Raw genomic sequence first — 57,671 nt, 5'->3', positions numbered from 1 at the left:
GCTCGGAGGTCCGCTGGATCTGCTCAGCCTGCCGTTGCCGCAGTAGCGCACGCATCTGCTCGGCGTCGAGCAAGCCAGGCAGCCCCAGGTAGTCGGCTTCCTCGTCGCTGCCCGAGAACGTGGCCGAGCCAAACGACGAGCCGTCATAGATCACCTGGTCCAGCTCGGCCTCCGCGCCAAGCGAGGTGAACGCCCGCTCCCGGTCGCCCGGCTCGTCCTTGGCCTGGTTCGCCTGCGCGAGCAGCTCGTCGTCGAAGCCGTCCTTCTCACGGTGCGGCTTGCCCAGCACATGGTCACGCTGCTTCTCGAGCTTCGCGGCGAGGTCGAGCAGCACCGGCACCGAGGGCAGGAACACACTGGCGGTCTCGCCAGGGCGGCGGGCACGCACGAAGCGGCCGATGGCCTGCGCGAAGTACAAGGGCGTCGAGGCACTAGTGGCATACACGCCCACCGCGAGACGCGGCACGTCCACGCCCTCGGACACCATGCGCACGGCCACCATCCAGGCGCTCGTGCCGTCACCGAACTGCTTGATGCGATCCGAGGAGCCAGGATCATCCGAGAGCACCAGGGTGGGCTTCTCGCCGGTGATGCGTTCCAGCGCCTCCGCGTACGCGCGGGCCATCGTCTGGTCCGAGGCGATGACCAGCCCGCCCGCGTCCGGCACGCCGCCTGCGCGCAGCTGACCGAGCCTGGTGTGCGCGGCCGTCAGGACGGACGGGATCCATTCTCCTGCTGGATCGAGCGCGGTGCGCCACGCTCGCGCGGTCTGCTCGGCGTTGAGCGGCTGGCCGAGCCGAGCAGTGAACTCCTCGCCCGCGCTGGTGCGCCAGCGTGCCTCGCCGGAGTAAGCGAGGAACACCACGGGCCGCACCACGCCGTCGGCGAGCGCATCGGAGTAGCCATACGAGTGATCGGACTTGGAGCGCTTCACTCCCCCCGGCTCCGGCTCATAGGTGACGAACGGGATCGGGCTGTCATCGCTGCGGAATGGTGTTCCGGTCAGCGAGAGCCGCCGGGTAGCGTCGGAGAACGCTTCCTTCATGGCGTCGCCCCAGCTCTTGGCGTCCCCGGCGTGGTGGATCTCGTCGAGGATGACGAGAGTGCGCCGGGCCACGGTGCGGGCCCGGTGCTTGAAGGGGTGGGACGCCACCTGGGCGTAGGTGACCACGACGCCGTGGAAGTCCGAGGATGTCTGGCCGGCGGTATTGGTGAAGTTCGGGTCCAGCGCGATGCCCTGCCGCGCTGCGGACTCGGCCCACTGGTGCTTGAGATGCTCGGTCGGCGCAACGACGGTGACCTGGTCGACGGTGCGGTCCTTGAGCAGCTCCGCGGCCACCCGGAGCGCGAAGGTGGTCTTTCCGGCGCCCGGGGTCGCGACGGCGAGGAAGTCCCGCGGCTTGGTGGCCAGGTACTTGGTCAGCACACGGCGCTGCCAGCTCCTGAGCCGTCCCGCGCCCGGCTCCCCCGTGCTCGATTCCCCTGCGCCCGCTCCCCCTGCGCCTGGACTCGCTGCGGATGGACGTGACTCGGATGACACAGCTGCGGCTTGCACACACGCTCCTAGCTCGGCTCGACTCCAGGAAACTCCCCCGGCGCTCCGCGTCTGCCGCCGGTCCTGTGCTCGCCATCACGCCCGGCAAGCAGGTGGATCAGGCCCAGGATCGAGCGGTCGCGATCTACGCTGGAGCGACCCCATTGTTCCACCGAACGGCGGGCGAGGCACAGCATGACACAGTACCGCACCTCCTCGCCGCGAGCCGGGCGCGCGAGGCCTGCAGATCCCGTATCCGATGCGCGCCGAGGAAGACACCGATGAGCCGATCAGTCACCGCTCTCGTGGCTCGTGCCGCCGCGCTGCCGCGGACCGCTGGCTCCCTGGCATGGCAGACCGTCACGAGGTCCTGGGACGATTCGATCTTCGCGCTGGCCGCGACCGCCGCGTTCTGGCAGGTCCTGTCACTGCCACCCCTGCTGCTGGGGATGCTTGGCGCGGTCGCCTATGTCGCGGACTGGTTCGGTCCCGATACCGTGACGATCATCGAGTCGCGGATCGTTGCGTTCAGCGGCGACATCTTCACCGATAGCGTCGTCGACCAGATCATCGCGCCCACGATCAGCGATGTCCTCCAGCAGGGCCGCCTCGACCTCGTCTCCAGCGGCTTCCTGCTGTCATTGTGGGCAGGATCCTCCGCCGTAGCCTCGTTCGTCGATGCGATTGCCCGGGCACACGGTCAGAACGAGCATCGCCATCCAGTGTGGCACCGCATCTTCGCTGTCCTGCTCTATGTGGCGTTCCTCGTGCTCGCGGTGATCACGCTGCCGCTCGTGGCGCTCGGGCCCACGCTGCTGCTCGAGCTGATACCCGAGAGCTGGGACGCGGCCCTCGAGCCCATCGTGGCGGTTCTGTACTACCCGGCGGTGGGAATCCTGCTGATCATCGGCCTGACGCTGCTCTACAAGGTGGCACTGCCCCGGAGGCTGCCGTGGCATCGCCTCCTGGCCGGCGCGATCATTGCCGGGGCGGTCTTCTACGCAGCGAGCGCTGGACTGCGGATCTACCTAGCGGGCATCACCCGCACTGGATACACGTATGGAGCCCTGGCCACCCCGATCGCGTTCCTGCTGTTCGCGTTCTTCCTCGGGTTCGCCATCGTCATCGGGGCGGAGTTCAACGCCGTCGTGCAGGAGCGCTGGCCAGCGCGCGCGACGCGCATCGAGCAGATGAAGTCATGGCTGGCCGAGCAGTCCCGGCAATCCGGCGGCGAGGAGGCCACGCCTGGCACGACGAGCGCGCGGCTGCACCGGCTCGCGTCCGGTTCGGTGCGCGTGCTGCCCGCCGACCGGGCTCACGGGGAGAGCAAGCGCGGCAGGCACAAAGCCAGCGGAGAGGGCGGCCAGGCCCCTGGAAGGCCGCCAGGCCGCAGCTAGCGCCAGCCCGCTAGGTGCGCATGTGCTCGTAGACGCGCTTGCAGTCGGGACAGACTGGGGAGCCCGGCTTTGCCGAACGTGTCACGGGGAAGACCTCTCCGCAGAGCGCCACCACAGATGTTCCCGTCACCGCGCTCTCGGTGATCTTGTCCTTGCGCACGTAGTGGAAGACCTTCGGGGTGTCGTCGTCGGTGGTCTCGGACGGCGTGGTTTCCGGGCGTTCCTTGGTATCAGTACTCACGCATCAATAATGCCGCATCAACCGGTCGTCTCTCCACTGCCCTGCCGGCCGCCGAGCGTGTCTACACTGGAAGATGGAGCTACTGGCGGGCAGGGCGGCCTATCGTCGACGGGAAGAGATTCATGATGGCTAGAGATCCGCATGCCTCGCGGGGCGGGTTCTTCACGGGGGACGAGGACGCGGCCCGCCAGTATGGCGGCGCGTCCGAGGCATTCCTCATCACGCGTGCCCCCGAGTCGTTCGAGGCCCAGCAACGGGCCCGGATTCGCAAGTACACGATCCTCATGTCGATGCGCGTTCCCGCGCTGATCCTCGCGGGCATCGTCTTCGCCGCTACGGGCAGCGGTTTGCTCGCGCTGCTCATCGTCGGCGCGTCGATCCCGTTGCCCTGGATCGCGGTGCTCATCGCCAATGATCGGCCGCCGCGCCGCAATGATGAGGTCAGCGAGTACGCGGAGCGTCGGCGCGCCCGGGCCGAGCAGCGCGCGCTGCAGCAGGAGCATCATGAAACCATTGATGGGTGACCCACACAGCCGAGCATGACCTTGTCCGTGCCGCTCCCGCGCTCCGCGAGGCCTTCGATGCCCATGGCTATGACGCCGATGGCTTGATCAAGCTGCTGGGCTCGTCCGGCATGGCTGCCCTCGATCGGGGCGAGCCCGCGCCCATTCGTGCCGCTTGCGAGGGACAGGGCCCGCTGGGCGTCCTGGCACGAATGTTCATCCTTGGCAATGCCGTGGCCGAGGATGAGGCCGCGGGAGCGCTCGCGCCGATGGGGCTCGAGCAGGCGATCGGCGCTGGCTATGTGTCCCGCGAGGCCGGGGGCATCACAGGTGAGTGGGATATCCGGCCGCTCGATGCGGGCACAGGGACGCGGTGGATGATCTCGGATCCCGATGGCTCGCTGCGCCTGCGCGAGCCCCGGCGCGACCATGTGCTGGGGGTGGGGGCAGCATCGTTGTCCTTGCTGCGGGCCACTCCCACCCGGCCAGCGGGCCGCGTGCTGGATGTGGGGACGGGCTGTGGCATCCAGGCCATCCATGCCGCCACCTATAGCGATGGGATCGTGGCTACCGATGTGAGCGAGCGCGCGCTGCTCGTCACCCGGGCCGCGCTGGCCCTGAACGGGCTGCAGGCCGACGTGCGGCACGGCTCGTGGTTCGAGCCCGTCGCGGGCGAGCAGTTCGATCAGATCGTCGCGAATCCCCCGTTCGTGGTGGGCGGCACCGATGTGGAGCTGGTGTATCGCGACTCGGGCCTGGAGCTCGACGGCGCGAGCGAGGTCATGGTGCGGGACTGCATCGATCATCTGCGGCCCGGTGGCATCGCGGTGATGCTCGCGTCCTGGGTGCACCTGGAGGGCGAGGACTGGCGGGCACGCGTGGCCTCCTGGTTGCCAGCACATGGCGTCGATGGGTGGATCGTGCAGCGCGATGTGGCTGATCCTGACCTGTATGTCTCGACGTGGCTGCGCGACGCCGACGCGGACCTGCGCGAACCGCGCGGGCAGGAGCGGCAGCAGCGCTGGCTGTCCTACCTGAGGGAGCGCGATGTCACCGGGATCGGTTTCGGCTTCGTCTTCCTGCGCCGCACCGATGAACCCTCCGACATCCTGTGCGAGGACCTCATGCAGGGCTTCGAGGATCCGCTGGGCGACGAGGCATTGCGCTACCTCGACAGGGTGGCGTGGCTGCGCGGCAACGATGTCCTCGACTCGAGGTTCGTGCTCAATCCCACGGTGGCGCTGGAGAAGATCCTGGTGCCGGGCGAGGAGGGCTGGGTTCCAGCGGTAACGCGAGTGCACCGGGGGGATGGCCCGCGCTGGCAGCATGATATCGATGAGCTTGGCACGATGGTGCTGGCCGGGGTGCGGCCCGATGGCTTGCCACTGGGAGAGGTGGTGGAGCTCGCCGCGCTCGCGTCCGGCGAGGATCCGGACGAGGTGCTGCCGCGAGCCGTCGCGCTCGCGGAGGGCCTCGTGCGGCATGGGATCCTCGTGCCCGCTGATCTCGCGGCGGGAAGCGGCCACGCATGATCGCGGTGGTCTCGCGCGTGGCGGGGGCGCGCGTGGTGGTGGACGGCGAGACGGTGGGCGAGATCCACGGCGAGGGCCTGCTGGTGCTGCTCGGGGTGGCGCACGGCGATGACGCCGAGTCCGTCGCCACGATGGGGCGGAAGGTGACCGGCCTGCGACTGCTGCGCAACGATGCGAGCGTGCTGGAGAAGGCGGCCCCGGTGCTGGTGGTCAGCCAGTTCACGCTGCTCGGCAACACGCGGAAGGGTCGGCGGCCATCCTGGTCCGCGGCCGCGCCGCCCGAGGAAGCGCGGCAACGGTACGAGGAGGTCGTTGCCGATATCCGGGGCCGTGGAGTTTCTGTGGCCACGGGCAGGTTTGGCGCGGACATGGCGGTGGAATCCCTTAATGACGGCCCCTACACGGTGCTTGTCCACGCGTGATCGCCCGAGCCCCCGGGCATTAGCAGCATAGAGTTGCTTTCTCAGCAACTTCTCAGCACGAGGGATGCGTTCGCGCAGGTAGACAGCATTGCGATGGGTTCGGATCGGGAACTATTCATCCGCTCGAAGCGTTGAACACAGTGAAAAGCGATCACTGAGGAGGCACGCAATGACCAGCCCCGCAACCACGCGTCGCAGGACCACGGAGGCAGCGCGCAAGGCCGAACTCGACGCCCAGAGCCCCGCCGCCGACCTGGTGCGGGTGTACCTCAACGGGATCGGGCGCACCGCCCTGCTCACCGCGGCTGACGAGGTGGACCTTGCCAAGCGCATCGAGGCTGGGCTGTACGCCACGCACCTGCTCGGGGCCCAGCCGCGCCTCACGCCGGCCAAGAAGCGGGATCTTGCCTTCATCGTGCGCGACGGGCAAAAGGCTCGTAACCACCTCCTTGAGGCCAACCTGCGGCTCGTCGTATCGCTCGCCAAGCGCTACACCGGGCGTGGCATGCCGCTGCTCGACCTCATCCAGGAGGGAAACCTCGGCCTGATCCGCGCGATGGAGAAGTTCGACTACGCCAAGGGCTTCAAGTTCTCCACCTACGCCACCTGGTGGATCCGCCAGGCCATCACCCGCGGCATGGCCGACCAGTCCCGCACCATCCGCCTGCCCGTCCACCTCGTCGAGCAGGTCAACAAGCTCGCCCGCATCAAGCGGGAGATGCACCAGCAGCTCGGCCGGGAGGCCACCGAGGAAGAGCTGGCCCGCGAGTCCGGCATCCCGCAGCACAAGATCCAGGACCTCCTGGACCACAGCCGGGACCCGGTCAGCCTCGACATGCCCGTGGGCAATGACGAGGAAGCCCCGCTCGGCGACTTCATCGAGGACACCGGCGCCACCGACGCGGAGTCCTCCGTCATCGCCACGCTGCTGCACAGCGACATCCGCACCGTGCTTGCCACGCTCGATGACCGGGAGCGCAATGTCATCCTGCTCCGCTACGGCCTCGATGACGGGCAGCCGCGCACGCTCGACCAGATCGGCAGGCACTTCGGGCTCTCCCGCGAGCGCGTCCGGCAGATCGAGCGCGAGGTCATGACAAAGCTGCGGCAGGGCGACCGGGCCGAGAAGCTGCGCGGCTACTCCTCCGACTAGCCGTCACCGCAACCGGCGCGGGCTGCCTTCGCCGCCCGTGCCGGTATCGTGGCCGATCCGCACCCGTGCGCCCAGGATCGCTGCTCCCCCAGGTGCAGCAAGCACCGGATGCAGCGATACCTCCCGCACCGTCGGCAGGTCCACCGCCAGCGCCGACACCCGCTGCAGCACCCCTACCAGCGCGGCCTTGTCGGCCAGCGGCGCCCCGCGATACCCCTCGAGCAGGGGCGCGAGCCGCGGGCCGTTGACCAGCGACCACGCCGAGTCCTCCGTCAGCGGCGGCACCCCGAACGCGCGGTCCCCGACGAGCTCGGAGATCACCCCCGCGATGCCGAACCGGATGAGCGTGCCAAAGGAGGGATCATCCTGTAGGCCCACGACGCACGCGATGCCCTTCGGCGCCATGCGCTGCACCCGCACCCGCTTCTCACCGATGATGCGAGTGATCTCCCAGTACGCCACCCGCACGGACTCGGCGCGCGTCAGGTCCAGGCGCACGCCGAGCAGGTCCGTCCGGAACTCCCACTCGCTGCCCAGCGCCTTGACCGCTACGGGATAGCCCATCTCCGTGGCCGCGGCGATCGCTGCCTCGGGGTCCTCGACGTCGCGATACTCGACGATGCCCAGCCCGTAGCAACCGAGCAGCTCCTGGGCCTGATGATCGTCGAGCCAGCCCCCGGGCGCGGCCGGAAGCCATTCCTCGCACAGTTCCCGGGCCCGCGCCTCGTCGATGCGCTCGGGCCGCACTACCTTGGATGCAGGAGCATTGCGCCAGCGGGCGTACCGCCACGCTCGCGACAAGGCCGCCACAGCGCGCTCCGGGCCCGGGTAGGAGGGCACGGAGCCGCGGACCGGTGCGCCCATCGCGCCCCGCACCACCAGGTCATCCGGGATTCCCTCGCCGCCGAGGAACGTCGTGACGATCGGCTTGGTCGCGCCCAGTGACGCCGCTCGCAGCGCCTCGGCGTACGGCGCGGATGGTAGCGCCACCGGCGGCACGAACACCACGATCACGGCATCGATCGCGGGGTCCGTCATGGCAGCGGACAAGGCCGACGCGAGATCCTCGGGAGCGGCATGCGGCCCCACATCCAGTGGCTCGGATGCCTCCAGCCCTGCCCCGCGCGCGGCATCGACGGTCAGCACCCCCAGCGCCGTCGAGTTGCCCACGACTGCCACGCGCGGACCTGTCGGCAGTGGCTGGTAGCTGAACAGCAGCGCGCAATCGAACAGGTCTGAGATGCTATCGACCTGCACCACGCCGGACTGCTCGAACAGCGCCCGCACGCTGTCCTCGTCGAGGGTGACGCCCGTGGCGGCGAGCGCGAACGGCGCGGCATGGCGACCGCTCTTCACCGCGATCACCGGCTTCGCACGGGCCACCCGGCGCGCGATGCGGGAGAACTTGCGCGGATTGCCAAAGCTCTCCAGGTACAGCAGCACCACCTCGGTACGCGGATCCGAGTCCCAGTACTGCAAGAGGTCATTGCCGGACACGTCGGCGCGATTTCCCGCGGAGACGAACGCGGACAGCCCGAGCTGCCGGCGCCGCGCCGTGTCGAGGATCGCGATGCCCAGCGCGCCCGACTGGCAGAAGAAGCCCACGTTGCCTGGCGGCGGCAGGACTGGCACGAGCGACGCATTCATCCCCACCGCGGGATCGGTATTGACCACGCCAAGCGCGTTCGGGCCGATCACCCGCATGCCGTGGGCGCGCGCCGACCGCACGAGCCGCCGCTCAGCCTCGATCCCCTCGGGCCCGGCTTCGCCGAAGCCCGCGGACACCACCACGAGTGCCTTCACCCGCTTGGCCAGGCAATCGTCGAGCACGTCATCGATCAGCGGAGCGGGCACCGCGACGACGGCGAGGTCAACCTCGTCCGGGATCTCCCGGACTGTCGGATAGGCCCGAACGCCATGCACCGAGCGCCGCTCCGGGTTCACCGGGAACACCGGGCCGGTGAAGCCCGCGGCGAGCAGGTTGCGCAGCACGACGCCGCCGACCTTGGTGACGTCCGCAGAGGCTCCGATCACCGCGATCGACCGGGGATGCAGCACATTGCCGACGCTGCGGGCCTCCGAGACGCGTTCCCGCGAGTCCCGCACGGCCAGGCGCGCCTCCGTGGGATCGATATCGAACTCGAGATGGACGATGGAGCCGTCATAGCTGCGCGAGACCTCGTACCCGGCATCACGGAACACCGAGATCATGCCGCGGTTCTCGGCCAGCACCTCCGCCTCGAACCTCGTGAACCCGTTCTGGGCGGCAGCGTTAGCGAGATGCTCGAGCAGGATCGAGCCAAACCCGCGGCCCTGGTGCTCGTCGGCGACGACGAACGCCACCTCCGCCGCTGCGGAGTCCTCGCCGCGCGAGAGCAGCTCGTAGAGGCCGACACCAATGATGTCATCGCCAAGGGTGAGCACGAACGACACCCGATCACGATGGTCGACGTGGGTGAACCGGTGGACGTCACGCTCGGGCATGCGCGGGTAGGCACCGAAATAGCGCAGGTAGCGGGTTCGCTCGGAGAGGCCCTCGTGGAACTGGACGAGGCGCTCGGCATCATCGAGCGCGATGGGCCTCAGGTGCACGGTACCGCCGTCGGAGGCCAGCACATCGGCCTCCCACTCGGGCGGGTACCCGGCCGCGACGGGGCCGGGCGAAGCGGTGTCGGCGGGGCCGGGCTCGTGGCCGGGGGTGCTCGAAGGCCGGGGGGTGCTCGTGGGATCAGTCACGGGGATCATCCGGGTCCAGGCCGAGCAGCGGATACACCACGCGGCGGGTCTCGAGGATCGCGCTATCAACGCGGGCGACATTGCGCTCGCGGCTCGCCGGGCCAGTCGTGGCGCCCACCACCGAGCCGCCCCATGGCGGGAAGCTCGCCTCTCCCCCGTCGCTCATCGCCGTGGGTGCCACCATGTGGGTCCGGTCGCGCACGAGCTGCTGCCACTCGGGAGGCGTCGCTGCTGCCGGTTCGATCTCGCTGCCGGTGACCAGTCCGATCAAGTGCGCCCAGGAGCGTGGAACCACGCTGTGCAACGAGTACCCGCCCCCGCCGACGGCGAGCCAACGGCCCCCGCACACCTCATCGGCGAGATCGCGCATCGCGGCGAAGGCGGCCCGCTGGCCGTCCACGGTGAGGGCAAGGTCGGCGAGCGGGTCATCGCGGTGCGAGTCCACGCCACACTGGCTGACGATGATGTCGGGGGCGAAAGCACGGACCGCGCCGGGTACCACAGCGTGGAAGGCGCGCAGCCAGAACTCATCGGTTGTGCCCGGCAGCAGTGGCAAGTTGATCGATGTGCCCTCGGCGCTTCCTCCTCCTGCCTCCGCTGGCCAGCCCGTGCCGGGCCATAGCGTGGCGGGATGCTGGTGGATCGAGATCGTCATGACCCGGGGATCGTCGTAGAACGCTCGCTGCACTCCATCGCCGTGGTGCACATCGACATCGATGTAGACGATGCGCTTGTGCCCCTGCTCGAGCAGCCAGTCGATGGCGATGGCGCAATCGTTGTACACGCAGAAGCCCGCACCGTGGTCGGGCATCGCATGGTGCATGCCCCCCGCGATGGAGACCGCCCTCGTGGCGCGGCCGTGGTGGATCTCACGGGCCGCGTCGAGGGACCCGCCAGTGACGATCGCGGCGGCGTCGTGCATGCGAGGAAAGATGGGAGTGTCGTCGGTGCCGAGGCCGTGGGCGCGGGCAAGGATCGGTGTCTCCCGGCGGTTCGCCGCGTCCGGGTCGGACATGTGCTTGACGGCGCCCATGTAGGCGAGGGTGTGCACGCGCAGGATGTCCTGCTCCCCGGCCCGGCCTGGCGTGATCCGCTCGGCCTCCCCGAGCGCGCCGAGCTGCTCGGCGAGAGCCATGGCGAGCTCGAGGCGGACGGGATTCATCGGGTGCGTCGCGCCGAGCCGATAGCTGAGGAACTCCGGTGTCCAGACGACGGTGCTTGGCACGGATACGCTGTTGCGGCCCATGGTGCCCACGCTACCGATCGCATCGGGCGCGCGGGCCGTTCCGGAGCCGTTGGGATCGTCGGCGTGGCCGCTGGCGGTCGCACCGTCCCCACAATGCTTCCGGTAAAGGTAAACTCGCGTTCGACAGAGGGGTGTGAGAGTGAGAGAACTGGTCGACACGACGGAGATGTACCTCCGCACGGTCTATGAGCTGGAAGAGGAAGGCGTGGTGCCCCTGCGGGCACGCATCGCCGAGCGGCTGGAGCAGAGCGGCCCGACAGTGAGCCAGACCGTGGCCAGGATGGAGCGCGACGGATTGATCGCGGTGGCCGGGGATCGCCACCTGGAGCTCACTCCGGCCGGCCGCGAGCTGGCTATCGCAGTGATGCGCAAGCATCGCCTTGCCGAGCGCCTGCTCGTCGATGTGATCGGTCTCGATTGGGAGAACGTGCACAACGAGGCGTGCCGCTGGGAGCATGTGATGAGCGAGGATGTGGAGCGGCGCCTCGTCTCGGTGCTCAACAATCCGACATCCTCTCCGTATGGCAATCCGATCCCGGGGCTCGACAAGCTCGGCCTCGATGTGCCGCCCGCCTCGTCGACGGGCCTGACGCGTTTGTCGGACGTGCCAAAGGGCTCGCCTACTAACGTGGTGATCCGGCGGCTTGCCGAGCATGTGCAGGTGGATGTGGAGCTGATCTCGCGCCTCCGCGATGCTGGCGTGGTTCCGAACGCGCGCATCACGGTGCAGGCCCATAGTGGTGGCGTGCTGATCACCGCGCCGGGCCATGATGGCCTCGACATCCCCGAGGAGATGGCGCACGCCATCCAGGTGGAGCTGGTCTGATGCGGCTGCTGGTCACCGGCGGCGCGGGCTATGTCGGCAGTGTCATCGCGACCGTTCTCCTCGAGGCCGGTCATGACGTGGTGATCATTGACGACTTGTCCACGGGCAACCGCGACGCGGTTCCCGCGGGCGCGCGATTCGTCGCGGGCGATGTCGCTGATCATGCCGATGCCGTGCTGGGCGGCGGGATCGATGGCGAGCCCTTCGATGGAGTGGTGCACTGCGCGGCCCGTTCCCTCGTGGGCGAGTCCGTCGAGGATCCGGCCCTCTACTGGCACGGCAATGTCATCACCTCGGTCCGGTTGCTCGATGCGATGCGCAAGCATTCGGTGCCCCGGCTCGTTTTCTCCTCCACGGCAGCCACCTATGGGGAGCCCGACGCCGTTCCCATCACCGAGGACACGCCGACGCGTCCGACCAATCCGTATGGCGCATCGAAGCTAGCCATTGACCACGCCATCACCTCCTACGCTGCGGCCTACGGCCTCGGCGCGACGAGCCTGCGGTATTTCAACGTAGCGGGCGCGCATGGCAGCACCGGGGAGAACCGGGTCGTGGAGACGCACATCATCCCGTTGATCCTGCAGGTGGCAATGGGCCAGCGCGAGCACATCTCGGTGTTCGGCACCGACTGGGAAACTCGCGACGGAACCGCCGTGCGCGATTACATCCACGTCCGCGATCTCGCGGATGCCCACATCCTCGCGCTGGAATCGAGCACGGCGGGCACGCACCGCATCTTCAACCTCGGCAGCGGCGAGGGCTTCACGGTGCATGAGGTGATCGACGCCTGCCGCCGCGTCACGGGTCGCGACATCCCGGCCATCGACTCCCCTCGCCGAGCTGGTGATCCAGCAGTCTTGATCGCCTCGAGCGACCGCGCGATCAGCGAGCTTGGCTGGAAGCCCCAGCGCACCGACCTTGACACGATCGTTCGCGATGCCTGGGAATTCACCCGGAAGCTCGGCGACCGGTCCCACGCCGCTCGACGATAGCGGCGCGGGACCAGCCCTGCCGGACCCACAAGGACCTGCGCGCGGGCGCAGGATTCGCCTGGGACTAGCTGTCGTGGCGGGATGCCAGTGGTGGCAGTGACACCCCGAGCGCGGCGGCGAGATCCCACCCCACGTGGGCGATCTCCATGATCTGCCGGGGTGGCAATCCGATGCGCAGCGACTGGTCCAGCATGACCGACATGCGATGGGTGTCCTCGATCCCAAGGGCGATGTCGATGGCCGATCCCGCGCAGGCTCCGTCGCCAGCCACGTACGCCGAGTACGCCAGCAAGGTGGCCGCTTCGGCGCGCGCTCCCCCGCTGAGCAGCTGGGTGAGCAGCATCCAGAGCGCATGGGCAGCTTCGGCCTCGTCGGTGAGCGCCAGGGTGAACAGGCAGTCGCGGACGACCAGCCTCGTGATGTGCTGCCCGAGGGACGCGATCTCGGAATTGGACAGCTCCGCCCCCGATTGAACTTCAGCAACCGCGGACAGTACCGCGCGGAGCCGGTCGGCATCGGTTCCCCGGCGCGGGCGCGCCACCCCGGGTGCGGCGCTGGGCTGGGAATCGCTGGGCCGGGATCCCCCGGGCCAGCTGTCGCTCGCGAGGCTGGGCTCCGCAGCGATCGCGGCAATCCGCGCATGATCGGGTGACGTCAGCTGATCGGCGATGTCGCGGCGGTGCTCGTGGATGGCTCGACCGTCGAGCACCCGATGGGCGGCCGCGGCCGAGCCCCGCGGATCAGGGATCAGCCCCGCATGGTCGCTGTGCGTCTCCCCAGCGGCCCGCTCGTCGACAGTACCGCCGCGCACCGCGTGCCACTGCTCGCCGGTGGCGATGCGAGCGCAGTGGTATGCGCTGGCGATCGTGACGCCGCCATCCATGATGTGGTCGGCGAGAGCGTGGATGAGATCCTCCCGGTGCTCCTCGGGATTGCGGGAGTCCACTACCACCAGCGCAATATGCTCGATCCCGTTGTTAAGAGCAAATACGGCAAGCGAATCACTGAGACCCGCTACGGCGAACCAGTCGAACGCCGTGCCAGGCAGGGATTGCCCTGGGGCGAGAGCGGATGCTCCAGGATCAGTCCCTGCGTCGATACCGGAGTCGATCTCTGGGTCAGCCTCGGGATCGACGTGGTTCCATTCCTCATCGAGATCATCGAGATAGGGGATGTCCGCGCGGACGAAGCCACGCATCTCTGTGGCGCGGGGCCCTCCCATCGCGATACCGATGATCGAGTCCTCCGGGTAAAAACCGAGCATCGCGGGCAGCGCCGCGATGAGCTCGCCGGGGTTGCCAAGCGTGATGCGCGGGGTGACGGGGTTCGGAGCGTTTTTCATGATGACCACGATGCCTGCGCATGGCACCAGGCTCGGTGCCGCGCGCAGGCATCTGTGGATAACCGGGCGATTGTGGATGGATGAGGTTCTGGCGTCCGGAATGTCGGTCACCCGTGCTACCGCGCCGGTGCGCGTGCCATGCGGGAGATGCTAGATCGTTCGGTCGAGCTGGTCGATGGCGGCGAGGAAGGCCGCATGGACCGGATCGCTGGCGGGCCGCGATGAGGTATCGGAAACGGTCAGGGCTATCACTCGCGTGCTGCCGGTCTGAGCGGCGAGCGCGAGGGTGGCATGGGCACCGCGGGCGTCCGGACGGGTGACAAGGCGCTCGAGAGCGAGCGAGTGGTCAGCCTGGACCATGGGCCGTGGCAACAGGACGGAGTCGATCTCGATGATCTCGCTCGCTTCTGTGCGGATGCTCGTGAAGCGGCAGGAACGGAGCACATCCTCCGCGGCGGCAAGTGGCACGTCGGTCCGCTGCACGATGATCGCGATCGGGTCGCCGCCGTTCGGGGGCTCCACGAGGCGCATGGCGACCGCTTCGGTGTCGAGCCCGGGAAAGCAACCAGCGGGGGTTGTTGCAACGGGCTCGGAGATGCCTTGCATTGCTTGATAGGCGGCGCGGGCGTCGTCGCCGCTGAGGTCGGTCACCTCGCCGGCCGTGATGAGGCGCGCGGCTGGCATGTGCTTCCACAACTCGTCGCTCGGGTCCGCCGTGAGGGGTTCCTCGACGGGTGCGGTGTGGAGAACGTCGGTGGGGACAGGTACTGAAGTCTGGCGCGTCTCGCGCGCAGCGAGATCGGTGACGGGGGCTGCCATGGCGGGCACGGTCGTGGCAGCGGCCAGCCCGAGCACAGCGAGGCCCAGGATGGCGTGTCGCAGCGGGTCGCAACGACCGGTAGCGGGCTGCTCGCGGGTGCGGAGCGTTGAGGTGACGTGACGCAGGGTGTGCACTTCCAGGGTCCCCTTCCTTGCTCGTGGTCATGCCCCCACGATCCGGTGGGATCGCTTGGAGAGCAACGGATCTCGATGCCGTTCGACCACGCTTAGTATATCCGTCCGAGGGTTCGGCCATATGCCGCGATCATGGTGAAACACCAGCTAGCCGGTCACGGATCCATTGCGATCGCGTCACGCTTTCGCCCGGCGAGCGCGCATGCTCCTCGTGGCGCCGGCGCATCGGAAACAAACGGGCCGCCCCGCGCGTTGATGCTTGTAGGCATGCGCGTGGACGCAGCGCGCGCGATGCGCGATACTTCTGGCTCGCGCTGCGCGCCCGAAGCCACTGATCCCGTTCCAGAGAGGGGGACTTGCACCATGGTCGACGACTCCCACATCTACGAGCTCGAGTTCCCGAGCCCGAGCATCGAGCACACTGATGGCACCGGCCCGGTGCTGCTGCACGGCCTGGAGGGCTTTGCTGATGCCGGTCATGCCGTGAGCATCGTGACGAACCATCTGCGCGAGAGCCTCGAGACCGAGCTCATCGCGTCGTTCGCGGTCGATGAGCTGATCGACTATCGCTCGCGGCGGCCACCGATGACCTTCGTCTCCGATCACTTCTCGTCCTATGACAAGCCGGAGCTGAGCCTGTACGCGGTGAAGGACCTGCAGGGCACGCCCTTCCTGCTCCTCGCCGGGATGGAGCCCGACTTCAAGTGGGAGAAGTTCACCGCCGCGGTGCAGGTGCTCGCGGAACGATTCGGGGTGAGCCAGAGCGTCGGGCTTTCCGCGATTCCCATGGCGGTCCCCCACACCCGGCCGCTGGGTGTGATCGGGCATGCCAGCGAGCCCGGGAAGGTGCCAGCGTCGGACCGGCTCGGGACCGAGGTACAGGTGCCTGGCAGCGCCTCCGCTCTTCTCGAGCTGCGCATGGGCCAGAATGGCTTTGATGCGCGGGGGTTCTCGGTGCATGTTCCCCACTACCTGTCCCAGTCGCCGTATCCGGCCGCGGCCCTGCGGCTGCTGGCCAGCGTCACTGAGGTGACGGGCATCTCGGTTCCGCTGCAGGCGCTCGAGGAGTCGGCACGCACGATCGCGGGGCAGGTGGACGAGCAGCTCGCGGGCAACGAGGAGGCCGCTGCGGTGGTGCACGCGCTCGAGAACCAGTACGACCTCACGCACCGCGGTGATGCGGCGCCGTCGCTGCTCGAGTCCGGCCAGGAGCTGCCCTCGGGCGATGAGCTCGGAGCCGAGTTCGAGCGTTTCCTTGCCGAGCAGGCAACGGGCAACGAGGAGGACAAGCCAGGCGGAACGGGCATCGATCCGGGCGCGGAGTAGTCCGAGTGGCGGATTCCGCGCGCAGGCCTCAGAGTAGACAATTGTGAGCGCATCTAGTTCCCTGAACCCGCTGGTACGGCGGGTCTACTCGCGAGTGGAGATGAACGTCGTGCAGTCGGCGCGCATCTTCGCGCATGTCGCTGCCGCGCACCAGCCTGGCGCCACCGTCGAGGAGCAACTCGTGGCGACGAGGGACGGCCGCCCGGTGGACCTGCTGGAGATCAGCACGCCGAACCGGGGCCGCCTGCACAAGCTTGTCAGCCCGCCAGGCCGGGTCGTCCTCGAGTACTCGGCCACGATCACTGGTCTGGCCGACCCGATCCCGGTCGATCCGTTCGATGAGGCGTTGTACCTGAGGCCGAGCCGCTACGCGGAGTCCGATGAGCTGCTCGCCAAGGCTTACGAGGAGTTCTCCGGACTGTCCTCGCCACGAGCGATCCTCGACACTGTCACGGCCTGGGTGTGGTCGCACCTGAAGTATGTTCCAGGCAGCAGCGGGCCGACGGATGGGGCGAGCCAGACGATGTTGCACCGGGAGGGGGTGTGCCGCGACTATGCCCACCTGACGACGGCCCTGCTGCGCGCGCTCGACGTGCCGGCTCGCGTGGTCGGGGTGTATGCCCCCGGCATCAGTCCAATGGATTTCCATGCGGTGTGCGAGGCTCTCGTCGACGACCAGTGGGTCATCGTGGATACGAGCCGGCTGGGGCCGCGCCAGTCGATGCTGCGCATGACCACAGGCCGGGATGCCGCCGACACCGCGTTCCTGTCAACCTACGGCGGCTACGTGGAGCTGGAATCGATCGAGATCCGGGCTGTGGTCGATGGGGACCTTCCCTTCGACGATCACCAAGGACTAGTGGCGCTGCGCTAAGTGCTGGTTCACGGCGCTTAACCTGGCGCTGACCCCCCGCGAGTGTGCGAAAAACGACAGCTACCGCGCTCTGGACTGTCGTTTCCTGCGCACTCGCGGGACGGCCCATCGCGACGAGCGGCTCTCTCCCAATCGCGGCGCGCTACCTCGCAGCGAGCAACACGGTCGCAAACTAGACGTAACAAAGTGTTTCATCTAGTTTTGTCCAGTCGTGAATGACTGCGCTAGCGTTGACCCCATAGGCCCTCCTCGCCCGGAGGATCGCCCACTAGCCGGGATCACGAGGACCCGGCGAGCCCAGGGACAGCGACGCCGAGGAGAGCTCATGGACCGCGAAGATCCCCGCAGCGCAATTCCTGCCCGCCGTCGCTCTGCCGCCCGCCTGCGTGCCGTCCCCAGCCACGAGCCCACGGTTTCGTTCCGTGTCATCCACGGCTACCGCCGCGCCTACCGCATTGCTGGCAGCGGCCCGGCCGTCCTGCTGCTCCACGGCATCGGGGACAACTCCTCGACCTGGAACGACATCATCCCGCGCCTCGCGGCGTCGCACACCGTCATTGCCCCGGACCTGCTTGGGCACGGGCTATCCGACAAGCCGCGCGCGGACTACTCCATCGCGGCGTTCGCCAACGGTATCCGTGACCTGCTGTCCGTCCTCGACATCGACTCGGTCACCCTCGTCGGGCACTCGCTCGGCGGCGGCGTGGCGTTGCAGTTCACCTACCAGTACCCCGAGCTCGTTGATCGCCTGGTGCTCGTGTGCACCGGCGGGATCACCCGCGACGTCAATCCGCTGCTGCGGCTGGCCTCGCTGCCCGGATTCGCGCGGGCGGTCAGGCTGATGCGCCTGCCTGGTGTGGCGCCCGCAGTGCACGCCGCCGCCACCGCTGCCCGGCCGTTCACCCACCATCTGCACGACGCCGACGACCTGATGCGCATCGTCTCGTCACTGCCGGACGCCGAGAATCGCACGGCGTTCGTCCGCACCCTCCGCTCGGTCATCGACATCCGCGGGCAGATCGTCACGGGGCTGGATCGCTGCTACCTCGCCGAGGCCATGCCCGTGCAGATCATCTGGGGCGAGCACGATAGCGTCGTCCCCGTCTCGCACGCCCACCTCGCGCACGCCGCGATGCCGAACTCGCGCCTCGAGATCTTCGGGGACTCCGCGCACTTCCCGTTCCGCGACGACCCCGAGCGATTCATCACGCTCGTGGAGGACTTCATCGCCAGCGCGGCGGCGCACGAGTTCGATCACGCCCGGTGGCGCCGCCTCCTCCTCGACGGCATGAGCGATCGCGCCCTCAAGGGGAACGACTGGACACGCTCGGCCGTGCTCGATGCCATGGGCAGCGCCGAGCGCAGCGCGACCTAATACCGCGCAACCTAATACAGCGCCTGCTGTCCCTGGCCGCGGCTGCCCGAGCCGCGCGATCTGTCGGTGCGAGCGGCTAGCCTGGAGCGGTGCTAAACCCTGACGAGATCCCGAATGTGCCCGAGGTCATCTACGACGCGTTCGAGGCGTGGGCCACCGAGCAGGGCATCACGATGTATCCCGCCCAGGAAGAAGCACTGCTCGAGATCGTCGCCGGCTCCAACGTCATCCTCGCCACCCCGACGGGATCGGGGAAGTCACTGGTCGCGATCGCCGCGCACTTCACCGCGCTCGTCCAGGGCACTCGCACTTTCTACACCGCGCCCATCAAGGCACTGGTCAGCGAGAAGTTCTTCGCGCTGTGCGAGGTGTTTGGCGCCGAGAACGTCGGCATGATGACCGGTGACGCCGCAGTCAACCCGTCGGCCCCGATCATCTGCGCCACTGCGGAGATCCTCGCCAACCTCGCGCTGCGCGAGGGCGCCGATGCGAACGTCGGGCAGGTCGTGATGGACGAGTTCCACTTCTACTCCGAGCCGGACCGCGGCTGGGCATGGCAGGTCCCGATCATCGAGCTGACCGGCGCGCAGTTCCTGCTGATGTCCGCGACCCTCGGCGACGTGCGATTCTTCCAGGAGGACCTGACTCGCCGCACCGGGCGCGAGACCGCCCACATCGCCGGGGCCGAGCGGCCCGTGCCGCTGGTGTTCTCGTACGCGATGACCCCGATCCACGAGACCATCGAGGAACTCGTCACCACCCACCAAGCACCGGTCTACGTGGTGCACTTCACCCAGGCCTCGGCGCTCGAGCGGGCACAGTCGCTCACCAGCATCAACGTAGCCTCGCGGGAGGATCGTGACCGCATCGCCGAGGCCATCCGCGGCTTCCGGTTCACCACTGGCTTCGGGCGCGTGCTCTCCAGGCTGATCAAGCATGGCATCGGCGTGCACCACGCGGGCATGCTGCCCAAGTACCGGCGACTCGTCGAGAAGCTCGCTCAGGAGGGCCTGCTCAAGGTCATCTGCGGCACCGATACCCTCGGCGTCGGCATCAACGTGCCCATCCGCACGGTGCTGTTCACCGGGCTCACCAAGTTCGACGGCACCCGCAACCGGCTGCTGCGGGCACGCGAGTTCCACCAGATCGCCGGGCGCGCGGGCCGCGCCGGGTTCGACACCACCGGCTCCGTCGTGGTGCAGGCCCCCGAGCACGAGATCGAGAACGCCCGCGCCCTCGCGAAGGCCGGTGATGATCCGAAGAAGCGGCGCAAGGTGCAGCGCAAGAAGGCCGCGGAGGGCGTGGTCAGCTGGACAGAGCAGACCTTCGACAAGCTTGTCGCCGCGTCCCCCGAGCCGCTGGTGTCACGGTTCCGGGTCACCAACGCGCTGCTGCTCAATGTCATCGCCCGGCCCGGCAACTGCTTCGCCGCCATGCGGAACTTGCTCGAGGACAATCACGAGGCCCGCCCCGCGCAGCGCAAGCACATCCTGCAGGCGATCGCGCTGTACCGCGGGCTGCTCAAGGCCCGCATCGTCGAGCGGCTCGCCGAGCCCGACGAGAACGGACGATGGGCCAGGCTCACTGTCGAGCTGCAGCGCGACTTCGCCCTCAACCAGCCGTTGTCGCCCTTCGCGCTCGCCGCGCTGGAGCTGCTCGACCGCGACTCCCCCGACTACGCCCTCGACGTCGTCTCCATCATCGAAGCGACCCTTGACGATCCCCGCCCGCTGCTCATGGCGCAGCAGCACGCGGCCCGCGGCGAGGCCATCGGCGAGATGAAGTCCGACGGCATCGAGTACAACGAGCGCATGGAGCTGCTCGACGAGATCACCTGGCCCAAGCCGCTCGAGGAGCTGCTCGCCCCCGCCTTCGAGACCTATCGGGCAGGCCATCCCTGGGTAGCGGAGTTCACCCTCTCCCCCAAGGCTGTGGTGCGCGACATGGTCGAGAAGGGAATGACCTTCGCCGACCTGATCTCCGCCTATGGCCTCAACCGCTCCGAGGGTGTCGTCCTTCGCTACCTAGCCGATGCATACCGTGCCCTGAAGCAGACCGTGCCCTCCGACGCTCGCGACGAGGAGCTCGACGATCTGATCGAATGGCTCGGCGAGCTCATCCGGCAGGTCGATTCAAGCCTGCTCGATGAGTGGGAGCAGCTCGTCAACCCTGCTGCCGTGACCTCCGAGCAGCACGCGTTCGGCGAGGACTCGGTGCGGGCACTGACTTCGAATGCGCGGGCATTCCGCCGCATGGTGCGCAATGCGATGTTCCGGCGCGTGGACCTGGCGTCCCGTCGCAAGTGGGCGGAGCTCGCCGAGCTGGGTGACCTCACCGCCGAGGAATGGTTCGAGCAGCTCGTCCCCTTCCTGAACGAGTATGGCGAGATCGATAGCAGCGCGGATGCCCGCGGCCCTGCACTGTTCCAGATCGACGAGCAACCCGGGCGCTGGGAGGTGCGACAGGTCCTGCATGACCCCGACGGTGACCACGGCTGGGCACTCGTGGCGAGCATTGATCTGGCCGAGTGCGATAGCGCCGGCGAGGTCGTCATCGAGAACCTGGCGATCGAGGAAGGGTAGGAACCATGGGCGAACGGCACTACTCTGCGCGCAAGCGCCTGCGGGAGGCGCAGCAGCAGGAAAAGCGCATGCGCGAGCTAGGGTTCTCCGACACCCTGCCGGACATGGACATCCCGCCAGCGCAGCTCGACCGGCCACTAGCGGGGGTGTATCCACTGCCGTCCGGCACGCGCTACCGTGGTCGAGTCCTGGTGATCGCTGCGCTCTTCCTCGTGCCCATCCTGGTCGCGATGATCCTCACGGTCCTCACGTAGGGCCAGCGGTCCCAGCACTACTAGCGGCAGCGCCATCGGCGAGCCGGTAGCGGATCAGCCGGGAACTGTTCGCCACCACCGCAACCGACGAGGCGTTGTGCAGGATCGCCGCGAGGACCGGCGACAATGTTCCCAGGGCGCTGAGCACCAGCCCCGCCGCGTTGACGGTGATCGACATGCCATAGTTCTGGCGGATCACCTCGACGGTGTGGCCGCCAAGCTCGCGCAGGTCGAGCAGCCGGTGGAGGTCATCAGTGGCTAGCGCGACATCCGCGGTCTCCACCGCCACATCGGTGCCCGCGATGCCCATCGCGATGCCGATGTCCGCGCCCGCAAGGGCCGGTGCATCATTAGTGCCGTCACCCACCATCGCCACCGTGCAGCCCTCGGCGCGCAACGCCTCGATCACGTCGAGCTTGTGCTCGGGCAGCACCTCCGCCCGCCATTCGGTGATGCCTAGCTCCCGCGCGACTGCCGCCGCGGTATCAGGATGATCCCCCGTGAGCATTACGAACCTCGACACCCCCGCCGCGCGCAGCTCATCGATGATCCCGCGCGCCTCCGGGCGAACCTGGTCCCGCACGCTCACCAGCCCCACGAGCTCGCCATCCACCGACAGCAGCAGCGGGGTCTCCGCTTGCTTGCGCAACCGGCCCACCCATGACCGGGCATCCTCGCCCACGGTGACGCCCTCGGACTCGAGCAACGCGGGACTGCCCAGCAGCAGCGTCCGGCCGTCGGCCCAGGTGCGCATGCCCAGGCCCACCAGCACCTCGCACTGCTCATGCGGCGGGATGAGGATCCGGCGCTCCTCCGTCGACCGGATGACAGCCTGCGCCAGCGGATGCCGTGAATGGATCTCCGAGCTCGCCGCGTAGGCCAGCACATCGCTCGCGTCCCACTCGGGATGGAAGCTGACGATATTGGTCACCACGGGCCTGCCCACTGTCAAGGTGCCCGTCTTGTCCAGCACGATCACATCCACGCGCCCCGCGAGCTCGAGATGCGAGCCGCCCTTGATGAGGATGCCGCGGCGCGCCCCGTTGCCGATGGCCGCGCTGATCGCCGTGGGCGTCGATAGTCCCACCGCGCACGGGCATGCGATCAGCAGCATTGTCATGGCACGCCGCACGTCACGCGTCGCGAGCAGCGTCGCGCCCGCGAGGAGGAACGACGCGGGCACGAACCGGCGCGAGAAGTTCTCCCCGACCGTCTGGATCGGTGCCCGGTCTGCCTGGGCCTGCTCCACGCGGCCAATGATGCGACCGATCGCGGTGTCCTTTCCGACCGCCCGCGCCTCGACGACGATGCGGCCGCGCACGAGCACCGAGCCGGCATGCACCTGCTGGCCCGCCACCACCGTCACCGGTAGCGGCTCGCCGGTTATGGCGGACTGATCGACGATGCCGTCGCCCTCGATGATCACGCCATCGACGGGCAGGGCCACATGCTCATGCACCACGACGTGATCGCCCACGGCAACGGCATCGATATCGATCTGCACCTCGCTGCCGTCCGGGGTCCGCACCCACGTGGTGTCCTGCGCGCCCGTCAGCAGCTCCGAGATGGCCCGCCGTGTCCGTCGCAGGGTGAGGTCCTGCAAGTACTCGCCGATGTTCAGCAGCCACAGCACGGTCAGTGCTACCACGTTCTCGCGCAGCAGCAACGAGGCCACCGTCGCCGCCGATACCAGCGTGTCCGTGCCACCCACCGAGGATCGCGTGAGAGCCCGCACCGCGCCGCGGAGGAATGGATAGCCAGTGATGATGGTGACTCCGGTGGCCAGCAACCGGCTCGTGGGCCCGAGGACGGGCGGGCGCAGCAGCACATAGCGGCGGACCCCGAGCACCAGCAGCGCGCCCGCGCCGAGCGTCATGCGCGCCAGGTCCCCCGTGCCGACCTCCGCGGAGTACGGTTCCCGCGACGGCACTGCACGTGCCTCGACATCCTCGGCGCCAGCAATGGCCGCGACCAGGTCGAGCGGACCCACTCGATTCGATGAGTACCACACCACGACCGACGCGGTCCGCGGATAGGCGTGCACGGCCCGCACACCGTGCACCACCTCCAGCGCGTCCTCGATCGCCACGGCCCGCGCGGGGCTGCGGTGCAACCACGGGACCCTGGCGCGGAGCCTGCCCGCCGCGATGGCGATGATCTCCACGCCGCCGGTCGGGTCGTCGCTCGGGATCGTGCTGCCCTCGGAGCTAGTCATCGCTGGCTGTACTAGTGCGTATGCCCGTGGCCCACGGGGTGGCTAGGCGGCGGCGCGTCCTCGCCGACGCGCTCGCGCGCCTCCGCCACGATGTCAGCCGCGGCAAGCCGCACGTTCTCCGCGCCCTCCTCGGCCTTCCGAGCGCCGCGCAGGCCCACCGCGGTCGCCGTGACCGCGATCTCCCGCACCGGAGTGTTGCGGACCGCCCAGCGCACGCTGTTGTAGGCGGCGGCGCCCACGACGCCCGTGACGAGTGTTCCCGCGGCCTTGCCGAGCAGGGCTCCGTGAATCATGTGACATTCCTCCGGCTTCTCGACGAACAGGGGCAGCGATGCTCCATGGTTTCCGATTGTGCCGCATGGCGATCGAATGGACACCCATGATGCCTCCGGTTGCTGCCAGGCCCGAGCGGAGGGGAGCAGTAGAATCACGAGAAGCGCGGGAGGTGAGGATGGGCAGCTACATGGCCTGGCGCGGTGCGCGTACCGGCGCGACGTTGTGGCGGGTCGAAGCCGAGCGCGGCGATATGCGCATCCTGCCTGACGGCGTCATGGACCTCATGTGGACCGAGGGGCGGTTCCTGTTCGCGGCGCGGGAGCTGGCTGATCAACGCGTTGATCTGAGCGATCTTGTCCGTGTGCCGCCGTCGGTCATCGACGTTGCCTACAGTGATCCGGCAGCTGCGCTCGAACGCATCGTTGCCGCGCTCCGGAAGCAGGCAGAACCCGAGCCTTCCGTGTTGCGGCTCGCAGCGTCGGTGGATAGCGCCGCGAGGGCGGGAGTCATCGTCCCAGACATCGCTGCTCGCCATGGCCTCTCGGAGCGCACCCTGCGGCGCGTCAGCAACAAGCTCTTCGGGTACAGCCCGAAGACGCTCGCCTCCATCCACCGCTTCCAGCATGCGCTTCATCTCGCCCGCTCGGGAATGCCGCTCAGCGAGGCGTCGACCGTGGCCGGCTATGCCGATCAGTCCCATCTGAACCGGGACTCCCAGCGGTTGGCAGCAACGACACCTGGCGATCTCCTCGCCTGAGGCACCCTGGGTCCAGCGCCCGGTGCGCCTGCGAGGGGATGGCTTGGCTGGCCGATTCGTCCAAGACGATCGCATCGTGCACCTGGCATCGTGGGCAGCATGAGTATCGATATCGGCCAGGCCGCAGCGTTCCTGGTAGCCCACGGACGTGTATTGGATCGACGTCGGTTTGCCCTGCTCATCGGTGAGCCGACCGCGCAGGATCGGGCGGCGGTGCTCGCGGCGGTGGAGGGCTACCGCAATGGCGACGGCGGCTACGGGTGGGGAATCGAACCGGACCTGCGCGCGCCGGAGAGCCAGCCAGCCGGCGCCCTGCATGCCTTGGAAGCGATCGGCGACGCCGGCCCCGTGACCACCCCGGCGACCATCAAGCTCTTCGACTGGCTGGACTCCGTGACGCTGCCCGACGGGGGGCTGCCGTTCGCGCTGCCGATGGCGGATCCGGTTGCTTGCGCGCCGTTCTGGGTCGAGGCCGACTCCGCGGAGTCCTCCTTGCAGATCACCGCGGCAGTCGCTGCCCAGGCCCACCGCGTCGCCCGGTTCGATGACCGGGCCAAGGCACACCCCTGGCTGGCGCGCGTGACGCGGTACTGCCTGGATGCGATCGCGCAGCTGGACGAGGCACCGTTCGCCTACGTCCTGTCATTCTCGCTCCAGTTCCTCGACGTCATCGCTGGCACTCACCCTGAGGCACAGGAGCTACTGCGTCGCTTGGGACAGTTCGTGCCCGCCGATGGCGCGGTCCCGGTCGAGGGAGGCACCGAGGGCGAGACGCTCCACCTTCTCGACATCGCACCGGCGCCTGGACGCCCGGCGCGCGGTCTCGTCGATGAATCCGCCGTCGCGCGCGACCTGGATCGCCTGGAGGTTGGGCAGCAGGCAGACGGCGGATGGGCCGTCGACTTCAGCAGCTATTCCGCAGCAGCGGCACTGGAATGGCGCGGCTATGCGACGGTCTCGGCCGTGTCTGCTCTCCGAGAGAACGGCCGGTAGCCGGTTGCTGGCTTCGTTCGTGCCCCAGGCTCGCCCGGGCTAGCGCGGCTTGCTGGCTGGACAGCGCTGCCCCGTGAACGCCTATCCTGGGTGGCAGCATGAGATCATCCCAGCCGGTGCCCCGCGCGGAACTGCGCGACGCCCTCACCCAGCTCACCATCCGCGACGCGCACCGCCTTGGGCAGCGCCTCCGGCGCGCACGATCCGAGCAGGACCTCGACAAGATCGGCCGTGCCATCGAGCAGGCGTCCTCGTTGGTGCAGCGGCGCCAGGCCGGGATGCCCACGATCACCTACCCCGCCGACCTTCCGGTCAGCGAGCGCCGCGACGACATCGCCGCCGCGATCCGCGACCATCAAGTAGTGATCGTCGCCGGGGAGACCGGTTCCGGCAAGACGACCCAGCTGCCCAAGATCTGCCTCGAGCTCGGCCGCGGCGTGCATGGCACCATCGGCCACACCCAGCCGCGACGGCTCGCCGCCCGCTCCGTGTCCGAGCGCATCGCCGAGGAACTTGATTGCGAGCTCGGCACCGCCGTCGGCTACGCCGTGCGCTTCACCGACAAGGTCTCCGACACCACGCTCGTCAAGCTGATGACCGATGGCATTCTGCTCAACGAGATCCAGCGCGACCGCATGCTCCGCGCCTACGACACGATCATCATCGACGAGGCCCACGAGCGCAGCCTCAACATCGACTTCCTGCTCGGCTACCTGAAGCAGCTCCTGCCCCGCCGCCCCGACCTCAAGATCATCATCACCTCCGCGACGATCGACCCGGAGCGGTTCGCGAGCCACTTTGGCACCGAAGGATCGCCCGCGCCCATCGTGGAGGTCTCTGGCCGTACTTATCCGGTGGAGATGCGCTACCGGCCTCTCGTCGACGAGGTGCCCGCCCGTTCCGCGAACCACAACCGGGACCGTGACCGGGACCTCGAGGACGAGGACCACGACGACTACTTCCTCATCGAGCGCGATCCCATCGAGGCAATCGGTGATGCCGTCGACGAGCTCATCCGCGAGGGCCCCGGGGATATCCTCGTCTTCCTCTCCGGCGAGCGGGAGATCCGCGATACCGCTGATGCTCTGAACGACAAGAAACTGCCCAGCACCGAAGTCGTGCCCCTCTATGCGCGGCTGTCCGCTGCCGAGCAGCATCGCGTGTTCACCCGCCACAGCGGCAGGCGCATCGTGCTCTCCACCAACGTCGCCGAGACCTCGCTGACTGTTCCCGGCATCCGCTACGTCATCGACCCAGGGTTCGCGCGCATCTCCCGCTACTCCCTGCGCACCAAGGTGCAGCGCCTCCCCATCGAGGCGATCTCCCAGGCCTCGGCGCGGCAGCGCGCCGGACGGTGCGGCCGCCTCTCGGACGGCATCTGCATCCGCCTGTACTCCGAGGATGACCACGACGCCCGGCCGCCGTTCACCGATCCGGAGATCCTGCGCACCAATCTCGCCTCCGTCATCCTCCAGATGGCCAGCCTCGGGCTCGGTGATATCGCCGCGTTCCCGTTCCTCGACAAGCCCGATGATCGCGCCATCCGCGACGGCGTGCGGCTGCTGCAGGAGCTCGGCGCCCTCGAGACCGGCAGGCCCGACGGCCACGTCACCCTCACCGCGGCCGGCCGGCAGCTCGCGCAGCTTCCCGTGGATCCCCGAATGGCCCGCATGCTCGTCGAGGCGCGCACCACCGGCTGCCTCCACGAGGTACTCACCATCGTTTCCGGCATGTCCATCCAGGATGCGCGCGAGCGCCCCACCGAGCACCAGCAGAAGGCCGACGAGCTGCACAAGCGCTTCACCGAGTCGGGGTCCGACTTCCTCGCCTACCTCGAGCTGTGGGACTACATCCGGCAGCAACGGAACGAGCTCTCGTCCAGCCAGTTCCGCAAGATGTGCCGCAATGAGTTCCTGCACTGGCAACGCATCCGCGAGTGGCAGGACCTGCGCGGGCAGCTCCGCTCCATCTGCTCCGGCCTCGGCTGGGAGCCCAACGAGCAACCGGCCGGGCCCGACACCATTCATCAAGCCCTCCTCGCCGGGCTGCTCTCCCACATCGGGATCCGGGAGTCGGATTCCCGCGAGTTCCTCGGGGCCCGGGGTGCCCGGTTCATGGTCTTCCCCGGCTCGGTGCTGGCAAAGAAGCCGCCCCAGTTCGTGATGGCCGCCGAGCTCGTGGAGACTTCACGGCTATGGGCGCGCACCGCCGCTCGCATCGAGCCCGGTTGGGCCGAGCAGCTTGCCGGCGACCTCGTCAAGCGCACCTATTCCGAGCCGCACTGGTCCACCAAGCAGGGCGCGGTCCTCGCCTACGAGCGCGTCACCCTGTTCGGGGTGCCGCTCGCCGCGCAGCGCCGCGTCAACTATGGCCGGATCGATCCCGAGACCGCCCGCGACCTGTTCATCCGCCACGCCCTCGTGCAGGGCGAGTGGGAGTTCCGCCACGAGTTCTTCCACCGCAATCGGGCGTTGCTCGACGACATGGAGGATCTCGAGCACCGTGCCCGCCGCCGCGGCATCGTCGTCACCGACGATGCGCTGTTCGACTTCTACGACGCCCGGATACCCGCCGACGTTGTGTCCGTCCGGCACTTCGATTCATGGTGGAAGAAGGCCAGCCGCACCGAGCCCGAGCTGCTGCTGTTCACCGAGGACACCGTCATCAATCCGCAGGCGGACCGCGTGCGCGCGCAGGACTTCCCCGACGCGTGGAAGCAGGGCGAGCTGCTGCTGCCCTTGTCCTACCGGTTCGAGCCAGGCCACCCCGAGGACGGCGTGACCGTGCAAGTGCCCCTCGCGCAGCTCCCCCAGGTGCGGACCATCGGATTCGACTGGCTCGTTCCCGGCCTGCGGCAGGAGCTCGCGGCCGCACTGGTCAAGACGCTGCCGAAGAACGTGCGACGAAACGTGGTGCCCGCGCCCGAGTTTGGATCAGCGGCGCTTGCCGCGCTCGCGCCGCGCCGCGAGCCGCTCACGATCGGCATGGCACGCGAGCTTTCCCGGCTCGGTGGAACACGGATCACGCCGGACGATTTCGATGCCACCGCGCTGCCCCCGCACCTGCGGATGACCTTCGCCGCTACCGATGACTCGGGCACAGTGGTGCGGGCGTCGAAGGATCTCGACGAGCTGCGCGACTCCCTCGCGGGGGCCGTCTCGCGCGCCGTGGCCCGAGTCGGTGGATCGGTTTCGCGACCGCCCGCCTGGGAGTGGAACGGGGCGACGCTGGGCACCATCCCGCAGCTCGTGGACCAGGACGTGCGCGGGCAGCGTGTCCGGGGCTTCCCCTCGCTGGTGCCGGGCACTGATGGCGTCTCGGTGCGGGTGCTGCCGACCCGTGCGGCCCAGGTGGCGGGGATGCGCGCGGGCACGCGGGCCTTGGTAGCGCGAGCGCTGGGGCCGGTGCCGAAGTCCGTGCTGCAGGGCCTATCGACACCACAACGGCTCTCACTCAATGCCGCGCCCGGTGGTGGCGCTGGGCCACTGCTGGAGGATTGCCGTGGCTGCGCGATCGACGCGCTGGTGACCGAGTACGGCGGTGTGGCCTGGGATGCCGAGGAGTTCGGTGATCTGCTGGCCTGGCTACGCCCACGCATCGCGTCACGGACACGGCAGGTGCTGTCTCTCGTGGTGCCGGTGATGGAGGAGGCGCAGGGACTCGCGGTGGAGCTCGACGCCGCACCGGGCGACGCGGTGTCGGTCGAGGCGGTCGAGGATGTTCGCGAGCAGCTAGCAGGGCTCATCCATGCTGGTTTTGTCACAGAGTGCGGGATGGGCCGCTTGTCGCATCTCGCGCGGCATCTCGTGGCGGCGCGCAAGCGCATCGCGGCACTGCCGGGCAGCGCTAGGCGGGAAACTCGCGGCATGGCCGCGCTGGACCGCGTGTATGGGGAGCTTGATCGCGTGCTAGGTGGCTTGCCCAGCGATTCGCGTGCGAGCGAGGCCGTTGTGGCCGTGCACTGGATGATCGAGGAACTGCGGGTCAGCCTGTTCGCGCAGGCCGTAGGAACGGCGGGGCCGGTATCGGAGCAGCGGGTGCTGTCCGCGATCGCGGATCTCGCTCGCAGGCCTGCGTGACAGGGCGCTGCCGGTGATAGCGCCCTAGCTGTGCGCTGGGTGGCGCTCGGACGATGCGTGCGCGGCGCGGTGCTTGCGCAGGGTCTCGATCTCCTTCTCGAAGTCGTCGGCCGAGGTGAAGGACCGGTAGACCGAGGCGAAGCGGAGGTAGGCCACTTCGTCGAGGTCCCGCAGCGGGCCGAGGATCGCGAGGCCGATCTCATGGCTGGGGATCTCTGCCGCGCCGCTCGCTCGAACAGTGTCCTCGACCTGCTGCGCCAACAGGTGCAGCGCATCCTCGTCGACGTCGCGGCCCTGGCAGGCCGAGCGGACGCCTAGTATCACCTTGTCGCGGCTGAACGGCTCGGTCACGCCACTGCGCTTGAGCACGGCGAGCACTGCCGTCTCCACTGTCGTGAACCGTCGTCCGCAATCGGTGCAGGAGCGTCGACGCCGGATGGCCTGCCCCTCGTCCGCCTCGCGCGAATCCACGACGCGCGAGTTGGTGGACTTGCAGAAGGGGCAGCGCATCGTCACTCCTCGGTGTTGGTCACTCGGCGCGGCTCGCGGCGCAGGGGCGGATCTTTGCAGGTCCGTCATCTCGCGCGGCTCTCGCTGGCACAGCCCCGCGGCGCCAGGATCCTGCGCGAGCAAGATCCAGTTGCGCGCCTGGTCCATGTCATCGCCGAGTCGCACAAGACCTGTATAGCGCGTGCACGCTCGATGTTGAACGTATGCTGTGCAACGCTTTGTCGCAAGTACCGTCAATTCGGGCATCGCCGCTGGCACGCGCGGAACGGCATCCGGCATCATTGCTCGGCCCCCGGATCAGACTGCATCAGGCCCGGGACCGCCCCCCGGATATCAGAGTGCTCCGGCATCGAGCCTGGTCCGGGAGCTGGCCCGAGGGCACCCCACAGCACGACTGAAGCCATCGCCATCACGACAAGCGCGAACATGAGGAAGTAGGCCATCCCGGATTCCCCACGTGACGCTCTAGCCTGCGGGTGCGCGTGACACACCAATGCCCTACGCGACCGCGGCCCCGAGGCGCTGGGCAGCCCCTGCGGCAGCGAGCATGACGGTCGACGGGTCGGTGGGCGGCGGCCCGGCAGCGGAGCGGGAGTGCCAGTACCGGGGCGCGGCCGCGCATGACGCGGCAGCGCATGGCCCGGCGAGGGCCTTCGTCCATCACTGAGGCCCAGCGCTACCTGCGGACGCGGCTCGGGAGCGGGCCGTCCCCGGTGAGCTCCACGTCCAAGCCTGGCCGGGCCCGCAGAGCTGCCCCGCCAGGCGCTTGCCGAGCACGATCGCCGAGCCGAGGTGCTGCTGCCACCGCTCCTGGCAGCACCCAGGCGCTCGTCCTGCTGTTCCTGCCCCGACTGTGGTGCATCGCTATCGATCATGGTGCGGATCCTTCCCGTGGGCTCCATCGCCAGGTTGCGCCCCGAGCGCATCACTCGCTCAGATGTTCGATTTCTACCACGGCGGTCCGACACTTTTTCACCAAACGCGGCCATCGCATCGAACATCTGTTTGAATTATTCTGACGAGCTGGATATTGTCGCTCTAGTCCCCGTTGGATGCCCCGCATGAGGAGGATGGATTCGATGCCACCGCAGAAGAGGAGCTCGCGCACCGCGCCCGTCGCGATCGCGGAGCCCGTGGCACCCGAGAACGGCCTCCCCACGTTGACCGATCGACAGCACGCGATCATGAAGGTCATCCGGGAGTCGGTCGAGCATCGGGGCTATGCGCCGAGCGTCCGTGAGATCGGCGAATCCGTGGGCCTCACCTCAACCTCCTCGGTCACCCACCAGCTTCGTGCGCTGGAGAAGAAGGGCTACCTCCGGCGCGACCCGAACCGGCCCCGCGCGGTGGACGCCCGCGGCTCCGATCCCGCGCCCGGCACTGATCAGGGCACGTCGCGGCCCGGATCGTTCCGACAGGTCCATTCCGTTGACAACGCCGACGACCACACCAATGCTCCGACCGCGGTGTACGTGCCCCTCGTCGGTCGCATCGCCGCCGGTGGACCGATCCTCGCGGAGCAATCGATCGAGGACGTCTTTCCCCTCCCGCAGGAACTCGTCGGCCATGGCGCGCACTTCCTGCTCAAGGTTGTCGGCGAGTCGATGACTGACGCTGCTATCTGTGACGGCGACTGGGTCGTGGTGCGCCAGCAGGAGGATGCCATCAACGGTGACATCGTCGCCGCGATGATCGACGGCGATGCCACAGTGAAGACTTTCAAGCGGGACGGGTCGGCAGTCTGGCTGCTACCCCACAACCCGCACTTCAGCCCGATCCGCGGGGACGACGCTTCCATCCTCGGGAAGGTCGTATCCGTCATCCGCAAGCTCTGACGGGGGCCGCGGTGTCAATTGAAGCGACAAGCGCAGGGAGACCAGTCCCTAGCGCTAGCGTGACCGGTTCCGCACGAAGAAGGCCGCTATCACCGCGAGAATGCCGAGGAGCACCAACCCGGCCGCGCTGATCGCCACGATCGGGGCCCAGCTGATCGTGGAACTGCTGGCCCTGTCCGCATCATCCACGGCATCCGGACCAGCGTCGTCCGCAGGGTCCCCCGGCACGAGCGCGGTGGTCTCCTCGCCACGCTGCGCCATCGCATCCCAGGCGACTTGCTCGGCGCCCCGCACCACACGGATCGGCGGCAGAGCGGTGGTCGCCGACCCCTCGGCATCCAGAGCAGCATCTCCCACTTCCGAGGCCGTGAGCAGATCTCCCTCGGAGGTGAATGCGATCGCCTCGCCCTGCGGCTCCTCCGGCAGTGGCACCCGAACAGGCTCCGCGGTCAGTGCGCGCACGAGATCACCAGTCGCATCAGCAAACAAGTAGGCATCGGTATAGGTCCGGACGGCAGCTATTGTTCCCGCGTCGTTGACCGCCCCTCCTGTTGCCAGGGTCGAGCCCACCGAACCGATCGGACCGCCCACCGTGCTGGTCATGGGAAACGCCAGCTCTCCGCGATACTCCAACGGCGTCGTGCCCTCAGCGGGCAAGTCCGATACCGAGAGTCCACCGCGCGGCACGAAGACCTCGCTCACGCCGAACCACTTCGACACAAGGATGGGCATTCCATCGCTATCGATGAGCAGCGTCTCCACATCGCGGGGCCGACCGTCCGGGAACGCCATCCGGTGCACCGAGGATTCACTGGTAGCTGGATCGACCCGGATCAGCGCGACCGTGGGCCGGGCTCGTGCATTGTCCCCGAAGTCACCGATCCACAGATCGCCGTCGAAGGCCGCAAGATCCTCCGGATCAAAGGGATCGGCACCGCCCCGGATCCAGCGGGTCACCTCGCACGCGCCGTCGAGGGCACCCTCGAGGACAGCGATACGGGCCTCATCGCCGCCGTCAGGCATCGCGTAGACAACGCCGTCCATGACCGTCAGGCCTGATAGCTCGCCAAGTTCCGCGTCGTCAGGCGTGCAGAGCGACTCTGGCGCAGGTGCCTCCACTCCGGGAGGCACCTGCGCGTGCGCGATCATGCCGAGCGACTGAGCGCAGAGCGCCAGGGCCAGAAGTCCGCCTGCTGCACGGGCGCGCGCTCGTCCTGCGATCATGCCGCGCAGCATAGTCGAGAGATGCTACAGCCCATAGTCCACGAGCAAGGACGCCAGCCCGGGCGGGACATGCGCGCGTATCCGCGTCCCCTCGGACTCATGGCTCTCCGCGCTGACCGTGCCCTCGGCGTGAATGCGCGAGACCAGGTCACCGCGCGAGTACGGGACCTCCACGAGGACCTCGACATCGGTGCGGGTGAGCATCTCCGCGATCCGGGTCCGCAAGCCCGGGATACCGGCCTTCGTGTGGGCAGAGACGAACACTGCATCGGGCAGCGTGCGGCGCAGCTTGGCGAGCGCCACGGGGTCCGCTGCATCGATCTTGTTGATCACTAGCAGCTCCGGCGGGGCCGGGGCCTCCTGCTCCCGCACCACGTCATCGATGACCTGGCGGACGGCATTGATCTGCTCGAGGGGGAACTCATCCGAGCCGTCGACGACGTGCACCAGCACATCGGCGCTGGTCACTTCCTCGAGGGTGGAGCGGAACGCCTCGACGAGCTGGGTGGGCAGGTGCCGCACGAAACCCACCGTGTCGGTGAGCACATACTCACGACCATCGTCGAGCTCGGCGCGGCGCGTGGTGGGATCAAGCGTGGCGAACAGCGCGTTCTGCACCAGCACGCCTGCATCGGTGAGCGCATTGAGCAAGCTGGACTTGCCGGCATTTGTATAGCCCACGATCGCCACCGCGGGAACCTGGTTGCGCTGCCGTCGTGCTCGCTTGGTATCGCGCGAGCTCTTCATCGCCTGGATCTCGCGGCGCAGTTTCGCCATGCGCTCGCGGATGCGCCGCCGATCCGTCTCGATCTTGGTCTCGCCGGGGCCGCGCAGGCCCACGCCACCGTTGCTGCCAGCCCGGCCACCGGCCTGCCGGGACAGTGCCTCGCCCCAACCACGCAGCCGGGGCAGCATGTACTCCATCTGCGCGAGAGACACCTGTGCCTTGCCCTCCCGCGAGGTCGCATGCTGGGCGAAGATGTCGAGGATCAAGGCAGTACGGTCGATCACCTTGACCTTGACGATCTTCTCCAGGGCCGTGAGCTGGGCCGGAGTCAGCTCGCCGTCGCAGATCACGGTGTCGGCGCCACTAGCTTCGACGACCTCCCGCAGCTCGGCGGCCTTGCCGGAACCAAGGTATGTCGACGCGTCCGGCTTGTCGCGACGCTGGATGAGACCCTCGAGCACGACCGAGCCCGCGGTCTCGGCGAGCGCCGCGAGCTCGCGCAGGCTTGCCTCGGCATGGGCGGCGGAACCGGAAGTCCATACCCCGGCGAGCACTACCTGCTCGAGCCGGAGCTGCCGGTACTCGACCTCGGTGACGTCGGTGAGCTCGGTGGACAGCCCGCGCACGCGGCGCAACGAGGTACGTTCCTCGAGCTGAAGGTCACCGGTAGATGGATCAGCACGCTGGCTGGATTGATGCGCTGGAATGGGTTCGCCGGACAGCTCGATGGCACTTTCGCCAGCGGGAACGTCATGGCCGGACGGGAGAGAGTTCACTGATTGCCGCAAAGACGCGGTCACCCCTTTATCTACTGATGTGATGCTTCCGATGATACGGGGATCCGCCAGGTAGCGCGATTAATTATCTGCCCACCACTGCGCGCTCAGCACTCCCTCTCCCACCAGCACCGATGGGCCACGCAGCCACGAGCGCCCGCCCTCGATCGTGACGTTCACCGTCCCACCTGGGATCGTCACCGCGACCTCGCCATCCTGCCGGCCTGCGTGCAGGAGCGCTGCTGCTGCCGCCGCTACCGTGCCCGTGCCGCACGAGCGGGTCTCGCCGACACCGCGCTCATTGACGCGCATGGAGACGGCACCATCGGCCAATTCCGTGACGATCTCGATGTTCACGCCATGGGGGAAGAAGCTGTGGTCGAAGCTTGGATCCCCGAGGTCAAGCTGCCCCAGCTCCACCGCTGTCATGCCCTCGACGACGCACGCGAGATGCGGATTACCCACATCGATACCGATGCCTTCGAATTCTCGGCCGCCCACTGCCGCACGACTCTCCCCGAGCTGGCGAACGATTCCCATATCCACCGTGACCTCGCCGAAGGTGGTACCGGCCTCATGGACCGTCACCGGGCGAGCACCCGCCCTGCTGCCCACGGTGAACGCTTCACGCTCCTCCAGGCCCGAGGCCCGCAGGTAGTGCGCGAACACGCGCACGCCATTGCCGCACATCTCCGCGATCGAGCCATCGCCATTGCGATAGTCCATGAACCAATCGTCTTCCTGCACGCCCTCGGGCATTCCGGGAAGCACACCAGCCGCGGCCAGCGCACCCGCCCGGGCTACCCGCAGCACCCCATCGGCACCAATGCCCTGCTGCCGGTCGCACAAGCGAGCAACAACCTGCGGATCGAGATCAAGCTCCACGGCGGTATCGGGCAGGATGACGAAATCGTTCTGCGTGCCGTGCCCCTTGCTGAACGGAACTCCTGGGTGCTGCATGGGGTCAACGATACTGGGTGGCTATTCGATCGCGGGGCCGTCGCGGCTGGGGTCGCGGGGCCGGAGCGGGGCCGTCGCCCCGGATTCGCCTATGGAACTCAACGGAATGGGCCCGAAACAGGGGTCATTTGTTGCGTTTCATAGGCTTCTGACCGGCTGCAGACCCAAGCGCCCGGCGAGCCCTGTTATCCACAGCCCTTCCGCGACGTCGAAGTTGTCCACAGGTGGTCACCGGCCCGTTCCAGCACGCGGCACTATTGCCTGCCATGCACCGAGTTGAACCCAGCACAGCGACCAGGATTCCGCGCCGGGTAGCGGAGGCGCTCGCGGCCGGGAACGGCCTGACCACTGCCAACGACCCGGTCGCGGTCCAGCAGCTCAGCGCGCTCCACCGGCAGGGTCGTCTACGACGGCTGGCGCGGGGAATCTACGCCGAGACGGACCATGTCGCCTCCTTGCGGCCCTGGGAAAGGTTCGATCTCGCGTCGCGGGCGTACCTGCTGTCGTGCGGGGACGGGCGCTTCCTGGCTGGCTGGTCGGCCGCGCTCCCGCTCGGGCTGCCCACGATCGGTGCACCGCCGGGGCTTCCTTCGATTTCCTGCCCGGGCGATGGGCGGGTCCGCACGCAAGTGGGTCGCCATGGTCGCACGATCTTCGGACCGGTTCCCACGAGCCACCTCCGCGAGGCAAACGGGATGCCAGTGACGAGCCTGGGCTGGACTGCCACCACGATCGCGCTGTCGGCTTCGGTTCCGGTGGCACTCGCAGTGGCTGATGGGGCGCTGCGCCGGGGAGCCGGCATGCGCGAATGCCTCCCTCACGTGGAGGCTCGGCGCGGGGCCGAGCGCGCCCGCTGGGTCGCGGCGCATGCGTCCGAGCTGGCGGAGTCACCGCTGGAGTCGCTAGGTCGGTTCGCCGCGCATGCTGGCGGATTGCCGCTGCCGGTGCCCAATGCGTGGGTGGGTGATGGCAGGCCGCAGTTCCGTGTCGATGGCTTGTGGCCGTATCACTGGGCGGGGTTCGAGGCTGATGGCGCGCTGAAGTATGACAATCGCCCGGATGCGTCGCGGATCATTGCCGACCAGCAGGAGCGCGAGTGGTTGCTGCGCCGGATGGGGATCGACCTGTGCAGGTTTGGGTGGCGCCTGGCGCATGGTGATCCACTGCAGCTGGCAGCACGGTTCGCGCAGCTCCTCGCGGCCCACCCGCCGCGCGAGGAGCCCATCCGGTGGTGGAAGCATGATCCGCTGCTCGGCCCGGTCGAGCCTGCGCCGGGCGACTGGCCGGATCCGGTATCGCCAGGGCTTCCCGTGCCCGAGCGCTGGTGGGTGGATCGCCGGTGAGCTACGCCGGGTAGAGAATGGCGAGCGTCTCGGCGACGCACACGGGCCGGGCGTCAGTGCCACCGTCGGGAAGCTCGCGCTCGATGGTGACGCGCACCGTGAGCTGCTGCCCGCCGGACTTGCCAGTGACGCCGAGGAGCTCGGCCCGGGCGCGCACGCGCGAACCGACCGGGAGCGGAGCGGGGAACCGCACGCTGTTGGAGCCGTAGTTCACCGCCATGCGGAGCCCATCGACGCGGTACACCGTCCGCATCAGCATCGGCAGCAGCGACAACGTGAGGTAGCCGTGCGCGATCGTGCCACCGAAGGGTCCGCTCGCCGCACGCTCGGGGTCGGTGTGGATCCATTGGTGATCGCCAGTGGCATCCGCGAAAAGATCCACCGCGTGCTGGGTGACCTCGTGCCACTCCCCCGTGCCGAGTGGCAACGGCCCATCCGCGGCAGAGCTGGCCTCGAGAAGCGCATCGAGCGTGGCGAATACCTGCATAGGTGCTAGTCCTTCGGTCCGCCGGCGACATAGATGACCTGCCCGGAGACGAACCCGGCTCCCTCGGAGGCGAGGAAGGAGGCAGTGTGGGCGATGTCGTCGGGCACGCCGACTCGTCCGACGGGGATCTGCGCGGCGGTGGCCTTCTTGAACTCGTCGAACTCCATGCCGATGCGCTCAGCGGTCGCGGCGGTCATGTCGGTGGCGATGAACCCGGGAGCGATGGCGTTCGCGGTCACACCAAACTTGCCCAGCTCAAGGGCGAGGGTCTTGGTGAGTCCCTGCATGCCAGCCTTCGCGGCGGAGTAATTGGCCTGGCCGCGGTTGCCGAGCGCGGAGGTGGATGACAGGTTGACGATGCGCCCGTAGGCCGCGTCGACCATGTGCTTCTGCACGGCCCGCGCCATGAGGAACGCCCCGCGCAGGTGAACACCCATCACGGCGTCCCAGTCGTCAACGGTCATCTTGAACAGCAGGTTGTCACGGATGATGCCCGCATTGTTGATCAGGACCGTTGGGGCCCCGAGGCCTTCGGCGACAGCCTCGACGGCGGCGGTGACGGACTGCTCGTCCGCGACATTGGCACCGACGGCGAGGGCCTTGCCACCAGCCGCCTCGATGGCGCCGACCGTGCTGGCGCACGCGTCCTTGTCGAGATCGAGCACGGCCACGGCCATGCCATCCGCTGCCAGCCGCTCAGCGATTGCGGCACCGATGCCGCGCGCCGCGCCGGTGACGATGGCGACGCGCTGGGTGGCTGCGGCCTGGGTGTGGTGCTCGGTCACGAGAGGTCTCCTTGGATCACGCGATGGGGCCTTGCCGTGAGGCTAACGGATAGGTGCGCCCGGCCCCGGGAGCGGCTCGCCACGCTCGCTGCCCGGGTCCGTCCGCCCTAGTCGATGCGGCCGATCCGCCAGCGTGCCGCTGCGAGGACGAGACCTGTGATGAGCAGCAACAGTGCCGCCTCGGTTGCCTGGAAGCGCCAGAACCGGGAGTCGGGGTGGAAGCGCTCCTCGAAGTGGACGGCACCGCGATCGCGAAGGCATTGGGCAACGACCACGTTGTCCTCCTCGAACTGTTGTTCCTGCTGCCGCTCGATTTCGTCTGCTCGGGCATCGAAGATCTCCTGGGTGTCACCGGGCTGCATCTCCGGGTAGACCCAGGGGCGGTTCGGCCAGGGGCAATGCTCGCCGGTGTGGTCGATGGGGCGGCCGTCGGCGGTGACGTGGACGCGCTCCAGGATCCACGGGGCGCGAACCTCATTGGTCACATAGAGCGCACTTCCGTACGAGCCAGAACGTACCCCTTCCTCCACGGTCATAATGGTCGCCTCGGGCGTGGCGTAGTGCGGGCGCAGTTGCAGCGTGATGAAGGATCCTGCAGCGAGCAGGACCACGAGCGTGACGGGCATCGCGGCCAGCGGACTTCGCAGCAGTAGGGCGATGAGCGCGCCGACCTGGAGCGCGGCGAGCATCGACAGCGCGGCAATAAGCGGCGTGGAGAGGAAGTGCTCGAGGCCAAATCGGCCCTGCCAGGGCATCGGTGTCGGGCTGTCGAAGCGTTGCACCAGTGGCGCATAGACTGCCGCCGCCAGGGCAACGGGCACATGGACGACAAGCAGGTGCGCGAGGTACCACTGCCAGCGGGTGCTGTCCTGGGTGAACGCGAGGACGTGGCGGCCGGTGTCGCGCGCGCGACTGATCAGCCCGGCACCGAGAAGCATGCCGAGCAGTACTGGCAGCAGGAGCGATCCTTCGCGGACCAGGATGTTGACCAGGTTGGCGATGCTCGTCAACCGGTTGGTCTGTCCGCCCGCGCCCGCGAATGCGTGGATCCACGCGTAGTGGCTGGCGGCGCCGATCGCGAGCAGCGCGACGAGGGCGAGGACGACAAGCAGCACAGCGCGCCGGTGCAGCCGCCAGACGGTGCGATAGGGCTGTACGCGGTGTCGCTTGGGCGTAGGGGCAGTGAGGGTCATGGTTTCTCCCGGTGTCCTAGATGCGGGCGAGGCGCGCGCGGGCGATTGCGAGCAGGAGGGCGCTGGCGAGCAGGGCGAGCCCGGTCTCGCGCCACTGCATCGGCCAGAAGTGCGCGCCCGGATGCTCATGGACCGCATAGGTGGTGGCGCCGAGCGCGCGCAGGCACCTCGCCTGCTCGGCCGCGGTCAGCACGAGCCCTTCGCGCTCCGTCTCCGTGATGAACTGGAAGACGTATCCGCGCTGGCACAGCCCGTTCGGATCGGCGATGGGCTGGCCGTTGGCATCCTCTGCTCCAGAGGAGATCCGCCAGGGCATAACCCCGTTGCTATCTGTGCGTTGCGGTATGCCATGCCATGCGGTTGTCAGCGGATACTCCGTGCGCACAGGCTCGACAAGATGGGGCCGGATGCTCACCAGGATCATGGTTGCGATGAACATCAAGGCGACGGCGGCGGGAACCGCGATGACGGTGCTTGACCGGCCGAGAGGGAGCAATAGTGCAATAGCGCCTCCCAGTGTCAGCGCGAGCAGCATGTGCGCGCCCAGCACCGGGGCGGTGGTCACGAACGAGAAGTGATCAAATCCAGTTCCCGCGGTCCCCCCGAGTGGCAGTACAGCTCCCAGAATGGTCGTCGCCACGGTGATGGGCACGAACACAACAAGGAAGCGGGCACCGTACCAGGACCATCTGCTGCGCGATTGGGTGAAGGCAAGGATGTGTTGACCGGTCTCGATGGGGCGGGCGATCACCGCGGCTCCGATGGGGGCGCCAGCAATGATGGGGAGCAGGGTGATGGGGCCAGGCAAGTAGGCGAGGAAACCGTCGGCGTAGCAGACAGCCTCGCGGCACTGCGAGCTGAAGTAGCGGGGCGTAGTGCCGTGGGTCGCGCGGTAGTCGGCGATCAGCATTCCCGCGATCACGACGCCAACCGCGAGGGCGAGCAGTCCGCCGACGACGATGGCAAGCAGGATCCGATGCTCGCGCCAGGTGGTGCGGATCATCCCAGGGCTCCTTCAAGGCTTGCATCGCTGCGCAGGTAGCCGAGCACGACATCATCGAGGGTCGCTGGGGCGAGGGACCAGTCGCTGGTGGCGATCATCGGTGCGTCGCCGCGCAGGAGGTGGCCCCGCATCCCAGTTGTGCCGCGGGTGTCGATGAGCGTGGCGGGCCCGGCGACGGTGTGCGGGTCACCGGTTCCGGTGAGGATGTAGTGGCTGGCCAGAATCGTGTCGATGCTGCCCTGGAGATGGACCTGGCCGTGGCCGAGGAGGATCATCTCGTCGGCGAGGTCGCTGATCTCGCTGAGCACGTGCGAGGACAGCAGGATGGTGGTGCCGTGCTCGGCGACATCGCCCATGAGGATCTGCGCGACGGTGCGGCGGGCGAGCGGGTCGAGGTCGGCCATGGGCTCATCGAGCATGAGCAGCCGGGGCCGCCGTCCAAGAACGAGCGCGACGGCCACGATAGTGCGCTGCCCCGGCGAGAGGTGCTTGATGCGGGTGGTCGGCTTGATCCCGGTGCTCGTGGCGATGGTGGTGGCGTACTCGTTGTCCCACTCGGTGTTGGTGTCGGCGCCGAACTGGAGCATCTGCGCGACGGTGAGGCTGGGGTAGAGGGGTTTGTGCTGGGCGAGGTAGGAGACCCCGTTGCTGATGCGGTTGCGTGCTGGCGGTGCTCCAAGCACGTCGATGGTGCCCGCGTCGGGGCGCAGCAGTCCCGCGGCGAGGGACATGAGGGTGGACTTGCCCGCGCCATTGGCACCGACGAGCCCAGTGATGCTGCCCTCGGTGACCGTGAGGGTGCAGCCCGCGAGCGCGGTGTGGCGGCGGAATGATTTGTGCACGTCGCGGAAGCTCAGGGCGGGAGTGGTCACATCTGGGCTGGTCATGTCTGGAGTGGTCATGTCTGGTCTCCGATGAAGTAGGCGTCGAGAACGTCGTGGACGAGGGCTTCGATGTCTTCGCGGTCGAGACCTGCGTCCCGGCCCGTAGCGAAGGCGGCGCGGAGCTGCGCGCGGAGGATCTCGGTCTCGGCCATCCCGGGCTTGGCGAGGGTGGTGGTGACGAAGGTGCCGAGGCCAGCGCGCGGCTCGACGAGTCCTTCGGTCTCGAGCTCGCGGTAGGCCTTGAGCACGGTGTTGGGATTGATAGCGAGCTCGGTGACGACTTCCTTGGCCGTGGGCAGCTTGTCGCCGGGGGCGAGCTGCCCGAGCCGGAGCGCGCGCTTGGTCTGGGCGATGAGCTGCACGTAGGCGGGGATGCCGGAGCTGCGGTCGATGCGGTAGGCAATCACATGAGGTTCCTTATTTCACTAGTTCATTAGCACTATAAGTATTAGCGCGGTGCAGGGATCTCTGCAACTCGGAGAGAAAAAGGAGCGGCTCGCAGCATCGCGAGCAGGCCGGCCCGCCCTACAGCAAGCGCGCGACGTCCCCGGCGAGGCCGAGAGCACCACCGTCGAACCAGTGGATGCGGTGGTCGCGCTTGAACCAGGATCGCTGCCTGCGCACGTAGCGCCGGGTCCCCTGGGTGGTCAGCTCGGCGGCAGTGGCGAGGTCGTGCTCTCCATCGAGAGCGGCAAGAACTTGCGCGTAACCGATGGCGCGGCGCGCGGTAACACCCTCGCGCAACCCGGCCTCGGCCAGCGCGCGGACCTCATCGACGAGTCTCTCGGCGAACATCTGCTCGGTGCGCTGCGCGATGCGCGCGTCAAGATCGGCGGTCTCGCGGTCCACGCCGATGATGAGGGTGTCCCAGCGGGGGTCACCGATCGTGGGCGCGGACGCCGCGAACGGCTTCCCGGTCAGCTCGATGACCTCGAGGGCGCGCACGGTGCGGCGCGGATCGGTCGGCAGGATCGTCGCGGCGGCCTCGGGGTCGATGCCCGCGAGCTCCTGATGCAGGGCCCGCACTCCGATCTCGGCGAGCCGCGCCTCCCACCGGGCGCGCACCTGCGGGTCGGTGGCAGGGAACTGCCAATCGTCGAGCAGCGCCTGGATGTACATCATCGAGCCACCCACGATGACCGGGGCCACGCCCCGCCCGAGGAGGGATTCGACGTCCGCGGTGGCGGCTTCCTTGTAGCGGGCCACGGTGGCGGTCACGGTGACGTCGAGGGTGTCGATCTGATGGTGCGGGATGCCCCGGCGCTCCTCGACGGGCAGCTTGGCGGTGCCGATGTCCATGCCGCGGTATTGCTGCATCGCGTCGATGTTGATGACCTCACCGCCCAGCAGCTCGGCGAGGTCGAGCGCGAGGGCCGACTTCCCGGTAGCGGTCGGTCCGATGACGGCGATGGGGCGGGGGGCCTGCGAGGTCACGGCAGCCACATCCCCACGTGGTAGCCCACGCCGTATGGGGCACTGTCGTGGCGGTCGGAGACGCGCGCCGGGCCGTCCGGGAACAGGCCCGCGAGGATGGTCCAGGCAGCCCGGTCTGTGATGCCCATTTCCGCGCATGCACTGGCATCGAGCGAGGCGAGGAACTGCTGATCTCCCCCGTCGAGCGCGGCCGCGAGATCGCTTTCCCATTGCACCGCGCGCGGGTCGAGCGCGCCCGGGGCCTTCTCGGTCAGGCACATCGAGCCATCAGCGACGAGCAGCACTGCAACCGGGCTAGGCCTGGAATCAAGCTCGATGCGGAGCGCGCGCCCCCACTCGCATGCCTCGCTCCCGGTCATCGCGGCGTCCACCATCCGCGCCTCGCACGTCACTGCCGGCGCTGCCTGGCCACGGATCCACCCGGCGACAAGCACGGGCAACGGCAGGATCGGGTCCGGCTCGGCCCCCGCGTGCCCGAGGGTGACGACCACCTCGCGCCCATAGCCGCGGAACGTGCCCGCGGTGCCGGGCCCGAACTGTCCCCCGCCGCCGTCGGTGCCGAGAATGACCCAGTGCGGCGCCAATCCGGCCAGCCTTGCTGCCATGCGCAGCACGGCCCCGCGCATTTTGGCGGTCTCGCTGGCCGCAGCACCAGCAAGCTCCGGGACCAGCAGCGGGGGGCCAGGGGCCACGGCGGCAGCAGCAAGCACGGCACAACGCTACCGAGCGTGGACGCGCGATGCGAAACCAGCGAGCCAGCGCCACGCCACTAGCGAACCTGCGCGGGGCGATCGGGAGGAGAAACACGCTTCTGGCAGGATTTGATGGCCTCGTCGACCGGTTCGCGGTTGAATGGAGGTGATGTCGTCGATCCACCACGACATGACCATCGCAGGTCCGCCCGTTCCCTGGGCCGGGCACGGCAGCCGTGACGCGCGGCAGAGATGAGGAACCATGACCGGGACCACCCCCCACGAGCAGGGCAATGTCACTCCCCTGACCGGCCACGAGAACGCCACCGCGGCCACGCCGCATTCGCCCACCGAGTTCGGGCGCATCGACGATGACGGCACCGTATGGCTGATCACCAAGGACGGGGAACGGCAGATCGGGTCCTGGCATGCCGGAGACCGCGCCGAGGGACTCGCGCACTTCGCGCGACGCTTCGAGGACCTCGCCACGGAGGTGGAACTGCTCGAGACCCGCCTCACCAAGGGCGCGAGCGATCCGAAGAAGACGAAGGCCGCCGCCGGGCACCTCCTCGAGACCTTGCCCACTGCCGCGGTCATCGGCGATATCGCTGCGCTGGAGGCCCGCCTCCATGGCATCCTCTCGGGCGCGGACGTGGCGGCGGAGCAGGCGCAGCACCGCCGCGAGGAGGAACGTGCCGCGCAGGTCGCCCGCAAGGAAGCACTGTGCGACGAGGCCGAGGACCTCGCGGAGAACTCGACCCAGTGGAAGGCTGCCGGGGACCGGCTCCGCACGATGTTCGACGAGTGGAAGACCATCCGCGGCATCGACCGCAAGACCGATGATGCATTGTGGAAGCGCTTCTCCAAGGCCCGCGACAGCTTCAACCGGCGGCGTGGAGCACACTTCGCGGAGCTCGATCGCGAGCGCGTGCATGCCAAGGCTGTCAAGGAGGAGCTGGTGGCCCGCGCGGAGGCGATGTCCTCGTCCACCGAGTGGGGCGAGACGGCCGGTGCGTACCGCGACCTGATGAAGGAATGGAAGGCGGCGGGCCGGGCACCCAAGGAGGCCGATGACGCGCTATGGAAGCGCTTCAAGGCAGCCCAGGACACCTTCTTCGCGGCGCGCAATGCTGCGGCATCGGAGCGCGACGCGGAGTTCGCGGAGAACGCGACCGCGAAGGAGGCACTGCTAGCGCAGGCCGAGGCGCTCGATCCGTCGAAGGATCTCGAGGCCGCGCGCGCCGAGCTGCGGCGATTCCAGGAGCGCTGGGAGGCGATCGGCAAGGTCCCGCGCGACCGCATCCATGATCTCGAAGCACGGTTCAAGGCGATCGAGTCGCGGGTGCGCGACGCGGTGGACTCGCAGTGGCGCCGCACCGACCCGGAGGCCGAGGCCCGGGCCGCGCAGTTCCGCGAGCGCGTGCAGCAGCTCGAGGAGCAGGCCGCGAAGGCGGAGGCTGCCGGTCGCGCCAAGGATGCCGCCAAGGCCCGCGCGCAGGCCCAGCAGTGGCGCGAATGGGCCGCCACCGCGGAGGATGCCCTGACTTCCCGCTAGCACGAGGCAGGCATGCGGGCTAGCGCCCAGCTCGGGACAGCTAGCCCGCGTGCCGCGCAGGAGCGGGCGCGCGACTGACGGCCACGGTGAACCACGTCACGAACAATGCTGCCAGTGCCGCAAGGCCGAGGAGGAGCCCGGCGCCCGGCCCCGCGGCGCTCGCGGCGGCGAGATCGGCAGCCGTGGGGGTCTGCCGTGACCACACGGCCAGCATGCCTAGCACCCCACCGACGAAGGATCCACCCGCCGCGATCAACGCTGCCGCCCAGCGACGCGTGATGAGGCTGATGATGGAGAATCCCGCGCCAAAGACGAGCGCGAACCAGACGAACAGCTGCGACATGATCTTCACCGACTGCTCGCGCGCGGCCTCCGAGCCGACAAGCACATCCCAGCCGTTCGCGGCACCAGTGTGAGGCAGCGCGAAGGAGCCGACGAGCACCAGCACGAGCACGGCGGCCAGCAGCGCGCGGATGCCCGGGTCGATCTCCACCGACACTCCGTCCCGCGTGCCGGGGGCACCGGGCGCGAAGCTCTCAGCGGGGTCAGGAATCCGGGGCGTGTGGGCGGCCATCAGCAGCATCCTGTCGTCTGGGGCGCGGGGCCAGGGGCGCCGAGCCGCGGCATCCCCAGCCCGACACCGGTCGGAGTCGTATCGATCGGCGGGGTCTTCGGGGTCTGCCCGGTCGCCGCGGCATCCCCCGCCCGGGTACGGCGGTGCGCCTGGACCAACGTGTCCGCCACCAGATGGTGGGGCGCGGCGGCGGTCACGGTGGTCGTCACGAGGTCGCCGGGGCGGATTTCCCCGTCGATGGCACCTTCGGGCCGGAAATGCACCAGCCGCCCGTCACGGGCGCGACCACTCATGCGGCGCGTCTCGGCGTCCTTGCGGCCCTCCCCCGTCGCGACGAGGACCTCGACGGTGGTGCCGATGATCTTCCTGTTCTCGTCGAGGCTGATCTCCTCCTGGAGCGCGATCAACCGGTCATACCGTTCCTGCACCACATGCTTGGGAACCTGGTCCGGCATCTCCGCGGCGGGCGTGCCGGGCCGCTTGGAGTACTGGAAGGTGAACGCGCTGGAGAACCGTGCCTGCCGCACCACATCGAGGGTGTGCTCGAAGTCCTCCTCCGTCTCGCCGGGGAAGCCCACGATGATGTCGGTGGTGATGGCCGCGTGCGGCATCGCCTCGCGGACCCGCTCGATGATGCCGAGGAAGCGTTCCTTGCGGTAGGAGCGGCGCATCGCGCGCAGGATGCGGTCCGATCCGGATTGCAGCGGCATGTGCAGCTGGGGGCACACGTTCGGGGTCTCGGCCATCGCCGCGATCACGTCGTCGGTGAATTCCGCGGGGTGCGGCGAGGTGAACCGGACCCGCTCGAGCCCGTCGATGCCGCCGCAGGCCCGCAGAAGGTCCGCGAACGCGCCACGGCTGCGCGGGATCTCCGGATCCGCGAAGGAGCGGCCATACGAGTTGACGTTCTGCCCCAGCAGCGTCACCTCGAGCACGCCCTCCGACACGAGAGCCTGGACCTCGGCGAGGATGTCGCCGGGACGGCGGTCCACCTCCTTGCCGCGCAGCGCGGGCACGATGCAGAACGTGCAGGTGTTGTTGCAGCCCACCGAGATCGACACCCAGCCCGAGTAGGCGGAATCACGCTTGGCGGGAAGCCCGGACGGGAACGCCTCGAGCGCCTCGATGATCTCGACCTGGGCCTCGGAATTGTGCCGGGCACGCTCGAGCAGCGCGGGCAGCGCCCCGATGTTGTGCGTGCCGAACACCACGTCGACCCAGGGCGCGCGCTTGACCACGACGTCGCGATCCTTCTGGGCGAGGCATCCTCCGACCGCGATCTGCATGCCCGGGTTCGCGTCCTTCGACGGCCGCAGATGGCCGAGGTTGCCATACAGCTTGTTGTCCGCGTTCTCGCGCACCGCGCACGTATTGAACACCACCAGGTCCGGCTCGCTGCCCCCATCGACGGGGACATAGCCCGAATCCTCGAGCAGCCCCGCGAGCCGCTCGGAATCGTGCACGTTCATCTGGCATCCGTAGGTGCGGATCTGGTACGTGCGCTGCTGCGGCGTTACGGCCTCGCTGGCCTCGCTGATGTCCTGGGTAGTGCTCACGACCGCCCAGTGTACGGGAGCGGCGCATCCGCGACCAAGCCTGCTACCACTGCTTTTACCCATGCCCACGGCAATATCGCTGCGGGTCGGCACACCTCGCGCCGCCCCGGGACGGGGTCATGCCACCCCTCGTGCTGACGCCGGTGAACGACGCTGCCAGCCAGGACGTCACGGGGTTGTTACCGCAATTCGTCCGTTTTGGTGACCGATCTGGTCAAGACTAGGACAGGCATTCCCAGGCAACTCCCCAGGGAAAGACGGCACCGTCGCCCCGGGAGCCCGTGGCACATGATGCACAGGGCCCCGCCACCGGGGGCCATCCGCAAGGAGAGGACGAGCTTTTCCATGACCAATTCCCCATCCCACCGGCCAGGCACCACGCGTCGCATTCTCGCCGCAGCAACCGCGGGCGTGGCCACGCTCGCGGTCGCCGGGTGCTCAGTCGGCGGAGAGAATGACCTCACCCTCGCTACCGGTTCCACGGGCGGCACCTACTACCCGCTCGGCGGCGAGATCGCCAACCTCTGGAGCGACAACCTCGAGGACTACTCGATCACCGCCACGGTCGGCGGCGCCTCCGTGGACAACTTGCGCCAGCTCGATCAGGGCGAGGTGGAGCTCGCGATGGCCGTCAACGCCACGGCGGCCGATGCAGTGGCCAGCGCCGGCGATTTCGAGGAGAACCCCCTGGGCGACCCGACCGGCATCCGGTCGCTGGGCAACATCTACCCGGAGATCCTGCAGGTAGTCACCATAGAAGGCACCGGGATCACCTCCATCGAGGACCTGCGGGGCAAGCGTGTCGAGATGGGACCGCTGGGCAGCGCGACCAATACGCTCTCCGGGCAGGTGCTCGAGGCTTACGGCATCGATCCTGATCAGGACCTCGCCGAGCAGTTCGACAGCAGCTTCGGAGATGCCGCCACCAACCTCGGGGACGGCGTAGTCGATGCCGCGTTCGGCATCCTTTCCGCGCCCACGAGCAGCATCGAGCAGCTCGCCACGACCAACGACGTGCGAATGCTCAACATCCAGGGCGCGGCGCTCGACCGCCTCCTCTCCGAGAACCCCCTGCTCTCCCCGCACGTCATCCCGGGCGGGACCTACTCCGGCGTCGATGGCTCGAACAACACCGTCACGGCGTGGGCGACGCTCTACGCCAAGGCGGATCTCGATGAGCAGCTCGCCTACGACCTGACGCGCGTGATGTACGAGAACTCCCGCGACGTCCAGCACTCCGCTGGCGACGACATCATCCTCAATACGGCTGTCGACGGCCTCGGCCCGGTACAGCTTCATCCCGGCGCGGCCCGGTACTTCGAGGAGAACGGCATCAGCGTGCCGTGACGATACTCGTCCGCTACTGCGGGGGCATCCGGTTCGACCGGGTGCCCCCGCCTCGCGCGCTCCTCGTGCTAGCCCTCGGCGCGCTCGCCAGCCTCGTGTGCGCCGCGTGCACCAGTGGCGATGAGCCGTTGCGCTTCGAGATCTACTCCCACGGCACCGATGAGGTCGTGTATTCCACTCCCATCTCACCGGGAGAGCCGATCACGCTCGATCACATCCATTCCGTGCACAAGCGCCCCGTCCACGAGGTGTTCTCCGTCAACGAGCAAGGCAGGATGACGATGCGGGAAATGGTGTTCGACCGAATCGGCGCGAACCTGCCGGGCGGTCCCGAGACCATCGGAGGCATCACCACTACCTACCTCGTCGAGGACGGCCAGTTCCGCGTCCTGCACCACGACAGGCCGCTGGGCATCGTGCCCATGATCGTGGGCCACCCCGCGGTGGATCATACGATTACCATGCCTAGCGGCACGTCCGTGCGGCTGCTCGACCTCGTTCGCGCCGGTGCCCGCGTCGACCTGCGAACCAATCACGCAACCACCACGAGGTGATGCTCCCGTGCCTGCCACACCACCGCCCCTCGATGCCGGCCTGAGCACTGACATCACCAAGCTCGAGCACCATAACGCGGTCGAGTCGACCGAGCACACCCGCGTTGATTCGCGTCCTGCCTGGAAGTGGGCGGTGTTCGTGGTGGCGCTAGCCTTCGCGCTTTTCCACGTCCTGACCTCTCCGCTGTTCGAGGGATCCTTGCCAGCGAGGCAGCAAGGCCCGTTCCATGTCTCCCTCGCGGTCGCGCTGATCTTCCTGCTCTATCCAGCAAAGCCTCGAAGCACGCACCGGCAGCGGCTGATGGGCATCGCCCTGGCGGTGGCGGGGATTCTGATCGTCGTGGCATTGTTCGCGCAGGGGATTGCCGGTATCCACATCGTGGTCCCCGCCCTGCTCGTGATGGCGCTTGTCCAGGCAGCCCGGTATGCCCCGGTGACGCTCGGGGGGATACCCGCGGGCGACGTGGCGCTCGCGGTGCTCAGCGTTCTCGTCGGCTACTACGTGTTCGCCAACTACGAGGCGATCCTGCGCACCGCTGGCATCCTGGACCCAGCAAACATCGCGGTGGGCACAGCAGGCCTGCTCCTCATCCTCGCGGCGGCGCAGCGTGTGCTTGGCCCTGCGCTGGTGGTCCTCGCCTCGCTGATGCTGGCATACGCCTATTACGGTCCAGTGCTGCCAGGATTCCTCGGCCACAGCGGCCACAGCCTCGATCGGATCGTCAATGTCTCCTTCTTCACCGACGAGGCCGTGTTCGGCACGCCGGTGCGGGTTTCCGCAACGGTGATCTTCCTGTTCCTGGTCTTTGCCGCGGTCCTGCAACGCACCGGCATGGAGCGCTTCTTCACCGAAGCGGCCCTCGGTGCCACGGGCTGGTCCCAGGGCGGCACGGCAAAGGTGGGCGTGGCGACTAGCGCGTTCTCGGGCACCATCACCGGCTCGTCGGTCGCCAATACCGTCAGCAATGGTGCGTTCACGATCCCGATGATGAAGAAGTCGGGATATCCCCGGAACTATGCAGGCGCGGTGGAAGCGTCCTCGTCGACGGGCGGGCAGATCGCGCCACCAATCATGGGCGCGGGCGCGTTCATCATGATGGAGATCACAGGCATCCCGTACGCGGAGATCCTGAAGGCCGCGATCATTCCGGCTGTGCTGTTCTTCGCCGCGCAATTCGTGGTGATCCACTTCGACGCGCGGCGCCTCGGCATCGGGGGCATCCCGAAGTCGATGCTGCCGAGCGTCCGTCAGGTCATGGCGGCCAAGGGGTACCTACTGGTGCCGATCGTGGCGATCTTCATCCTGCTGTCGATGGGCTTCAGCCCGGGGTTCGCGGCGATGGCCTCGATCTCCATCGCGATCGGTATCAATGTGCTGGTGCAGCTGCTCCACCCGCTCGTAGTGGCGGTCTCGCCGGGAACCGGGCTGATCGCGGCGCCGCGGCCGTCTGCTGATCGGGCGCGGGGCGCGGTCTCGCTGCTGGGATGGACAGTGGTGACCGTTGCGGGAGCGGCAACGCTGCACTGGTTGGTGGGGGCGATGGTTCCCGGATTGTCCTCGTTGCTGCGGATGACAGTGGTCGCGCTGATGCTGGGCGTGCTGGTGGCGGTGCCATCCCAGGTGGTGGCGCGCAGGCGTGGTTTCGCCCCGGACGGTGATGCAGCGGAACCGCTCCCGGTGGCGATGCGGGAATCCTGGCGGTTGATCGTTCCCTTCGCTGTGGTGCTGACGGTGATGTGGCTGGTTGATCTCTCGGTCGATGTGCTGCTGCCGGATCTGTCTCGGGCGTGGTCGATCGTGGTGACGTCCTTCCTGCTGGCAGTCGTCGTGACACCGTTGGTCGCGATGTTTGCAGGCTGGGGGCGGTCCTCCGACGAGAAGCTCTCGGTGGCAAGCCTGGCCGATGGCCTTGTGGGGGCGACCCGGATCGCGCTGCCCATCGTGGTGGCGTGCGCCGCCGCCGGGATCCTGGCCGGGATGATCACGCTGACCGGCTTGGGCCACAAGCTTGCTGATGGCTTGATCGGTCTCGGCGGGGGCTATCTGATCCCTGTATTGGCTCTCTCGATGCTCGCCTGCTTGATTCTCGGAATTGGGCTTCCCACTACCGCGAACTACGTGGTCACCGCGACCTTGGCGGCGCCCGCGATCGTGGTGCTGCTGCAGGGCGACCTTCCCGAGGCGACGGTCGCGATGATCCTCTCGGCGCACCTGTTCGTGTTCTATTTCGGCGTGATGGCGGACATCACTCCCCCGGTGTGCCTGGCCGCCTACGCGGCATGCGGGATCTCGGGAGGCGATCCGATCCGCACGGGTGGACATGCGGTGCGGATCGCGGTCTCGGGCTTCGTGGTGCCGTTCCTGTTCGTGATCAGTCCCGAGCTCTTGCTGCAGGATGTGAACTGGGGACAGGGCATCCTCGCGATCGTGTCGTCATTGGGCGGCGTGTTCTTCCTCGGCATCGCTGTGGTCGGCTTCCTGCATGAGCGGATCAGCTGGGCCGAGCGCGCGGTGCTGGTCGCCGCCGGCTTGATGCTGGTGCACTACGGGGTGGTCACCGACTTCGCGGGACTTGCCCTCGGGCTGATCGTCATGAGCCTGCACTTGCGCGGCATCCGGAGGGATGCCCGGGCAGCGGATGCGGGGCAAACTAGTCCGGGGCAAGCGGGCCCGAGGCAGGAGAGTCCGGGGCAAGCGAGCCCGGCAAGCTAGAACGGCTCGTCGAGCAGGCCGTCGCTTGCCCCACCGTGGCCGGGTAGGGCCTCGGTGACGACGCTGTAGGAGATGGATGGGCCGTAGCCCCGCCGGGCGAGCATGCCGACGAGCCGCTGGATGACGCGCTGCTTCTCCCGCTGATCGCGCCAGTCGACGGGTGCGATCGCACGCAGTCGCTTGTCAACGAGCTCGCGCGCCCGGTCGCGCTCGTCCTCGTCGCTGATAGTGCTCAGCGCGTGCTGGGCGTCGGCATCATCAACGCCCTTGCGCCTCAGCTCATTGGCGATCGCACGCTTGCCCTTGCCCGCGTACTGGTGCCGGGAGCGCGCCCATGCCTGCGCGAACTCGGCATCGTCGATGAGCTTGACCTCGGCGAAACGATCGAGCACGGCGTCGCTCACAGTGCTCGGTATCCCTTTGCCCTCCAGCTTGGTCCGCAGCTCGTCACGGGTGTGGGCACGCATCCCGAGCCAGCGCAGGCACAAGCTCTTGGCATGTGCCTGCCACTCCTCCGGCGACTTCTCCTGCTCCTCGGCGTGCGGAGCCATCAGAACTCCGCAGCAGGAGCTTCCACCTCGGCGTCGAGCACCGCGCCGATACCGAGCTTCTCCTTGACCTTCTTCTCGATCTCGTCGCCCACCTCGGGATTCTCCAGCAGGTACTTGCGGGCATTCTCCTTGCCCTGGCCGAGCTGATCACCCTCGTAGGTGAACCACGAACCGGACTTGCGGATGAAGCCATGCGTCACGCCCATGTCGATGAGCGAGCCCTCGCGGCTGATGCCGTGCCCGTACAGGATGTCGAATTCTGCCTGCTTGAACGGGGGCGAGACCTTGTTCTTGACGACCTTCACGCGAGTACGGTTGCCGACGGCATCAGTGCCATCCTTCAGGGTCTCGATCCGACGCACGTCGAGCCGGACCGAGGAGTAGAACTTCAAAGCCTTGCCACCGGTGGTGGTCTCGGGCGAACCGAACATCACACCGATCTTCTCGCGGAGCTGGTTGATGAAGATGGCGGTGGTCCCGGCCGAGCTGAGCGCCGAGGTCATCTTTCGCAGCGCCTGGCTCATCAGGCGTGCCTGAAGACCGACATGGCTATCGCCCATCTCGCCCTCGATCTCGGCCCGGGGCACGAGCGCGGCCACCGAGTCGATCACAAGGATGTCCAGGGCACCCGAGCGCACCAGCATGTCGGCGATCTCGAGAGCTTGCTCTCCAGTGTCCGGCTGGGATACCAGCAGCGCATCGGTATCAACACCGAGGGCGCGCGCATAGTCCGGATCCAGCGCATGCTCGGCATCGATGAACGCCGCGATGCCGCCAGCCTTCTGCGCATTGGCGACCGCGTGCAGCGCCACGGTCGTCTTGCCGGAGGACTCGGGGCCATAGATCTCCACGACCCTGCCGCGGGGCAATCCACCGATGCCCAGTGCCACGTCAAGCGCGATGGAACCAGTGGGGATCACCGCGATGGGTTGCCGCGGCTCGTCGCCCAGCCTCATCACCGAGCCCTTGCCGAACGACTTGTCGATCTGCGCGAGAGCTAGCTCGAGCGCCTTCTCGCGATCATATGCTGGTGCCATGTCTGATTCTCCTTGGACTAGATGCGCGGCGGCAGTTTGCCTGTCAGTGAGACCCGGCAGTGCCCCACTCATGGCTACCGTACGACCGGCCACTGACAATTCTGCGTTCCCGCGCCCACTCTGTGGATAACCACATCACCGTGCACAGGCTAGGTACCGACGTTGATGCGTTCTCCCGATGGGCGCGCGTCAACGAGTGGCCGATCCAGTACGACTGGCACCACTATACCGAACACACGTTCGAATGCTAGCGCTGCAGCTCCGGGACATCGAACTCGTCGCACAGCGCGCGCCACACCTCGCGCAGCGATACGCCACTGCTGATGGCTCGCTCCGCCGTGACGCCCCCGAGGGAGGTCAGCACATGGTCGCGCAGGAGGGTGGGGCCAAGCCGGGCGCCGAGGCAGCTCTCGACCTTGTCATGGAAATCGGTCAAACGCACGGCCCCACCCTACTTCCTGGCCCACGGCCGGTTCACTCGCGCAGGGACCCCTTTCGCCGGAACTCCCCGGCGGGCGCTTGGGGTGGCCTCCAGCGGCGACCCACCGCGCGCCGACGACAGGAATCTGCGAGTGAAAGTCAACCAATCTTGCCCGAAAAGCAGACATCTGTTGACTTGCGCTCGCAGATTCGGAAAGGGGCACCACCCCGCACCACCGCTAGCTGCTCGCGATGACGCCCTCGCAGACCGAGAGCGGATCCCGCACATCACGCGCGGTCCGGGCCGCCTCGGCAGCAGCGGCACGGTATCGCGGGTCGCCGACCACCCGGTCGATCGCGGCGCGCACGGCCGCTGGGTCGAGCGCGCCCTCGCGGCCCGTGCGCACGATCTCGGCGACGCCTCGGCGCTGGGCCCGCGCGGCAAGCTCGCGCTGGTCGCCGCCACCGGGGATGATCACCATCGGCGTGCCTGCTAGCAGCGCGCGGGCGAGCATGCCATGCCCCCCGCCGCAGACCAGCACCGCGGCCTTCTCGAGCAGTGGTCCTTGCCTGCCTTGCCCGGCCACGCACCAGTCCGGCAGGTCGCGGGGCTGTTCTCCGAGCACGGTGGCGACCATGCGCCACGGTGTCGCGGACTCGCGGTCCTCGCGCAGCGCCTCGACGACGGCGTCGATCATGCCTTGCACGCCACCGCGGCTCGCGGTCGACGGTGACACCATGACCAACGGACCGTCGCTGGGAGGCACCTCGAGGTCGTTGCTCGCGGGCTCCCAGATCAGCGGTCCCACGAGGTGCGCGGTCTCCGGCCAGTCCGGTCGTGGCACTTCCATGGCGGGCACGGTCGCGATGAGCCGCGCGCGTGGTCCGGGGTCCCGCACGGGCATCCCTATCGAGGCGCGCGCCCTGCCCCGCTGGAGGCGGCCGCGCCGATGATCCCTGGCCACGAGCGCTCGCAGCAGGGTGTCCCGGGCCCGTCCCGAGAGTCCGGTACCAGGCTCGAGACCGCTCCCCACGGGCGGCAGGCCTCGCGAGGGCAGGTACAAGGGGTGCGGGGATAGCTCTGCCCACGGAATCCCGAGGCGTTCGGCGGCGAGGCCTCCCGCCACTGTGATGACGTCGGAGACCACCAGATCGGGCATCAGCCGATTTAGGTAGGGCAGAAGCTCGGTGGACATCGATGCCGCGCGCTCGTGAATGCGGTGGCCAGCGTCGATGTCGAGGTCCCCGGCGCCGCGACCGAGCCCGGGCAGCTCGCGCGCATCGAGGCCCGCGTCGCGCGCGTGGTCAAGCCAACGCGTTCCCGTGAACACCACTGCCTCGCCTCCGCCGCTGGCGATGCGCCTGGCCAGTGCCATGGCGGGGAACGCGTGCCCCGGGTCGGGTCCTGCCACCACAGCGATGCGCATGTATGTCGTTCCTTGCCAGCTAGAGCCTCGTGGAGGGTGTGGTCGGTGTGCGGGGTCCTGCGAAGAACCGGTAGATCAAGTATGCGGCGGCAGCGAGCAGCGCGAGGGTAATGACTGTCGACATCACGTCGAACAGCGCGCCGATCACGATGATGGCGAGCCACGCGAGGATGATGGCGGCGACGATGCGGAGGACCATGAAGACTCCCGAGCTAGTTGGGTGGTGCGCCTGGACAGGACTGCCCTGGGCCTGCCTCTAGCATGCGCGCCGCGTATTGGCTTGTCAGTACGTGGGCGCGGAGTTCAGGGTAAGGATCAGGGAGTTCCCGGAACCGCAGCGAGGCGCCTCAGGCCGTGTGCCAGGGTTGCTGATCGCGTTGCCGGGGCCGTGCGCGTCCCGGGTCCGTCCTGGCGCCGGGAGCGATCGCGGGGTTCGGCGCCGCGAGCGGATCGATGCGCTGGGAGCGAGCACCCTGCACCGGCACCGGCCCCGGGGCGGCGGGGTCCCGCAGGGTGTTGAGCTCGCGCAGCCCATGAGCTAGCCCCTCGAGCCGGTCGGCTGCGTCGAGGAGTTCCGCGCGACGCATGTCCATCGTTTCCAGCGAGCGCCCGCCCGGCAGCCTCGGCCCGGATGGGTCGAACACGGCTTCGGTCATCTGGCTGGCTGCGCGGGCGAGCGACTCGATTTCCTCGACCCCAGAGGTGACCTGGTCGGTGAGCGCCCGGATGGGCTGCTGGAGCTCGCGCTGGGCACTGCTAGCCATCCCCCGGCGCAGTCCACTGCCGCGCAGGGCCTTCTGCGCGTGCTCCATCTCGACGATATCGCGGGCGGTGGTCTCGAGAGCATCCCCGGCTGCCGCGCCCGCTACCGAGATCTCCTCGAGGTCGGCATGCGGGACTACCTCGGCGCGGGAGAGCACGGTCAGCATGCGGTAGAGGCTTTGCTCGGCGTCACCGAGGCGGAGCATGGGCTCGTAGGCGGCCGAGGAGTAGCCGGGCTGAAAGCGCCGGGCCGGTCGCACGGGGGGCAATGGCTGCGCCCGGTAGCCGCGAAACCGCTGCCAGGCCATGACAGCGGGGACAGCGAACAACGCCGTGGCGCCCCCGCCTGCTACGACCGTCCAGTCAGGGGCGCTAGCGATCGCGAGGCCGACTGTTCCCGTGCCGGAGATGCCCGATGCCGTGCCGAGGCGGAGGGAGCGGCGCCGGGCCTTCCTGGTCTTCCGGATCTGCTTCTCGCGTGGGTCCGTGAAGCGGGTGACCGCATCGGTGACCCGGCCATGGACATCTCGGAAGAATCGTCCGGCTCCGCTTGCTCGGGACGTCACGGCCTGGACCTCCTCGCTCCCCCGGCTACCCTGCTGCGTTGGGTTCCGCCTGCCCGTGCTGCTGCGGCTTGTCCGCCGCTACCTGCGGGGTACTGGTGGACTCTGGCGCGCTGCTGATCTGGTTGCCCTTCATCGAGGCGCGGATCTGCTCGAGCCGGCTGTGCCCAGCCATCTCCACGGTCGACTGCTGCACCTCCATCATCCGGCCCTGCACGGAGCTCTTGTGCAGCTCAGTGGTGCCGAGGGCGTTGGCGTAGCGCTGCTCGATCTTGTCCCGCACCGCATCGAGGTTCGGAGTATTGCCGGGAGCGGAGAGCTCCGACATCGACCGCAGCGAGTTGCCGACCTGTTCCTGCATCTTGGCCTGCTCGAGCTGGCTGAGCAGCTTGGTGCGCTCGGCGAGCTTCTGCTGCAGCATCATAGCGTTCTGCTCGACAGCGTTCTTGGCCTGCTGCGCAGCACCCACGGCCTGGTCGTGCAGGGCCTTGAGGTCCTCGATGTTGGTCTCCGCGGTGACGAGCTGCGCGGCGAACGCCTCGGCGGCGTTCTCGTACTGCTGCGCCTTCTGGGTATCGCCCTGCGCGGCGGCCTTCTCGGACATCTGCAACGCCTGGCGAGTACTGGCCTGGAGCTTCTCGACCTCGGCGATCTGGCGGTTGAGCCGCATCTCGAGCTGCCGCTGATTGCCGATCACGGCCGCGGCCTGCTGGGACAGGGCCTGGTGCTGCCGCTGCGCGTCCTCGATGGCCTGCTGGATCTGCACCTTGGGGTCGGCGTTCTCATCGATGGAGGCATTCATCTTGGCTTTCATGTAGTGCCACCACTTAACAAACGGGTTCGCCATATCCCCAGCCTCCAAGTCTGATTGTCGGTCCCTCGTGCCGAAATTCTACCCGGACGGACGAGCACGAGCCTCCGTCGCGAGCCGCACGCATCCAGCGCGCTGTCACTCCTGTCGAATCTATCCCGGATCAGACAGCGGCGCATCGGGGAATCCACCGATGCGCGACTACTGAACCGCCACGCTGCGCGGCACAACCAGCCGCAGCTCGCACAAGATGCTTGTGGGGCGGCCGGGCGCTCCGCTAGGCAGCGACCAGTTCCTCCGCGCCGCTCGCGACCTTCTCCGCCGAGCGCTGGGGGA

The 57,671-nt window shown here is 68.2% G+C and carries 51 protein-coding genes (2 of these 51 only partly in view); 21 read left to right on the top strand and 30 right to left on the bottom strand.

Features of this window, described 5'->3' with window-relative positions:
• Positions 1-1,426 carry the 5' portion of a DEAD/DEAH box helicase gene (locus QC765_RS02955; RefSeq protein ID WP_373876645.1) on the bottom strand. 251 nt of this gene lie to the left of the window's left edge, so 1,426 of the gene's 1,677 nt are visible here — the first part of the coding sequence; the start codon lies at positions 1,424-1,426; its stop codon lies beyond the left edge, outside the window.
• A 389-nt stretch (positions 1,427-1,815) separates the two neighbouring features.
• Between QC765_RS02955 and QC765_RS02950 the strand changes: the two genes are divergently transcribed.
• A complete protein-coding gene (locus tag QC765_RS02950) occupies positions 1,816-2,931 on the top strand; it encodes a YihY/virulence factor BrkB family protein (RefSeq protein ID WP_278312928.1) in 1,116 nt (371 codons plus the stop codon).
• Between the two features lie 10 nt (positions 2,932-2,941).
• Here the strand turns inward: QC765_RS02950 and QC765_RS02945 are convergent, their stop codons facing one another.
• Positions 2,942-3,172, bottom strand: coding sequence for a DUF3039 domain-containing protein (locus QC765_RS02945; protein ID WP_278312927.1), 231 nt, complete (start codon positions 3,170-3,172; stop codon positions 2,942-2,944).
• Between the two features lie 125 nt (positions 3,173-3,297).
• Between QC765_RS02945 and QC765_RS02940 the strand changes: the two genes are divergently transcribed.
• From QC765_RS02940 to QC765_RS02925, 4 genes are all read left to right on the top strand, one after another.
• The gene (locus tag QC765_RS02940) at positions 3,298-3,696 is read left to right on the top strand and encodes a DUF3099 domain-containing protein (RefSeq protein ID WP_278313121.1); all 399 of its coding nucleotides are present in this window, start codon (positions 3,298-3,300) and stop codon (positions 3,694-3,696) included.
• Entirely contained in the window at positions 3,693-5,207 is a 1,515-nt protein-coding gene (locus tag QC765_RS02935; protein ID WP_278312926.1) for a DUF7782 domain-containing protein, read from the top strand. The genes QC765_RS02940 and QC765_RS02935 overlap by 4 nt, the downstream gene beginning before the upstream one ends.
• Positions 5,204-5,629, top strand: a complete 426-nt coding sequence (gene dtd / locus QC765_RS02930) for a D-aminoacyl-tRNA deacylase (RefSeq protein WP_278312925.1) — start codon at positions 5,204-5,206, stop codon at positions 5,627-5,629. The genes QC765_RS02935 and dtd overlap by 4 nt, the downstream gene beginning before the upstream one ends.
• 169 nt (positions 5,630-5,798) lie before the next feature.
• Positions 5,799-6,782 carry a sigma-70 family RNA polymerase sigma factor gene (locus tag QC765_RS02925; RefSeq protein WP_278312924.1) on the top strand — a complete coding sequence of 328 codons (984 nt, stop codon included), beginning with the start codon at positions 5,799-5,801 and terminating at the stop codon, positions 6,780-6,782.
• A 3-nt stretch (positions 6,783-6,785) separates the two neighbouring features.
• Here QC765_RS02925 and QC765_RS02920 read toward each other — a convergent pair whose 3' ends face one another.
• Together QC765_RS02920 and QC765_RS02915 are read right to left on the bottom strand one after the other, a co-directional pair.
• The gene (locus QC765_RS02920) at positions 6,786-9,527 is read right to left on the bottom strand and encodes a bifunctional acetate--CoA ligase family protein/GNAT family N-acetyltransferase (RefSeq protein ID WP_278312923.1); all 2,742 of its coding nucleotides are present in this window, start codon (positions 9,525-9,527) and stop codon (positions 6,786-6,788) included.
• Positions 9,511-10,764, bottom strand: a complete 1,254-nt coding sequence (locus QC765_RS02915; protein WP_278312922.1) for an acetoin utilization protein AcuC — start codon at positions 10,762-10,764, stop codon at positions 9,511-9,513. The genes QC765_RS02920 and QC765_RS02915 overlap by 17 nt, the downstream gene beginning before the upstream one ends.
• Before the next feature lie 139 nt (positions 10,765-10,903).
• Between QC765_RS02915 and QC765_RS02910 the strand changes: the two genes are divergently transcribed.
• Together QC765_RS02910 and galE are read left to right on the top strand one after the other, a co-directional pair.
• Complete coding sequence (locus QC765_RS02910; RefSeq protein WP_278312921.1) at positions 10,904-11,590, top strand: iron-dependent transcriptional repressor DtxR; 687 nt, start codon at positions 10,904-10,906, stop codon at positions 11,588-11,590.
• Positions 11,590-12,585, top strand: coding sequence for a UDP-glucose 4-epimerase GalE (gene galE, locus QC765_RS02905; RefSeq protein WP_278312920.1), 996 nt, complete (start codon positions 11,590-11,592; stop codon positions 12,583-12,585). Before QC765_RS02910 ends, galE begins: the two co-directional genes overlap by 1 nt.
• Positions 12,586-12,649: 64 nt before the next feature.
• On the opposite strand, the gene QC765_RS02900 is transcribed toward galE, so the two are convergent.
• Positions 12,650-13,927: a DUF4192 domain-containing protein gene (locus QC765_RS02900; protein ID WP_278312919.1), complete on the bottom strand. Its 1,278-nt coding sequence runs from the start codon at positions 13,925-13,927 to the stop codon at positions 12,650-12,652.
• A 150-nt stretch (positions 13,928-14,077) separates the two neighbouring features.
• Positions 14,078-14,881 carry a hypothetical protein gene (locus QC765_RS02895; protein WP_278312918.1) on the bottom strand — a complete coding sequence of 268 codons (804 nt, stop codon included), beginning with the start codon at positions 14,879-14,881 and terminating at the stop codon, positions 14,078-14,080.
• A gap of 363 nt (positions 14,882-15,244) precedes the next feature.
• On the opposite strand from QC765_RS02895, the gene QC765_RS02890 reads away from it, so the two are divergent.
• From QC765_RS02890 to QC765_RS02870, 5 genes are all read left to right on the top strand, one after another.
• Positions 15,245-16,207 (top strand): proteasome assembly chaperone family protein, encoded by a 963-nt coding sequence (locus QC765_RS02890; RefSeq protein ID WP_278312917.1) that lies wholly within the window; start codon positions 15,245-15,247, stop codon positions 16,205-16,207.
• Positions 16,208-16,250: 43 nt separating this feature from the next.
• Positions 16,251-17,081, top strand: a complete 831-nt coding sequence (locus QC765_RS02885; protein ID WP_278312916.1) for a transglutaminase-like domain-containing protein — start codon at positions 16,251-16,253, stop codon at positions 17,079-17,081.
• A 325-nt stretch (positions 17,082-17,406) separates the two neighbouring features.
• Positions 17,407-18,456 (top strand): alpha/beta fold hydrolase, encoded by a 1,050-nt coding sequence (locus QC765_RS02880; RefSeq protein WP_278312915.1) that lies wholly within the window; start codon positions 17,407-17,409, stop codon positions 18,454-18,456.
• An 89-nt stretch (positions 18,457-18,545) separates the two neighbouring features.
• Complete coding sequence (locus tag QC765_RS02875) at positions 18,546-21,038, top strand: DEAD/DEAH box helicase (protein ID WP_278312914.1); 2,493 nt, start codon at positions 18,546-18,548, stop codon at positions 21,036-21,038.
• 5 nt (positions 21,039-21,043) lie between these two features.
• Positions 21,044-21,292: a hypothetical protein gene (locus tag QC765_RS02870; RefSeq protein WP_278312913.1), complete on the top strand. Its 249-nt coding sequence runs from the start codon at positions 21,044-21,046 to the stop codon at positions 21,290-21,292.
• Here the strand turns inward: QC765_RS02870 and QC765_RS02865 are convergent.
• Both QC765_RS02865 and QC765_RS02860 read right to left on the bottom strand, forming a co-directional pair.
• A complete protein-coding gene (locus tag QC765_RS02865; protein ID WP_278312912.1) occupies positions 21,285-23,507 on the bottom strand; it encodes a heavy metal translocating P-type ATPase in 2,223 nt (740 codons plus the stop codon). The genes QC765_RS02870 and QC765_RS02865 overlap by 8 nt on opposite strands.
• A gap of 11 nt (positions 23,508-23,518) precedes the next feature.
• Complete coding sequence (locus QC765_RS02860) at positions 23,519-23,800, bottom strand: DUF1490 family protein (protein WP_278312911.1); 282 nt, start codon at positions 23,798-23,800, stop codon at positions 23,519-23,521.
• A 158-nt stretch (positions 23,801-23,958) separates the two neighbouring features.
• Between QC765_RS02860 and QC765_RS02855 the strand changes: the two genes are divergently transcribed.
• From QC765_RS02855 to hrpA, 3 genes are all read left to right on the top strand, one after another.
• The gene (locus QC765_RS02855) at positions 23,959-24,540 is read left to right on the top strand and encodes an AraC family transcriptional regulator (protein WP_278312910.1); all 582 of its coding nucleotides are present in this window, start codon (positions 23,959-23,961) and stop codon (positions 24,538-24,540) included.
• A gap of 99 nt (positions 24,541-24,639) precedes the next feature.
• Entirely contained in the window at positions 24,640-25,533 is an 894-nt protein-coding gene (locus QC765_RS02850; RefSeq protein ID WP_278312909.1) for a hypothetical protein, read from the top strand.
• 98 nt (positions 25,534-25,631) lie between these two features.
• The gene (hrpA, locus tag QC765_RS02845) at positions 25,632-29,612 is read left to right on the top strand and encodes an ATP-dependent RNA helicase HrpA (RefSeq protein WP_278312908.1); all 3,981 of its coding nucleotides are present in this window, start codon (positions 25,632-25,634) and stop codon (positions 29,610-29,612) included.
• Positions 29,613-29,636: 24 nt separating this feature from the next.
• On the opposite strand, the gene nrdR is transcribed toward hrpA, so the two are convergent.
• The gene (gene nrdR, locus QC765_RS02840; RefSeq protein ID WP_278312907.1) at positions 29,637-30,122 is read right to left on the bottom strand and encodes a transcriptional regulator NrdR; all 486 of its coding nucleotides are present in this window, start codon (positions 30,120-30,122) and stop codon (positions 29,637-29,639) included.
• Positions 30,123-31,306: 1,184 nt separating this feature from the next.
• Between nrdR and lexA the strand changes: the two genes are divergently transcribed.
• A complete protein-coding gene (lexA, locus tag QC765_RS02835) occupies positions 31,307-31,957 on the top strand; it encodes a transcriptional repressor LexA (RefSeq protein WP_507762898.1) in 651 nt (216 codons plus the stop codon).
• A 54-nt stretch (positions 31,958-32,011) separates the two neighbouring features.
• Here lexA and QC765_RS02830 read toward each other — a convergent pair whose 3' ends face one another.
• The 3 genes from QC765_RS02830 to dapF all read right to left on the bottom strand — a co-directional run bounded on the left by QC765_RS02830 (position 32,012) and on the right by dapF (position 35,644).
• On the bottom strand, positions 32,012-33,181 hold the full coding sequence (locus QC765_RS02830) for a hypothetical protein (protein WP_278312905.1): 1,170 nt from the start codon (positions 33,179-33,181) through the stop codon (positions 32,012-32,014).
• A gap of 24 nt (positions 33,182-33,205) precedes the next feature.
• Positions 33,206-34,636: a GTPase HflX gene (hflX, locus tag QC765_RS02825; protein WP_278313120.1), complete on the bottom strand. Its 1,431-nt coding sequence runs from the start codon at positions 34,634-34,636 to the stop codon at positions 33,206-33,208.
• A 129-nt stretch (positions 34,637-34,765) separates the two neighbouring features.
• Positions 34,766-35,644, bottom strand: coding sequence for a diaminopimelate epimerase (gene dapF, locus QC765_RS02820; protein ID WP_278312904.1), 879 nt, complete (start codon positions 35,642-35,644; stop codon positions 34,766-34,768).
• A gap of 266 nt (positions 35,645-35,910) precedes the next feature.
• Between dapF and QC765_RS02815 the strand changes: the two genes are divergently transcribed.
• Positions 35,911-36,987: a type IV toxin-antitoxin system AbiEi family antitoxin domain-containing protein gene (locus QC765_RS02815; protein ID WP_278312903.1), complete on the top strand. Its 1,077-nt coding sequence runs from the start codon at positions 35,911-35,913 to the stop codon at positions 36,985-36,987.
• Position 36,988: 1 nt separating this feature from the next.
• On the opposite strand, the gene QC765_RS02810 is transcribed toward QC765_RS02815, so the two are convergent.
• The 8 genes from QC765_RS02810 to QC765_RS02775 all read right to left on the bottom strand — a co-directional run bounded on the left by QC765_RS02810 (position 36,989) and on the right by QC765_RS02775 (position 43,483).
• Positions 36,989-37,474 carry a MaoC family dehydratase gene (locus tag QC765_RS02810; protein ID WP_278312902.1) on the bottom strand — a complete coding sequence of 162 codons (486 nt, stop codon included), beginning with the start codon at positions 37,472-37,474 and terminating at the stop codon, positions 36,989-36,991.
• 5 nt (positions 37,475-37,479) lie between these two features.
• Entirely contained in the window at positions 37,480-38,259 is a 780-nt protein-coding gene (locus QC765_RS02805) for an SDR family oxidoreductase (RefSeq protein ID WP_278312901.1), read from the bottom strand.
• Positions 38,260-38,366: 107 nt separating this feature from the next.
• Entirely contained in the window at positions 38,367-39,452 is a 1,086-nt protein-coding gene (locus tag QC765_RS02800; RefSeq protein WP_278312900.1) for an ABC-2 membrane transporter-related protein, read from the bottom strand.
• A gap of 16 nt (positions 39,453-39,468) precedes the next feature.
• A complete protein-coding gene (locus tag QC765_RS02795) occupies positions 39,469-40,455 on the bottom strand; it encodes an ABC-2 membrane transporter-related protein (protein ID WP_278312899.1) in 987 nt (328 codons plus the stop codon).
• Positions 40,452-41,357, bottom strand: a complete 906-nt coding sequence (locus QC765_RS02790; protein ID WP_278312898.1) for an ABC transporter ATP-binding protein — start codon at positions 41,355-41,357, stop codon at positions 40,452-40,454. Before QC765_RS02790 ends, QC765_RS02795 begins: the two co-directional genes overlap by 4 nt.
• Entirely contained in the window at positions 41,354-41,746 is a 393-nt protein-coding gene (locus QC765_RS02785; protein WP_278312897.1) for a GntR family transcriptional regulator, read from the bottom strand. Before QC765_RS02785 ends, QC765_RS02790 begins: the two co-directional genes overlap by 4 nt.
• 118 nt (positions 41,747-41,864) lie before the next feature.
• A complete protein-coding gene (gene miaA / locus QC765_RS02780) occupies positions 41,865-42,782 on the bottom strand; it encodes a tRNA (adenosine(37)-N6)-dimethylallyltransferase MiaA (RefSeq protein ID WP_278312896.1) in 918 nt (305 codons plus the stop codon).
• Positions 42,770-43,483 (bottom strand): class III extradiol ring-cleavage dioxygenase family protein, encoded by a 714-nt coding sequence (locus QC765_RS02775; RefSeq protein WP_278312895.1) that lies wholly within the window; start codon positions 43,481-43,483, stop codon positions 42,770-42,772. The genes miaA and QC765_RS02775 overlap by 13 nt, the downstream gene beginning before the upstream one ends.
• Before the next feature lie 244 nt (positions 43,484-43,727).
• Between QC765_RS02775 and QC765_RS02770 the strand changes: the two genes are divergently transcribed.
• Positions 43,728-45,020, top strand: coding sequence for a DUF349 domain-containing protein (locus tag QC765_RS02770; RefSeq protein WP_278312894.1), 1,293 nt, complete (start codon positions 43,728-43,730; stop codon positions 45,018-45,020).
• A gap of 40 nt (positions 45,021-45,060) precedes the next feature.
• On the opposite strand, the gene QC765_RS02765 is transcribed toward QC765_RS02770, so the two are convergent.
• Positions 45,061-45,594, bottom strand: a complete 534-nt coding sequence (locus tag QC765_RS02765; protein ID WP_278312893.1) for an Rv2732c family membrane protein — start codon at positions 45,592-45,594, stop codon at positions 45,061-45,063.
• Entirely contained in the window at positions 45,594-47,213 is a 1,620-nt protein-coding gene (miaB, locus tag QC765_RS02760) for a tRNA (N6-isopentenyl adenosine(37)-C2)-methylthiotransferase MiaB (protein ID WP_373876644.1), read from the bottom strand. The genes QC765_RS02765 and miaB overlap by 1 nt, the downstream gene beginning before the upstream one ends.
• A gap of 282 nt (positions 47,214-47,495) precedes the next feature.
• On the opposite strand from miaB, the gene QC765_RS02755 reads away from it, so the two are divergent.
• Genes QC765_RS02755 through QC765_RS02745 form a run of 3 tightly spaced genes read left to right on the top strand, consistent with a single transcriptional unit; the run spans position 47,496 to position 51,764 of the window.
• Positions 47,496-48,497 (top strand): TAXI family TRAP transporter solute-binding subunit, encoded by a 1,002-nt coding sequence (locus QC765_RS02755; RefSeq protein WP_278312891.1) that lies wholly within the window; start codon positions 47,496-47,498, stop codon positions 48,495-48,497.
• Positions 48,494-49,051, top strand: coding sequence for a DUF1850 domain-containing protein (locus QC765_RS02750; protein WP_278312890.1), 558 nt, complete (start codon positions 48,494-48,496; stop codon positions 49,049-49,051). Before QC765_RS02755 ends, QC765_RS02750 begins: the two co-directional genes overlap by 4 nt.
• 7 nt (positions 49,052-49,058) lie before the next feature.
• Positions 49,059-51,764 carry a TRAP transporter permease gene (locus tag QC765_RS02745; RefSeq protein WP_278312889.1) on the top strand — a complete coding sequence of 902 codons (2,706 nt, stop codon included), beginning with the start codon at positions 49,059-49,061 and terminating at the stop codon, positions 51,762-51,764.
• Here QC765_RS02745 and QC765_RS02740 read toward each other — a convergent pair.
• The 8 genes from QC765_RS02740 to QC765_RS02705 form a co-directional block, all read right to left on the bottom strand.
• Positions 51,761-52,315 carry a regulatory protein RecX gene (locus tag QC765_RS02740; RefSeq protein ID WP_278312888.1) on the bottom strand — a complete coding sequence of 185 codons (555 nt, stop codon included), beginning with the start codon at positions 52,313-52,315 and terminating at the stop codon, positions 51,761-51,763. The two genes, QC765_RS02745 and QC765_RS02740, sit on opposite strands and share 4 nt — an antisense overlap.
• Positions 52,315-53,352 carry a recombinase RecA gene (gene recA, locus QC765_RS02735; protein WP_192037857.1) on the bottom strand — a complete coding sequence of 346 codons (1,038 nt, stop codon included), beginning with the start codon at positions 53,350-53,352 and terminating at the stop codon, positions 52,315-52,317. The genes QC765_RS02740 and recA overlap by 1 nt, the downstream gene beginning before the upstream one ends.
• A 247-nt stretch (positions 53,353-53,599) precedes the next feature.
• Positions 53,600-53,794, bottom strand: a complete 195-nt coding sequence (locus QC765_RS02730) for a DUF3046 domain-containing protein (RefSeq protein WP_278312887.1) — start codon at positions 53,792-53,794, stop codon at positions 53,600-53,602.
• Between the two features lie 217 nt (positions 53,795-54,011).
• Entirely contained in the window at positions 54,012-55,199 is a 1,188-nt protein-coding gene (locus QC765_RS02725) for a glycosyltransferase (protein ID WP_278312886.1), read from the bottom strand.
• 19 nt (positions 55,200-55,218) lie between these two features.
• Complete coding sequence (locus QC765_RS02720) at positions 55,219-55,398, bottom strand: hypothetical protein (RefSeq protein WP_278312885.1); 180 nt, start codon at positions 55,396-55,398, stop codon at positions 55,219-55,221.
• Between the two features lie 148 nt (positions 55,399-55,546).
• Positions 55,547-56,527 carry a phage shock envelope stress response protein PspM gene (gene pspM, locus QC765_RS02715; RefSeq protein WP_278312884.1) on the bottom strand — a complete coding sequence of 327 codons (981 nt, stop codon included), beginning with the start codon at positions 56,525-56,527 and terminating at the stop codon, positions 55,547-55,549.
• A gap of 25 nt (positions 56,528-56,552) precedes the next feature.
• Positions 56,553-57,371 (bottom strand): PspA/IM30 family protein, encoded by an 819-nt coding sequence (locus tag QC765_RS02710; protein ID WP_278312883.1) that lies wholly within the window; start codon positions 57,369-57,371, stop codon positions 56,553-56,555.
• Between the two features lie 241 nt (positions 57,372-57,612).
• Positions 57,613-57,671 carry the final stretch of a helix-turn-helix domain-containing protein gene (locus tag QC765_RS02705; protein WP_278312882.1) on the bottom strand. It continues 280 nt past the right edge of the window, so the window shows 59 of its 339 coding nt (coding positions 281-339); its start codon lies beyond the right edge, outside the window; its stop codon occupies positions 57,613-57,615.

The sequence above is a fragment of the Hoyosella levis genome, assembly GCF_026008515.1.
In the GTDB taxonomy this organism is placed as follows: domain Bacteria; phylum Actinomycetota; class Actinomycetes; order Mycobacteriales; family Mycobacteriaceae; genus Lolliginicoccus; species Lolliginicoccus levis.
Note: the sequence above shows the minus strand (reverse complement) of the source record. Positions and strands in the feature narration are given on the sequence as shown.

What these genes read in the sequence shown, in the direction of transcription:
- QC765_RS02950 (WP_278312928.1), top strand. Translation starts at nt 1,816, where the DNA reads ATGAGCCGATCAGTCACCGCTCTCGTGGCTCGTGCCGCCGCGCTGCCG.
- QC765_RS02940 (WP_278313121.1), top strand. Translation starts at nt 3,298, where the DNA reads ATGGCTAGAGATCCGCATGCCTCGCGGGGCGGGTTCTTCACGGGGGAC.
- dtd (WP_278312925.1), top strand. Translation starts at nt 5,204, where the DNA reads ATGATCGCGGTGGTCTCGCGCGTGGCGGGGGCGCGCGTGGTGGTGGAC.
- QC765_RS02925 (WP_278312924.1), top strand. Translation starts at nt 5,799, where the DNA reads ATGACCAGCCCCGCAACCACGCGTCGCAGGACCACGGAGGCAGCGCGC.
- QC765_RS02920 (WP_278312923.1), bottom strand. Translation starts at nt 9,527, where the DNA reads ATGATCCCCGTGACTGATCCCACGAGCACCCCCCGGCCTTCGAGCACC.
- QC765_RS02915 (WP_278312922.1), bottom strand. Translation starts at nt 10,764, where the DNA reads ATGGGCCGCAACAGCGTATCCGTGCCAAGCACCGTCGTCTGGACACCG.
- galE (WP_278312920.1), top strand. Translation starts at nt 11,590, where the DNA reads ATGCGGCTGCTGGTCACCGGCGGCGCGGGCTATGTCGGCAGTGTCATC.
- QC765_RS02900 (WP_278312919.1), bottom strand. Translation starts at nt 13,927, where the DNA reads ATGAAAAACGCTCCGAACCCCGTCACCCCGCGCATCACGCTTGGCAAC.
- QC765_RS02890 (WP_278312917.1), top strand. Translation starts at nt 15,245, where the DNA reads ATGGTCGACGACTCCCACATCTACGAGCTCGAGTTCCCGAGCCCGAGC.
- QC765_RS02880 (WP_278312915.1), top strand. Translation starts at nt 17,407, where the DNA reads ATGGACCGCGAAGATCCCCGCAGCGCAATTCCTGCCCGCCGTCGCTCT.
- QC765_RS02870 (WP_278312913.1), top strand. Translation starts at nt 21,044, where the DNA reads ATGGGCGAACGGCACTACTCTGCGCGCAAGCGCCTGCGGGAGGCGCAG.
- QC765_RS02865 (WP_278312912.1), bottom strand. Translation starts at nt 23,507, where the DNA reads ATGACTAGCTCCGAGGGCAGCACGATCCCGAGCGACGACCCGACCGGC.
- QC765_RS02860 (WP_278312911.1), bottom strand. Translation starts at nt 23,800, where the DNA reads ATGATTCACGGAGCCCTGCTCGGCAAGGCCGCGGGAACACTCGTCACG.
- QC765_RS02855 (WP_278312910.1), top strand. Translation starts at nt 23,959, where the DNA reads ATGGGCAGCTACATGGCCTGGCGCGGTGCGCGTACCGGCGCGACGTTG.
- QC765_RS02850 (WP_278312909.1), top strand. Translation starts at nt 24,640, where the DNA reads ATGAGTATCGATATCGGCCAGGCCGCAGCGTTCCTGGTAGCCCACGGA.
- hrpA (WP_278312908.1), top strand. Translation starts at nt 25,632, where the DNA reads ATGAGATCATCCCAGCCGGTGCCCCGCGCGGAACTGCGCGACGCCCTC.
- nrdR (WP_278312907.1), bottom strand. Translation starts at nt 30,122, where the DNA reads ATGCGCTGCCCCTTCTGCAAGTCCACCAACTCGCGCGTCGTGGATTCG.
- lexA (WP_507762898.1), top strand. Translation starts at nt 31,307, where the DNA reads ATGAAGGTCATCCGGGAGTCGGTCGAGCATCGGGGCTATGCGCCGAGC.
- QC765_RS02830 (WP_278312905.1), bottom strand. Translation starts at nt 33,181, where the DNA reads ATGATCGCAGGACGAGCGCGCGCCCGTGCAGCAGGCGGACTTCTGGCC.
- dapF (WP_278312904.1), bottom strand. Translation starts at nt 35,644, where the DNA reads ATGCAGCACCCAGGAGTTCCGTTCAGCAAGGGGCACGGCACGCAGAAC.
- QC765_RS02815 (WP_278312903.1), top strand. Translation starts at nt 35,911, where the DNA reads ATGCACCGAGTTGAACCCAGCACAGCGACCAGGATTCCGCGCCGGGTA.
- QC765_RS02810 (WP_278312902.1), bottom strand. Translation starts at nt 37,474, where the DNA reads ATGCAGGTATTCGCCACGCTCGATGCGCTTCTCGAGGCCAGCTCTGCC.
- QC765_RS02800 (WP_278312900.1), bottom strand. Translation starts at nt 39,452, where the DNA reads ATGACCCTCACTGCCCCTACGCCCAAGCGACACCGCGTACAGCCCTAT.
- QC765_RS02795 (WP_278312899.1), bottom strand. Translation starts at nt 40,455, where the DNA reads ATGATCCGCACCACCTGGCGCGAGCATCGGATCCTGCTTGCCATCGTC.
- QC765_RS02790 (WP_278312898.1), bottom strand. Translation starts at nt 41,357, where the DNA reads ATGACCACTCCAGACATGACCAGCCCAGATGTGACCACTCCCGCCCTG.
- QC765_RS02770 (WP_278312894.1), top strand. Translation starts at nt 43,728, where the DNA reads ATGACCGGGACCACCCCCCACGAGCAGGGCAATGTCACTCCCCTGACC.
- QC765_RS02765 (WP_278312893.1), bottom strand. Translation starts at nt 45,594, where the DNA reads ATGGCCGCCCACACGCCCCGGATTCCTGACCCCGCTGAGAGCTTCGCG.
- miaB (WP_373876644.1), bottom strand. Translation starts at nt 47,213, where the DNA reads ATGGGTAAAAGCAGTGGTAGCAGGCTTGGTCGCGGATGCGCCGCTCCC.
- QC765_RS02755 (WP_278312891.1), top strand. Translation starts at nt 47,496, where the DNA reads ATGACCAATTCCCCATCCCACCGGCCAGGCACCACGCGTCGCATTCTC.
- QC765_RS02740 (WP_278312888.1), bottom strand. Translation starts at nt 52,315, where the DNA reads ATGGCTCCGCACGCCGAGGAGCAGGAGAAGTCGCCGGAGGAGTGGCAG.
- recA (WP_192037857.1), bottom strand. Translation starts at nt 53,352, where the DNA reads ATGGCACCAGCATATGATCGCGAGAAGGCGCTCGAGCTAGCTCTCGCG.
- QC765_RS02725 (WP_278312886.1), bottom strand. Translation starts at nt 55,199, where the DNA reads ATGCGCATCGCTGTGGTGGCAGGACCCGACCCGGGGCACGCGTTCCCC.
- QC765_RS02720 (WP_278312885.1), bottom strand. Translation starts at nt 55,398, where the DNA reads ATGGTCCTCCGCATCGTCGCCGCCATCATCCTCGCGTGGCTCGCCATC.
- QC765_RS02710 (WP_278312883.1), bottom strand. Translation starts at nt 57,371, where the DNA reads ATGGCGAACCCGTTTGTTAAGTGGTGGCACTACATGAAAGCCAAGATG.